Origin of the sequence: Streptomyces sp. MUSC 14 (assembly GCF_001866675.1) — a bacterium.
Classification (GTDB): Bacteria; Actinomycetota; Actinomycetes; order Streptomycetales; family Streptomycetaceae; genus Streptomyces.
Window position 1 is genome coordinate 57,672 of record NZ_MLYN01000030.1, and the last position, 41,066, is coordinate 98,737.

Genomic DNA, 41,066 nt, shown 5'->3' on the forward strand with positions numbered 1-41,066 from the left:
CAGGCAGCGGGTGACGCGGCCACCGGCGCGGCCTCCGGCAAGGCTGGACGCGGATCCGGTCGGCGGACGGCACCCGGCGCAGCCACGGGCGGCGCCGCCGGGGCCAGAGGCCGCAGCGCCGACCGCCGAGGCAACCGTCGCCCCTCCGCCACATGAGCCTGACCGGGTGGTGTCGTACGTCGATCCGGTGATCGCGGACTCTGCGGCGCTCACCGTGGAATCACCCAGTCAGGCACCCAGGTCCCGGCGACACCGTGCCGGGTCGCCGTGGCGGCCAGGTGGGCGCGCAGCGTGGCCAGCGCCGGGTGGGGAATGTCGCGGTGCCAGAGGAGCGAGTGCGGGTAGACGGGCGTCGGGTCGGTCACCGGGATGCGGAGCAGCCCGTGGTCGGCGGGCCAGACGAGGCGGGTCTGCTCGCTCATGAAGGTGGCCAGGGCCGGGGTGTCGGCGACGGTGTCGATGAGCGCGTCGGAGCCGAAGTTGGGGCCGGTCGCCTCGATGGTGAGGCCGAACTCGGCGACGAGGTCGTCGTAATAGGCGGCCCACTCGGTGCCGGGGACGATGCCGGGCATCCAGATCCGGTGCCCGACGAGCTGTGCCATCGTCACCGACCGGGCGCCCGCCAGCGCGTGGGCGGGGCCGGTGAGGAGCTGCAGCGGCTCGTCGAGCACCCGGACGGACTCGATGTCCTCGGGAAAGGGGCGCCCGGGTGCGGCGACGGCGCGGAAGGACGCGTCGATCGTGCCGGAACGGATGGCGGAGACGGCGTGCTCGATGTCGAACAGCATCAGCACGTCGAGTTCGATCTCGGGGTGGGCGCGGTGGAAGTCACGCAGCAGACCCGACGCCGCGCCGCGCGAGTTGATCACGTCGATCCGCAGCGGACGGCGGCCGGTGCGCACGGACGCGGCCGCGCGCTCGGCGACGCGCAGCAGCTCGCGTGCGTGGGGCAGGAACGCCTGCCCGTCGATGGTGAGCTCGGCGCCGCGCGCGGTGCGGGTGAACAGCCGCACGCCGAGGGTGCGTTCCAGCGTGGCGATGCGCTTGGAGACGGCCTGCTGGGTGACCGCCAGTTCGGCGGCGGCTTCCTGGAACTGTCCCGCGTCGGCGGCGGTGACGAAGGTCCGGACGGTGTCGAGGTCCATGTCGGCAGCCTATGGGTACAACTCCTGGTTGTATCTGAGGGTCCTGCGGTTGTTTGATCCCAGGACCTGGCGCTCGCTTTGATGATTCCGCACGCGGATCGGTTGTGTGGGTGAGCGGGTGAGGAGCATCGGGTATGGGGAACGGGGACCGGCTGGGACATCTGCTCGGACGTCGGCTGGGGCGGCCGTTCGGATGGCTCTGGGGAGCGTACGCCACCAGCGCGCTCGGCACGTGGCTCGCCTTCGGCGCGTTCCCGCTGATCGCCATCCGGGTCCTGCACGCCGGACCCGCCGAGGTCGCCGCGCTCTCCTCCGTGGGGGCTGCGGTGGGCGCGGCCGTGGCGGTGCCGCTCGGCCCCTGGGTGGAGTTCCGCCGTAAGCGGCCGGTGCTGGTCGCGACGGACCTGGTGCGGTTCGTGGCGCTGCTGACGATCCCCACCGCGTACGCACTCGGCGTGCTCACCTTCCTTCAGCTCCTGCTGGTCTCGGTCGTCGTCGCGGCGGCCGACATCACCTTCCGCGCCGCCTCCGGTGCGTACCTGAAGACGCTGCTGCCGGCCGAGGACCTGCTCGTCGCCAACGCCCGGTTCGAGTCCACGGCCTGGTCGACCACGATCATCGGACCGCCGCTGGGCGGCGTGGCGGTCGGGCTCCTGGGTCCGGTGGCGACGGTGGTGGCCGACGCGGTCAGCTACCTGCTCTCGGCCCTGGGCATCCGCGCGACGGGCGACCACGAGCCACGGCCCGAGCGCCGGGAGGCCTCGCGCATGCGGGCCGCGGACCTGATCGACGGCTGGCGGTACATCCTCGCCGACGCCACCCTGCGCCCGCTGTTCTTCAACACCGCCCTGTTCAACGGCCTGGTGATGGCCACCCAGCCACTGCTGTCCGTCCTGATGCTCGGCCGGCTCGGGTTCACACCGTGGCAGTACGGCCTCGCTTTCGCCGCACCCTCGATCGGCGGGCTGCTCGGTTCCCGGCTGGCCCGCCCGCTCGTCACCCGGTTCGGGCAGCACCAAGTCCTGGTCGTGGTCGGAGCGCTGCGCGTGCTCTGGCCCGTCGGCCTGGCCTTCCTGGGGCCGGGCACCGGCGGGCTGCTGCTGGTGATGGGCGTGGAACTCGGGCTCATCTTCTGCTGCGGGGTCTTCAACCCCGTCTACGCCACCTACCGCCTCCAGCGCACCGCGGCCGACCGGGTCACCCGCACACTGTCCGCCTGGACGGTGACGACCAAGGCCTCGACCGCTCTGCTGACGGCCGTCTGGGGTGTGCTGGGCGGCCTGCTCGGCCCGCGTACGGCCATCGGCCTGGCCGGCGTCCTCCTGCTGGCGACGCCGCTGCTGCTCCCGCGCCGCGCGGCAGCGGCTCTCCCCGAGCCGGCGCCGGGACCGGTCGCCCCGTAGAAGTTCTGCCGGCCACGCGCCGAGATGTGTGTATCTCCCCCCGATGGGAAGATCAGGTGCGTGAGCGGTATTCCCGTGCGAACGCCCGTAGCAGCAGACGGCCGGCTGGGCATGGCTGCCGATCACCCCGGGCTGAGCGATCCGCACTACCTGCTGCGGCGCAGGACGATCGCCGCGGTCGCCCGCGGTCACCGGGTCGGTGATCCCTACCCGACGGTCGACTACAGCGAGGGCGAGGAGCGGACCTGGCGGACCGTGCACCGGGCGCTGCTCGGCGCCCAGGACGAGCATGCCTGCCGCGCCGCGCTCGGCGCCCGGGACCAGGCCCCCATTTCTGCCGACCACATCCCGCAGCATGCCGAGGTCGGTTCCCACCTGCGGCGGTTGACCGGCTTCGAGTTCACCCTCGCCGGAGGAGTCGTCCCGAACAAACGATTCCTGGGCTCGATGGGGGCGGGCTACTTCCACGCCGTCCAGTTCGTGCGCCACCCGGCCGTCCCGCTGTTCACCCCCGAACCCGACATCATCCACGACGTGTTCGGGCACGGGATCCACCTCGCCTCCCCCGCCTTCGCCGACCTCTACCGCCTGATCGGCCAGGCCGCCGAGCGCATCGAGCGCAAGGACGTCCTTCAGATGATCAGCGACGTCTACTGGTTCACGCTGGAGTACGGCGTCCTGGAGGAGAACGGAACGCCCAAGGCCTACGGTGCGGCCCTGCTCTCCTCCTACGGAGAGATCCGCCGGCTGCACGCATCCCGCATCCGGCGGCTGGACATCGACGCCATGCTCGCCACCCCCTACGACGTCCGCGGCTACCAGCCCGTCCTCTTCGCCGCCCGCACCCTCGACGAGGTCGCCGACACCCTCGCCGGCTTCCTGGACAAACTCGACGACGACACCGCACCACGGCCCTGCGCAGGCAGACCGTAGAGCGCCGTCCGGCGGCTCGGCACGGATCAACGCACGCTGGACGAACGGCCGTCAGGCCCGCGCCGCGTCACGGTCCGGCTCCCGGCGAGTCGCCTGGTGAAGCAGGCCGCGAACACCGATGAGCAGAGTCCACACCAGGAGGGGAAACGCCGCTGCCCGCTCCATGCCTCCCATGCCGAGTCCGAGGTAGCGGTGGGAGAGAAAGAGCCCGAAGGACATGAGCGCCGCGGCTCCCAGCAGGCCGGTCACCCAGCGCAGCGGCCCCGGCGCTCCGTCCGCCAGGCCAACTCCCGTCAGCACCAGGCCGATGTTGCCCATGGCCATGATGAGCAGGGCACCCAGGACATGCTGGTTCTCGTGGACGTCCGCAGGCGCCAGCCCGGCCAGCGCGAATCCCGCTGCGGCGCAGGCCACCAGGCACCGGGCCACCCTCGCGGTCGCGCCCGTGCCCCACAGGGACCCGGCGCATACGACACCGACGACGAGGAGCGTTCCCAGAGCCACGAACGAGGCATTCATCAGGCCGTGTTGGGGCGAGCAGACGTAGCGTGGTTCGGGAGTCGACTGCATCGCGCAGTGAACGTTGCCCAAGTCGCTGATGTTGTTCCGCGCCCAACTGTACGGCCTGCTCCAAGCCGACTCGACGATCACGTGGGCCACGAAGAACTGCACCACGCCCACGGCCCACGCCACGTATCCGATCCGAGCTTTCAACTCTCCACCTTTTTCGCATGGTTCACGATGCACGCTTCACGTGCGAACAGCGGATCATGCACCGCTGCCACCGGACACTCCGGCAGACCCCCGGACACGAGGTAGGGCGGACCCGCCGTCCAGCCACGCCTCAACCGCTCGCCGGCCGATACGATCGGAGGAAGGCCGCCGGTTTCGTACCCTGGCGGTATGCGCATGCGCCCCACTCTGAGCTGGACCCCCGCCGAGGACCTGCCGCCGGGCACCACGGATCTGGAGCCGATCGCCGATGTGCTGCGCACCGGCGGTGTGCTGGTGCTCAGCGGAGCGGGCATCTCCACCGAATCAGGCATCCCCGACTACCGGGGCGAGGACGGGAGCCTGAGCCGGCACACCCCGATGACCTACCAGGACTTCACCACCAGCGCCCGTGCCCGGCGCCGGTACTGGGCGCGCAGCCACCTCGGCTGGCGCACGTTCGGCCGCGCCCGCCCCAACGCCGGGCACCGCGCCGTGGCCGCGTTCGGGCGGCACGGCCTGCTCTCGGGTGTGATCACCCAGAACGTCGACGGTCTGCACCAGGCCGCCGGCACCGACGACGTCGTGGAACTCCACGGAGGTCTGGCCCGGGTCGTCTGCCTCTCCTGCGGCGCCCTCAGCCCGCGCCGCGAACTCGCCCGGCGGCTGGCGGAAGCCAACGCGGGCTTCGAGCCGGTGGCCGCCGGGATCAACCCGGACGGCGACGCCGACCTCACCGACGAGCAGGTCGGGGACTTCCGTGTCCTGCCCTGTCCGGTGTGCGGCGGCATCCTCAAGCCGGACGTGGTGTTCTTCGGCGAGGCCGTTCCGCCGCAGCGGGTGGAGCACTGTCGTGAGCTGGTCCGCGCGGCGACCTCGCTGCTGGTCCTGGGGTCCTCACTGACGGTGATGTCCGGGCTCCGGTTCGTCCGCCAGGCGGCCCAGGCCGGCATACCGGTCCTGATCGTCAACCGGGACCCGACCCGGGGCGACGCACACGCCCTCACGCGGGTCGCGCTCCCGCTGGGCGACGCCCTCACCAGCGTGGCCGACCGGCTGGACATCCCGCTCGGCCGGGGTGGCGCACTATGATCTCCGGCCTGGTCGAGGAGGGGCACCTGGTCGAGGAGGGGCATATGGCGTTTCAGGACCATGTGGTCAGGGCCGCCGACGAGGTCGTCGGAGCGTTTCCGGCGGACGGCGGGATCTACGCGGTGACGTTCCGCATCGACAGCGTCGATCAGGATCCGCGTCTTCCGTACGCGGCGATCGGCTACACGACCGAGGCCGACGCCACGGCATCGGCGCAGCAGGCGTCGGGCGCCTGGGAGGCGCGCTGGAGTTACGCGTTCTTCCCGAAGACGGGTCTCGAAGGGGTGCGTTCCGTCGGGCGTGACCCGGACGGCGCGCACGCCCACCGGCGGGAGGCGGAGTCCGCAGGGCTCTGGTACGGGGACGACGACGAGCCGGACGATCGCCCCGAGCAGCTGGTCGAGTGGTTCTACGAGGTGTGTGTCGCGGCGGCCCGGCACCTCCACGACAGTGGCCGGGTCGTGCAGGTACTGGGACGCCCGGTCCCGGTGATCCTGTACGACATGTTCGACCCGGACGCGATGTTCCGGCTGACGTCAGCAGCCAACCCGGCGGCGCTGGTGGCCGACTTCACGGCCGACGCCCCGGAGTAGGCATCTCACCCGGGGCGGCATCAGCCGCCGCTCGCGGGATCGGTCAGGGACGGCAGGACGGAGGCGGTGAACTTCGCCAATTTCTCCCGCAGTTCCTCGCGGGTCACACCCTTGTCGCCGGTCAGGTAGGCGACGAGGTCGGCCCGGGTGGCGGCGAGCAGGGCATGGGCGGTGAAGTCGCTGTCGGCCAGTCCCGGAATCCGCTCCAGCGTGTCCCGGAGCAGCGTGTGCCAGGCGTCGTAGTGCGCGGTGGCGTAGGGGCTGTCCGCGCCGGTCCGCTCCAAGGCGAGCGCGAGGTGACGGTTGTCCAGTTTCAGACACAGGACTGCATCGAGCAGGGCCGGGACGCGCTCCAGGGGCGGGGCGGTGGGGCCCAAGGGCGGCGGGCCTTCCGCGACGGCGTCCATGATCGGTTCGAGTCGCGCTTCGTAGAGCGCGCGGATCAGCCCGGTGCGATCGCCGAAGGCGCGGAAGAGGGTGGCCTTGCCGACCCCGGCCGCCGCCGCGATGTCGGCCATGGTGACGCCGTCGGGGCTCTGGCACCGGTCGAAGAGCGTGTCGGCGGCGGCGAAGACGGCCGCACGGTTGCGCAGGGCGTCCTTGCGCGGTCGGCGCTCGGTCACGTGGTTCCTCCTTTGCGATCCGGACCCGTGGTCCGTATCGTAGCGCTCACCAAACCGGACCGTGGGTCCGGATCGTCTGGGACGGAGGCACCCATGCCCACGCACCGCTCGCCGGAACAGCTCTACCGTCACAGCCTGCGGCTGCTCCTCGACAAGGACATCGCCGCCTGGACCGGCCTGTGGGCCGAGGACGGTGTGATGGAGTTCCCCTTCGCGCCGCCGGGCTGGCCCCGGCGACTGGAGGGCCGGGACGCGATCGCCGCCTACATGCGCGGCTACCCCGACCACATCGACCTGCGCGACTTCCCCGACCTGCGGATCCACCGGACCGCCGACGCGCAGACCATCGTGGCCGAGATGCGCGGCCTGGGCCGCCTGGTGGAGACAGGAGCGCCGTTCGACATGACCTACATCGCCGTCGTGACCGCCCGGGAGGGACGCTTCATCTCCTACCGGGACTACTGGAACCCCCTCGCCGCCCAGCAGCCCGGCCTGGACTTCACCGGGGCCGGTGCCCGATGAGCCACACTCTGGTCATCGGGGCCACGGGCACCACCGGCCGGCGTACGACCGCGGCGCTGGCCGCCGCCGACCACCCCGTCCGGGCGGGGAGCCGACGGGCCACCCCGCTCCCGGGCGCGCAGCCGGTCCGCTTCGACTGGTACGACCCCGCCACCTTCGGTCCCGCCCTCGCCGAGACCGACCGCGTCTACCTCGTCCCGCCCCCGGGCGACCCGGACCCGGCCACGGTCATGCTGCCCTTCCTCCGCCAGGCCCGGGCCGTCGGCCTCCGCCGTGCGGTACTGCTCAGTTCGTCGGCCATCCCCGAGGGGGGACCGGGAGTGGGAGCCGTACACCGCTGTCTGCCCGGCCTGTTCGACGAGTGGGCGGTGCTGCGGCCCTCCTGGTTCATGCAGAACTTCACCGGCACGCACGCCCACGCGCGCAGCATCCGCGAGGACGGCGTCGTCCTGACCGCGGCCGGGACCGGACGGATCGGATTCGTCGACGCCGACGACATCGCCGCCGTGGCCGTACACGCCCTGACCGACGCCCGCGCACCCCATGCCGACCTCGTCCTCACCGGCCCGCACACCCTCAGCCACGACGACATCGCCGCCATCGTCAGCGAGGTCACCGGCCGCCGCGTGGTGCACCGGCATCTGACGTACGAGCAGCTGCGCGACCGCCTCGCCGCACAGATGCCGCTGGAGTTCGCCGCGATGCTGGCCCGCATGGACCGCGCCATCGCCCAGGGCGCCGAGGACCGCATCACCGACACCGTCCAGCGCCTCACCGGACGCCCGCCGAACAGCTTCCGCGAGGTGGCACGGCGGGAACTCGCACTCCGGACCTGAGGCGCGCCGGCAACGCGCAGCGCGCGTGGCGCGCCGGCCGGACCGGTGTCGCAGCCGCCCGGCACCGCTCCGGCGGGTGGCTTCAGGTGAGGAGACCGCCTCGTGCGCGGCGCAGGGAGCGGAGCCGGGCCGGCGGCCGCACGGCGCTGTCCCGCCCCACACGGCCGACCGGTCGGCGGGACGTGGTGCGGGGCGCGGGCGGGCGTTCAGTGGCGTGTCGCGGCCCGGACGAGGCCCGCGACGGCTCGGGACCGGCTGTGGGGCGGCCACGCGATGACCGTCGTGACCATCGGCGCGTCCAGCACCGGCACGGCGGCGAGATCCTCGCTCAGCTGCGCGCGGCACGACTCCGGCGCGATCCAGCAGGCGCGGCCGAGCGCGATCAGCTGAAGCAGTTGCGCATGGTCGCGAGCCCGCGGCCCCGGGCCCTCGGGGTACGCACCGCCGGGGCCCGGCCAGCGCGGCAGCGGCAGGTCGGGCAGCTCGGTGACCTCGGCCGTCCGCACATGGGTCCGGCCGGTGAGGGGATGCCCGGCAGGCAGCACCACTACCTGTCCCTCCGTGCGGAGTTCCTCGGTGTCGAAACCGGCCACGGTGTCGAACGGCAGGTGCAGCAGGGCCACGTCGGCCCGGCCGTCGCGCAGCAGTCGTTCCTGCTCGCCGATCCCGCACAGAAGCAGGTCCACGGTGACCGCATCGGGTTCGGCGGCGTAGGCGTCGAGCAGTTTCGCCAGCAGCTCCCTGGAAGCGCCGGCCTTCGTGGCGAGGACCACGCCGGGCCGGCCGGTCGCGGCGAGGGCGGCGCGGCGGGTACGACGCTCGGCGGCCTCGACCGCGTCCAGCGCCGCCCGGGCCTCCTGCAGGAGCACCGACCCGGCCTCCGTCAAGGTGACCGTGCGGCTGGTGCGTTCCAGCAACGACGCCCCGAGACGCCGTTCGAGCTGATGGATCGCCCGCGACAGCGGAGGCTGCGCGATTCCGAGCCGCTGCGCGGCCCTCCCGAAGTGCAGCTCCTCGGCGACGGCGACGAAGTACCGCAGCTCCCGTGTCTCCACACCACGATGCTACCCAGCCCCCGACCGGGATCGATACCTGTCAGGTATCGCTGCCCACCCATTCGGTGTTGGCCGGATCCCGCGCGGCCCGGGGAGGATCAGCCGTATGAACGAACAGACGATCGCGCTGGTCACCGGCGCGAACAAGGGGATCGGCTACGAGATCGCGGCCGGTCTGGGCGCACTCGGCTGGAGCGTCGGCGTCGGCGCACGGGACGAGGAGCGGCGCGCGTCCGCCGTGGCGAAGTTGCTGGCGGCCGGCGTCGACGCGTTCGGCGTACCGCTCGACGTGACCGACGACGCGAGTGTGGCTGCCGCCGCCGCGCTGATCGAGGACCGCGCCGGACGCCTCGACGTGCTGGTCAACAACGCCGGGATCACCGGCAGCGCGCCGCAGATGCCCACCACGGTCGATCCCTCGACGGTGCTGGCAGCCGTGCAGACCAACGTGATCGGAGTCATCCGCGTCACCAACGCGATGCTGCCGTTGCTGCGCCGCTCGACGTCGCCGCGGATCGTGAACATGTCCAGCAGCGTCGGCTCCCTCACCCGCCAGACCACTCCTGGCGCCGAGACGGGTCCGATCGCCGCCGCATACGCGCCGTCGAAGACGTTCCTCAACGCCGTCACCGTCCAGTACGCCAAGGAGCTGCACGACACGAACATCCTGATCAACGCCGCCTGCCCGGGTTTCTGCGCGACCGACCTCAACGGTTTCCGCGGCGTGAGAACCCCGGAACAGGGCGCGGCGGTCGCGATCCGGCTCGCGGCCCTGCCCGACGACGGTCCGACCGGCAGGTTCTTCGACGACACGGGGGAAGTGCCCTGGTGACCGGGCCGGACAGGTGCCCGCCTCGTCCATGGCCGACTCGGACTCGGTGACCGACTCATCCAGGATCGCCGCGACGGCACGACGCACGCGGCCAGGGCACACGACACAGCACACCCGCGGCGCGGGACGCTGCCCTCCAAGTCCGGCACCGGGGCCGCTCGTTGATCGGTCCGCTGTTCGGGAGGCACACCGGCCTTGTTAGGTTCTGGTGATGTTCTCGTTGCGTGAACCCGCCTTCTTCTCCCGCCTGCGCGACGCGCGCCGGGTCCTCGTCGCCGGTGCGGGCGGGGGTTTCGACGTCTACGCCGGTCTGCCCCTGGCCCTCGCGCTGCGTTCGGCCGGCGCGGAGGTCCACCTGGCCAGCCTGTCCTTCTCCGACCTGTACGGTCTGGACCTCGACTGCTGGGTCGCGCAGGATGTCGCCGCTGTCCGCCCGGACACCCCGTCGCGCGGCGACTACTTCCCCGAGCGCTCCCTCGCCCGCTGGCTGCGCACACGGGAACTGCCCGACACCGTCTACGCCTTTCCCCTCACCGGCGTCCAGCCGTTGCGTGCCGCCTACCGGGCCCTGCTGGAACACCTCGGCGGGGCGGACGCGGTCGTGCTGGTGGACGGCGGCACCGACATCCTGATGCAGGGGGACGAACACGGGCTCGGCACACCGGAGGAGGACATGGCCAGCCTCGCGGCAGTCGCCGGGCTGGACGATGTCCCGCACCGGCTCGTGGCGTGCATAGGCTTCGGGGTGGACGCCTACCACGGCGTCAGCCATTCCCTCGTGCTGGAGAACCTGGCCCGCCTGGACCGCGCGGGCGGCTACCTGGGCGCGTTCTCGCTGCCCCGCGACAGTCCGGAAGGTACGGCCTATCTCGACGCGGTCGCCCACGCCCAGGACTGCCATGCCAGTCATCCGAGCATCGTGCACGGATCCGTCGCCGCCGCCGTACGGGGAGAGTTCGGCGACGTACGGTTCACCGAGCGCACCCGCGGCAGCGAACTGTTCGTCAACCCGCTCATGAGTCAGTACTTCTGCGTCGACCTGCCCGCCCTGGCGCGCGCGAACCTCTACCTCGACCGCCTGGAACACACGGTCCTGATGCGCCAGATCAGCACCGCCATCTCCGACTTCCGCGAGGAGCTGCCCCGGCAGCGACCGCCGCGCGCCTTCCCGCACTGACCGCGCGGACAGCCCGGAAACGGGAGTACGGCACGGCGCCGCGGACCGCGGAATCAGACCGTGGCCCGGGGCCGTTCCGGGCTGAGGTGGTGCAAGGCCGTCTGCTGGGCGTGCGGGGCGAGGAGGCTCTGGAGTTCGTCGGCCGCGACCTTGAGGAGGTCGCCGTCCCGGTCGGCGCGGAGGGTCTCCAGCACGAAGGCGACGCAGGTGGAGTCCTCGGTGACACGGGTGCGGTGGGCGTCGCGGTGGTTCCAGTGCCGGGTCAGCACGATCTCGCTGTCCGCGTAGATGATCTCGCCCGGCTTCGGGGTCTCGACGGTGTCGGGCTCGCCGAGCGGGGTGAAGGTCTCGGTGCCGTCGGCGTGACGGAGGTCGATGTCGCCGGTGACGTGGTCGAGGTCGAAGGCGCCGGAGGGCAGGCCGTGGCGCACGGAGACGGAGTTGTAGGAGTCGACGGCCGGGTTGATGCGCGGCAGGCCGCCCTTCTTCGCCATACGGCGGCCGAGCGCGTCGACGCTGGGCCGGATGCGGCGCGGGTTGGTGCCGAAGGAGCGGTAGGCGCTGTGCCAGGCCTCGATCCGGGGGTCGGTCTCGTCGGCTGGGGCCCAACTGCCGTCGGCGAGCTGCTGTTCCAGCTCCTCCAGGGCGGTGACGGTGTGCGGCCACGGCTCGTGCCCGCGTAGCCCCGTGGCGGTGACCACGGCGACGAGGGCGCCAGGAAAGGCTTCGGCGACGGCGGGGGCGATACGGAGGTCGGTCATGGGCTGGTCTCCGATTCATGCGTGTGATGAGAGGGCGAGGGCATCTCTTCCGGGAGCCTGTGCGGCCCGGGCCGCGCGGTAGCTCCGCCGTCGGCTTCGTCGAGACCGATACCGGGACTGGATGCTTCGAGGGCGGACGTACGGAAGGTCAGGCGAGCGCCAGCAGACTGACCGCGGCGACCGCGGTGCCCAGGCCGACCAGTTGGCCGCGGTGGATGCGTTCGGCGAGGACACCGCGGGCGAGCAGGACCGTGCCGGCCGGATAGAGGGCGGTGATCACGGCGACGACGGTGAGGTCACCGCCGCGGGCGGCGAGCAGGAAGAGCAGGTTCGCCACGGAGTCCAGCACACCGGCTGCGGCCGACATCCCGTACGCGGGCCGCGCCTCGCCGAGCCTGCGGCGCAGCGAAGCGGCAGCGGCCAGGGTGACGGCCGAGGAGATCGCCCGGCCCGTGATCAGCGGAGCCACCCCGCTGTCGGCGGGTGCCTGGTGCAGGCAGATCAGCTGGAGGGCGATGGCCGCACCCGCGCCGAAGGCCAGTAGCAGCGCCGTGCGCGAGGGACGTGCCGCGCCCGCGCCGTGTCCGGCGCTGACCAGCACCACGGCGACCAGCGCGAGCGGCAGGCCCACCAGCCCGGAGGTGCTCAACTGCTCACCCTGGAGCAGGCCGACGCTGACGGGCAGTGCGGCGGAGACCAACGCGGTGACGGGCGAGAGCACGTTCATCGGGCCGATCGCCAGGGTGCGGTAGAGCAGGACGAACGCGAGCGCCGAGGCGGCTCCGGACGCCGCGCCCCAGCCGAGGGCCGCGCCGCTGAACGTCGCACCGAGCACCGGCCACAGCAGCAACTCCATCGCGAGGCTGGCCGGCGCCGCGACCATCACGGTGCGCAGCACGTGAGCCTTCCGGGCTCCCAGGCCGCCGAGGAAGTCGGCGCATCCGTAGGCGAGTGAGCTGCCCAGGGCCAGCAGCAGAGCGATCACAGCACATCCCTTACTATCAATGGAACGGCTACACGGTACAGCGAATCGACCGATGGATGTCAATCCAGTGACCGAGCGGTACATCACTCCGACCAGAGTACGAGGATGGTGATCAGGTGGCCGAGACAGGTGCCGCTCTGCGGACGGTCGCACACAACGTCCGGACGGCCCGGGTCCGCGCGGGCCTGTCCCTGGAGGAGCTCGGCCGGCGCGCCCAGGTCAGCAAGGGCGCCCTGGTCGCCCTGGAGAAGGCGCAGGGCAACCCCAACCTGGCCACCCTGGTCCGGCTCGCCGACACCCTCGGCATCTCCGTGTCCGCGCTCATGCAGGGGCCGCACGAGGACAGGGTCCGGATCGCGGCCGTCGACGACGTGGCCCCGCTGTGGAGCGGCGAGCTGGGCAGCGAGGCCCGCCTCATGCTGACGACCTCGGGCCCGGCCCCGGTCGAGGTGTGGCGGTGGCGGCTGGAGCCGGGCGAGGAGTACCCGAGCCATCCCCACCAGGCCGGGGTCGTGGAGACGATCAGTGTCACCGCAGGCGTGATGACCCTGGTCGTCGACGGCACCGAGCACACCCTGGAGGCCGGCCGGACCGCCACGTTCGACGGCGACACCGCGCACACCTACCGCGGCTCGGGCACCGGGACCTGCCAGCTGATCATGACGGTCCACCTGCCACCGTCCCCATGACTTCCGCGCAGGGGGCGCGGCAGATTCGACTCCCCGCACACATCACGGAGCGCAATGTTGCGATTGCATATAGTGAGCACGGGCGGGTCGCAGTCAGTCCTGTGGTCCTCCTCCCCGCAGGCATCGCTGCCCCTGCAGCCCCGCAGGGCTCATGCGGCGCCATCCCGTGCCGGGCCGACCCTGGCGGACCGCAAGAAGGAGAGCCGAAGAGTGCTTCAGCCAAAGAGCGGGCCGCGCAGCCCGGCGGTCGGTGCGGCGATTGTCTGCGGCGCCCTGTTGCTGACGGCGTGCGGCTCCACCGGCGGCTCCCGGTCCGCCAGTACGCCGTCCGCGGCCCCCTCGCCCGCCGCCACCGGGATCGCCTGCGGCAAGGCGGCCGCCGTGCCGGCTTCCGGTTCGACGGCGCAGGAGTTCGCGATGAAGTTCTGGATCGAGAACTACATGCGGGCATGTCCCGGCACCCGGATCACCTACGAAGGAAACGGCTCCGGTGCCGGTCAGACCGACTTCCTGAAGGGCAGAACCGCCTTCGCGGGTTCCGATTCCGCACTGAGCGCCGCCCAGGTCGACCAGTCGAAGAGTGCGTGCTCCGACGGCGGTCAGGCAGTGCACCTGCCGATGGTCGGCGGCCCGATCGCGATCGGCTTCAACCTGCCGGGAGTCAGCAGACTGGTCCTGGACGCGCCCACACTGGCCAAGGTCTTCGACTCGCAGATCACGAAGTGGAACGATCCGGCGATCGCGAAACTCAATCCCGGCGCCACGCTGCCGTCGACACCGATCCGGGCATCACACCGTTCCGATTCGTCCGGTACGACGGACAACTTCACCTCCTACCTCAGCGCCGCCGCGCCGGGCGCCTGGCTGCACGGACACGACAAGGTGTGGATGGCCAAGGGCGGCCAGTCCGCGAAGGGTTCCTCGGGCCTCGCCGAACAGGTGAAGAAGACCACGGGCGGGATCGGCTACGTCGAGCTGTCGTACGCGCTGGCCCGTGGCATTCCCACAGTCTCCATCGCCACCGGAGCCTCGGCTCCGGTCGACGCCAGCGTCCTCACGGCCTCCAAGGCGATCGCCGGCTCCACCGTCGCGGGCTCCGGCGACGACCTCGTGCTGAAGCTCGACTACGCGACCAAGGCCGCCGGCGCCTACCCGATCGACATGGTCACGTACGAGATCGTCTGCGACAAGGGCAACAAGGCGGCGACGTGGTCCGCCACCAAGGCGTTCCTGACATACATTTCCGGCAGGAGAGGCCAGGAGGACCTGAGCTTCCAGGGCTACGCGACGCTCCCGGCCACCATTGTCGAAAAGGTCCGCAGCAGGATCAGCACCCTGTCCTAGCCCGTCGGCCCTCAGGACTCGATGCTCCAGCGCCCCTCGACCGCCTCCAGTCGCTCCAGTTCACGGCGGGCCGCCGGCGGGTGGGCGAGATCGAGGGCCATCTTGGCGCGGGCGGTGACGAAGAGGATGTCCTGACGGGTGGGCGCAGTCGAGGCCGGGGAGGGACTGGAGCCGACGGGCCGTGACAGAGAGGGAGATGGCGATGATCCCGATAGCGTCGCGCTCATGCAGGGGAAGGACCTTGACCAGCTCGTCCTTGGCGTAGTCACGTACCTGCTCGTCCGCCTCGCAGGGGCGGCGCGGGAGCCCAGGGAAGGCGCGTTTCCCGGGCGTCGTCGTACATGTCCGTGACCGCGGCACGCGCGGACACGAGATCGCCCTCGGCAGCTGCGGCACGGGCCCGTTCCAACATGGAGCGCAGTCGGGGACCGCCGTCCGGGGTGTCGGACAGACGGCCTCAAGCACCGAGAGCCTGCCCGGCGGCACCACCGAGAGCATCTACGACCCCGCTTCGGGCGCCGACCGGTGCGGCCCCACGGGCGCGTACTACCTCAACTCCCTCTGTTCCAGCCCCTACACGGCGAAGCTCACCACGACCACGGTGCCTCGCTGTCCTGGACCGCCGTCAACGGTGCCGCCTCGTACGACGTCCACCGTGACGGAGCCGAGGCCGGTTCGGCGACGGACACTTCGTACACCGACACCCGTCTGTCGGCCGGCACTTCCTACCGGTACACGGTCGCGGCGGTCGACTCCACCGGCGTCGTGGGCAGTTCCCCGACGTCGCTGTCACCCACACGCCGGCCCGAGACCTCCCCGGGCTGCTTCGTCATCGCCGATACCGACTGCTGAGACGGCGCGGCGCTGAATGAAAGGGGGCTCAACCGGCCAGTGGCTGGATGTAGTCCTCCAGGCGCGCCACGGCGAATCCCTGCTCCTGGACGCGTCTGAGCAGGTTGGTGAACATCTGCGTCATCGTGACGCCCTTGAGTTCACCCGGCCCGCGGAAGTGCGCGAGGATGATGTCACCGGCGCGCAGCTTGTCGTCCGCGTCCTGGTACTGCATGTTGCGGATCTGCATGGATTCCCGCCACCACACGATCGCACGGGGTCCGCACTCCCCGACGGCGATCCTGGTGTTCTCGTCGTACGCGCCGTAGGGCGGGCGGAACAGCAGCGGTGTGGTGCCGTACTCCTCGGTGAGGACTTTCTGGTCGCCGCACACCTCGTCCTTCTGGTGGGCCAGAGGGGCGGTGCTCATGACCGGATGGTGCAGGGTGTGGTTCTGGATGTGGTTGCCCAGCGCCTGAAGCGATGTGAAGTACGCGTAGTCCGACTTGATGGCGTCGTTCATCAGGAACATCGTGATCGGGATGTTCAGGTCCCGCATCATCTCGATGAACGTGGGGTCCTTTTCCTGTCCGTCGTCCACGGTGATGAAGACGACCTTCTGCGCGGTCGGTACGTGGGTGAGGACCGGAACGGTTCCGGTGGCGGCGAGTTTCACCGGCTTGTCGGCCGGGGGCCGCGGAGCATCCGGCAGCGGAGTCAGGCCCCACCTGCGCCAGGCGGCCGCAGTCCCGGCAGGTCCGGCCGCGTTGCCGGGGGCACCCGTCGGCCTGCCGCGTTGCGAGGGGATCGGTGCATGACCGGATCCGGCGCCGCTCCCACTGCATCCACCGACCGCCAGGACGGCCGCGACCGTTCCCGCGACCGTTCCCGCGAGCGTCCCCGTCACCGGCCGGTACCAGGTTTCCCGGCCCATCCATCGTTTCACCGTACCGACCTCAGCTGACATTCGATCATGATCTGCTGAGACGATAGCCTGATATGCCATAGAAACGATCAATTATCGGCGCGAATCCACTACGTGGCTCCGAGCAGTCGGTCGGCTAGCCGCTGAGCCTCGGGGTTCGACGTAAGGTCGTCTCCCTGGTCACCGTCACCCCCTCCCAGCGACCGGGACGGTGGCCGTCAGCCTTGAGGAGTTCGTATGCGCTACTACGACCTCGGCAGCCACGGCCGACGTGTGACGACGTCGTCCCCCGAGGCCCAGACCTGGTTCGACCGCGGGCTGAACTGGACGTACGCCTTCAACCACGAAGAGGCCGTCCGCTGTTTCGAGGCCGCCGTCGCGGCGGATCCCGACTGTGCCATGGCCGAGTGGGGCCTGGCCTACGCCCTCGGCCCCAACTACAACAAACCCTGGGAGTTCTTCGACGCACAGGACCTGGGGCGGACGGTGGAGCGTGCGCATGCCGCCGTGCGGCGCGCACAGGCGAAGGCCGTCGGCGCCACCCCGGTCGAGCAGGCCCTCATCGGCGCACTGCGTGCCCGCTATCCGCAAGCCCAGGCTCCGGACGCCGAGGACTGTTCCGTGTGGAACGCCGCGTACGCCGACAGCATGCGGGCCGTCCATCGGACGGCGGCCGACGACCTCGACGTGGCCACCCTGTACGCCGACGCCCTGATGAACCTCACGCCCTGGCGGCTGTGGGACATCCGCACGGGCACGCCGGCCCCGGGCTCGCGCACCGTCGAGGCCAGGGCGGTACTGGAGCGGGCGATCGCCACGGAGGCGGGCACCCGGCACCCAGGTCTCCTTCACCTGTACATCCACCTGATGGAGATGTCCCCGACGCCCGAGGCGGCCCTGCACGTGGGCGACCGGCTGCGCGGTCTGGTGCCGGACGCGGGCCACCTCCAGCACATGCCCTCGCACCTGGAAGTGCTCTGCGGCGACTACCGCCGGGTGATCTCCGACAACACCGAGGCGATCGCAGCCGACGAGAGGTTCCACGGCAGGGCCGGGGCGATGAACTTCTACACCCTGTACCGGTGCCACAACTACCACTTCAAGATCTACGGGGCGATGTTCCTCGGCCGCTTCCAGGACGCGCTCGACACGGCGGACCGGCTTGAGGCGGCGGTGCCCGAGGAACTGTTGCGCGTGGACAGCCCGCCCATGGCGGACTGGCTGGAGGGCTTCCTCGCGATGCGGGTGCACGTCCTCATCCGGTTCGGCCGGTGGCACGACATCCTGGCGCTGCCGGTGCCCGCCGACCCGCGGTTGTACTGCGTGAGCACGGCGATGCTGCGGTACGCCCGCGGGGTCGCGTTCTCCGCGTTGCGCCGGATCGACGAAGCCGACGCGGAACGTGAGCTCTTCCGCGAGGCCGCCGCGCGAGTCCCGGAGAGCCGGACGCTGTTCAACAACACCTGTGCGGACATCCTGGCGATCGCCGCGCACATGCTGGACGGGGAGCTGGACTACCGCAAGGGGAAGCACGAGGCCGCGTTCACCGCCCTGCGCCGGTCGATCGAGCTGGACGACGGCCTTCCGTACGACGAACCGTGGGGATGGATGCAGCCCACCCGGCACGCATACGGCGCGCTGCTCCTCGAACAGGACCTGGTGGCGGAGGCCGAGGCCGTCTACCGGGCCGATCTCGGACTCGACGACACGCTGCCGCGCGCGCAGCAACACCCGGGCAACGTCTGGGCGTTGCACGGCCTCCACGAGTGCCTCGTACGCCTCGGCAGGACGGGCGAGGCACAGATCGTGGCTCAGCAGCTGAAGCTCGCCGCCGCGCTTGCGGACGTCCCGATCGAGGCGTCCTGCTTCTGCCGCACAGAGACCGCCGTCGCCGGCGCCATGCCTCAAGGGGGGTGCTGCGCCGAGGCCGGACACGCTTCTGCCTGCGGCTGAGGCCGATCACCGTATGTCCGCGGCGAGCCGGTAGTCGGGCAGTGCGATGCCCCCGGCCCTGGCGAACTGTGCGGCGAGCAGGTTCCGCATCGGCCAGCGGGTCATCTGCCGCATGGAGAGGTCACGCAGGCGGATGCCGAGCCGGCCCGAGGGCGCGAATCCCGCGGCACCGCCCGGCGGGAGCTGCTGGGCCTGGGTCACGTACGGGCGCATCACCTCGTCGTAGCGGCGGAAGGCGATGCGGTGGTCGCCCTCGGCGGCGGCGAGCTCGCCGGCCAGTACGTACGCGCCTACCAGGGCCAGGCTGGTACCGAGGCCGGTCAGCGGGGTCGCACAGTATCCGGCGTCGCCCAGCAGCACGACGCGGCCGCGCGACCAGCGGTCGAGTCGGATCTGGCCCATCGAGTCGAAGAAGAAGTCCGAGGTGGTGCGCATCGCCCGCAGCAAGCGCGGGGTCTCCCAGCCGACGCCGGTGAAACGCTGCGCCACGAGGTCCTGCTGGGCGGCGACGTCGCGCCGATCGTAGGAGATCGGCGCGGATCGGAAGCTGAGACCGGCCTTGATCTCACCCGGGGCACGACCCGGGCGCGCGGAGACGACCAGGCCGCCGGGCGCGTTGTGCATCAGGTACCAGCCGTCGAGATCCACGTCGTCGGTGGCGGTGAACCAGGCCGTGTGGAGGTCGAGCGGCCGGACGAACTCCCGTTCCGGGCCGAAGGCCAGCGCACGCACCACGGAGTGCGGCCCGTCCGCGCCGACGACCAGCCCGAACCGGCGGCTGTCGGCCTTCTCGAAGGTGACGGTGACCCCGTCCACGTCCTGGGTGATCCCGGTGACGGTGTCGTCGAAGAGGTACTCCGTGTCCGGCAGCGTGGATTCGTACAGCAGCCGGGCCAGATCGCCGCGAAGGATCTCGATCTCGGAGACGATCCCCTCGCCGCCGAAGCTGTCGGCGGGCAACCGCGCGGTGATGTGGCCTCGGGTGTCGACGAGTGCCAGGCCACGTTGGTCCACGCTCTCCGCCCTGGCCCGGCCCATGAGTCCCATCCGTTCGATCACGGTACGGCCGGCCCCCCGCAGATCGACGGTCTGCCCACCCGGCCGCGGTGCCGGAGCGCGTTCCACGATCGTGACCGCGAAGCCCGCGGTGCGTAGCCAGTACGCCAGCGCGGGTCCCGCAATTCCGGCACCGCAGATGAGAATCTCGTTGTTCGGCATGGCTGGACCGTACGCCGTACGCACGGCAATTCACAAGCATGAAGTCGCCTGTCTCAGTGCCATGTTGGCTGCCACTGCACTAGTACGGAGACCAACGGAAGACGCTCGTTGGCAGGGAACTCCCAGCACCCGCCACTAGGATGGCACCGATGCAGGTGCACTAGTGCGGAGGTGTCGGTGAGCGGACAGACAGTGCCTCGCTACAGGCGGATCGTCATCGAACTGCGGCGGCGGATCGAGGCGGGTGAACTGGCGCCGGGCGATCGCGTGCCCTCGACCCGCGAGATCACCAAGCAGTGGGGCGTCGCGATGGCGACCGCGACCAAGGTGCTCACCGAACTGCGCCGCGAGGGCATCGTCCGCGCCGTTCCCGGCGTCGGCACGGTCGTGGAGACCCGGAGCCACCCGGTACGCAAGGCCCGCCCCGCGGTCACCCCACGCCCCGGCGGACCGGCCGACGCACCATCAGGGCAGTCGGCACTCACACTCGAACGGATCATCGCGGCCGCCGTCACGGTCGCCGACACAGAAGGACTGGCCGCGGTCTCGATGCGCCGCGTGGCCGCCGAGCTGGGAGTGGCCACCATGTCGCTGTACCGGCACGTGGCCGACAAGGACGACCTGCTGACGCGGATGATGGACACGGTGATCGCGGGACGCCCCCTGCCCGCCGACGCGCCGGCGGGCTGGCGCGAGGCGGTCGAGCTCGCGGCCCGGCAGCTCTGGGACCTGTTCCGCCGCCACCCGTGGCTCGCACCCGCCCTGTCGGTGACCCGCCCCCAGGTGATCACCTCCGCGCTGCCGTACAGCGAGTGGATGCTCGCCACCCTGCACGCGCACGGACTCGACCTGCACACCGCTTTCACCGCGCACCTCATGCTGCTCAACTACGCCCGCGGCATCGCCGTCAATCTGGAGACAGAGCGGGAAGCCGAGGCGCACACCGGTCTCGACAACGAGGAGTGGATGGACACCCAGGCGCCCGCACTCCTGGAGGTCCTGGCCACCGGCCGCTTCCCCGCACTCTCCCGCCTAGCCGCGACCAGTTACGACCTCGACCTCGACGCCCTCTTCGAGTTCGGCCTCCAGCGCCTCCTCGACGGCCTCGCCTCGCTCGTCGGGGAGAACGACGCCGGCTGACCGGAGCACCGCGGCGGAAGGCGCGGATCTGCTCCGCGAGCGGCGTTCACGGCCAGCGCGAGTTAGAAGGTCTCACAATTGCGATTGACCGTCGCACACCATCGTGTTAGAACTTCTAACGAACGCGACATCCACTAGAGATAGGAGGGTGGTCATGAGCAACCACCCCTGCGTCGAAGTCGTTCTGCCGGGCATCGTGGAGCCGGAAGGCCTGCGAATCCGCGGCGCGGCGGTCCCGGACCCCGGCCCGGGGCAGATCGTGATCGCCATGGAGGCGACCGGTGTCTCCTTCGCCGAGCAGCAGATGCGCCGCGGGCGGTACTACGACCAGCCCCCGTTCCCCTTCGTGCCCGGCTACGACCTGGTCGGCCGGGTGCTGTCGACCGGACAGGGAGTCGACCCGGCCCTGACCGGACGACGCGTGGCGGCACTGGTCAAGGTCGGCGGCTGGGCCAGCCACGTAGTCGTCGAGGCGCGGGACGCCGTCGAGGTCCCCGACGGCCTGACCGCAACCGAGGCCGAGACCGTCGTGGTCAACGGCATCACCGCCTGGCAGATGCTGCACGGCACGGCCCGCGTGCGCGCCGGGCAGACCGTCCTGGTGCACGGGGCCGGCGGCGGCGTGGGTCTGATCCTGGTCCAACTCGCCCGCGCAGCCGGTGTGAAGGTGATCGGCACCGCCTCCGCACGGCACCATGACGCGCTGCGGGACCTCGGCGTCACCCCGGTCGACTACCGCACGGCGAACGTGCCGGCCCGGGTCCGTGAGCTTGCCCCCGGCGGAGTGGACGCCGTCTTCGATCACGTCGGCGGCCGCAGCGTCATCGACTCCTGGCACCTGCTCGCCCCCGGCGGCACCCTGGTTTCCTACGGCAGCGCCTCCACCCGTGACGACAGCGGCTCCAAGCAGTTGCCCGTCCTCAAGATCCTCGCCCGCACATGGCTCTGGAACACCCTGCCCAACGGCCGCCGCGCCCACTTCTACAACATCTGGGCCGGCCAGAAGCTCCACAAGGATCGCTTCCGCGCCCGACTGCAGGCCGACCTCACCGAGGTGTTCACCGCTCTGAGCCGCGGCGACATCACCGCCCCCATCGCCGCCCAACTGCCACTCGCCAGGGCAGCCGAGGCCCTGCGCCTGGCGGAGTCCGGGACCGTGACCGGCAAGGTCATCCTCACTCCCTGACCCACCGATCCCCGATCCCCCAATCCGCGAGCCCCGCACTCCGCCGACAGCCCGTCATCCTGAGGACCGACACCCTGGCGCTCCGCCCGGCCCGCGTCGCAGCAACGCTGGTCTGCGCCATCGCCGTCACCTCCGCCTCCGCCTCCGCCGCTCAGCCCGGCGTCCGACACCTGCCCAGGGCCGTCGCCGCCTGGTCCGCCGCACGGAACGGCACCTACACCGACCAGGGCAGAGGCGCCGCCTGGCACGGCCGCCAGGAAATCAACGCGTGCCGGGCACCACGCGCCCGGCGTTGACGGCGCCGCCCCGCGCCGACCGGTCGCGGTCCGGAGCGGCGACTCGTCGGAGAGATGACCGAGAGGCATGCAGGGAGATGCTCCGACAGGACCGCCTGGGATGATCGGGACATGACGGATTCACCTGCGCAGATCAACGCCCTCATCGTCGATGCCACAGACCCTGAGCGGCTCGCTGCGTTCTGGTCCGAACTTCTTGGCAGGCCGGTCGTAGCCCGTATGGGCCCCTACGTCTGGCTGCGCCGGGAAGGCGGCCTGGGGCTGGGCTTCCAGCGAACCGCCGAACCCAAGTCGAGCAAGAACCGGATGCACTTCGACATCACCTCTCCCGATCCCGCCGCCGAGCAGCAACGGGTCGAGATGCTCGGCGGGCGCAGGCTGGAGCAGTACGCCGACGGCGGCTTCCTGGTGATGGCGGACCCCGAGGGCAATGAGTTCTGCATCATCCCTGAGGGTCCCTTCGAACTCGACGACGAGGGGCGCGCGAACTACCTCGGCTGATGGTCAAACACATCCACGGCACAGGACAGCCGGACGTGACGTTCGCCGGTAGAGCTGTGCCTGCCCGCCGAACACCGCTGCGGTTACGGCTCTCTCCACGCCGCGCGCACCCAGGGTCGGCTCCATGTGGACCTGCATCCCCCGGGCACGTTCGCACGTGGGCCATTGACCGGCAACCCGGGAGCGTAACCATGCCGGTACTCGTCCCCGGCGCCGACGCAGTCGCGAGACCACACGTGGCGGACAGCGCGTACGCGGCGCTCACGCGTTCGACAAGCCAACTCCTGGGGCTCGCCTTGCCGTTGCCCGATCCCTCGCCCGTGCATCGTGCGTTGACCGGCGCCGGCAGGTAGCGCTGGGCATGTCCGGGTCCGGGGCGCCGGGACTCGGCAGCCGCGCACGATCCTCCGGCGAGAGGCTCCGGTGCCGCCACTCGCGTACCGGGTCTGTGCCTTCGCGCCACAGCGCGGTGATGGTTGTTCCACTGGCGCGGGATCGGCCCGCTGAAGGCGGCCTGGGGCAGTTTCTTTGCCGGTGCAACTCGCGGCCACGGCGATCAGATATCGCCGTGACCGCGAGCTCCGGGAGTGCCCTGGAGCGGTAATTCCCGGTCAGTAGGGTCCGTTGACGTTGTCGATGGAACCGTAACGGTGGAAGGCATAGTTGCACGCGGCGGTGATGTTGGCGACGGGGTCGTAGATATCCGTCGAGGTGCCCGCCACGTGGTAAGAGCTGAAAGTGGGCTGAATCACCTGGAGCAGACCGATGGAGGGCGTACCGGCGGCGGCGTTGGAGTCCCAGAGATTGATCGCCTTGGGGTTACCGGAGGATTCCCGCATCACGTTGCGGTAGATCCCGTTGTAGCTACCGGGGATGCCGTTCTGGGCCATGATCGCCAGGGAGTGCTTGATCCAGCCGTCCAGGTTGTCGGTGTACGTCTGGCCGTCGGCGGCGGTCGTGGTGGACGCGGCGGACGCGGCCTTCGTGGCGGTTGCCGGCAGCGTGGGGGTTGCCGGCTGCGTGGCGGGGGTCGATCCGGCTGGCAGGGTGAGGACCTGTCCCGGCTGGAGGGCGTAGGGGCTGGTGAGGTGGTTGGCCGTCGCGATGGCGAGCCAGCCGCCGGGCACGTGCTGGGTGCGGGCTATGGACGCCAGGTGGTCGCCGGGCTGGACGGTGTAGGCGGTCGCAGCAGAGTCCGCGGGTGCGGCCTGGGCTGTGCCCAGTGCGGCGACGGAGACCATGGCGAAAGTGCCGACGGTGACGGCGATACGTCGGCGCGCCGAGGAGGGGCGCTTGCGGGCATGAAGGGGCATGGAGCGGTCCTCTTCCAGAAATTGCACGACCCGCAGTTGCCGGTTCCCTCGGCAAGCTGCACCACATTTCGTCCTGCGGTGCACTGCGGCGGGCACATTGTTAGCCCCTCGGGAATAAATCGACAATTCCCTGCTTCACTAACCCACGTCGTTGTCCGGCCGGCTCGGCACGCCACGAGAGCCGGAGAATTGGGGGATTTATGCGCGGCTTACGCCACTAAGGCGCGTAGTAGGTGAATTGAGTCACCTGAATCGAGCGCGAAGCCTTAGCGGTTTAAACAGTGATGTATCGAGCTTTGATTACGTATGGGATTAAATGGGACATAGACGATTGAATCCCCGCCCGTTCCACGTCACAGCGAAGTGCAAAGGTGCTGCTGCGTGCGAGAGGAAGGGAGGCGGGATGCGGGAGTCGCCAGGACGACTCCCGCACCACCAGCCTGCAGGGCACCGTTCGCACCCCCGGTGTCGTCTCTCGGGCGTCGATCGTTTCGAGCAGCCGCAGGGCCGCGATCCGTCCGGTCTCCGTGAGGTTCATGTCGATCGTGGTGAGCGGAGGGCGGCTGGCCAGGGCCATGGTGTCCCAGTTGTCGTAGCCGACGACAGCGATGTCACCGGGGACGCCGATGCCGCGTCCACGCAGCGCGTAGGTGACTCCGCGGGCGATCTGGTCGTTGCCGCAGAAGAAGGCGTCCGTGTCGGGGGCCGTACGCAGTACCGCGTCGGTGGCACGGCGGCCCCGTGCCTCGCTCCACCCACCGAAGTGGACACGGCCGGTGGACAGCGCGAGGCCCGCCTCTTCGAGATGTGCCATGGCGTGGCGGGCCCGGTCGCGGGCGGCCGCGTGGTGCTCGGGACCGGTGATGTGGGCGATACGGGTGCGGCCGGTGGCCAGCAGGTGCTCCGCGGCCAGCGTGGCCGCCGCCCTTGTCGTCCGTGACGACGGACATGTCGCCGGGGTCGGTGGACGGTGAGAGCGCGTAGACCACGGGGACCGACTCCAGGCCCGTGATGCCCGTCAGCGGCGGGCGCGGGTCGGTGCGACGGCCGGTGACGATGATGCCGTCGACTCGGCGGTCCATGAGGTTGCGCAGGTGGTACTGCTCGGGGATGGAGTCGCCTCGTGTGTCGCACAGCAGGACCGAGATCTTGCCGGCGCCGAGGGCGTCCTCGGCACCGAGGAGAACCGGGGTGCTGAAACGGCCGATGCCGTCGGTGGTCATCAGGCCGACGGTCCAGCTGCGGCCGCTGAGCAGGCTCTGGGCGTGCCGGTTGGGGCGGAAGCCGAGGGTCCCCACTGCGTCCAGAACGCGTCGGCGGGTCTCCGGGCGCATACGGCCGGCGCCGCTGAGCGCCTTGGAGGCCGTGCCCACGCTGACGCCGGCGAGCTGGGCGACGTCGGCGAGCCTGGCCCGGCCGGCGGGAGGAGAGTCTGGAGCACCAGCGGAAACGGTCACGAGCAAACCTTTTCCTCAACGGCGACGACGCCGTCCATCGCGACAGGCACGACCGCTTCGTACCACTCCTCGCGCAAGCCGGAGGAACTTCTGCCGCAACGAGCGGATCCGGGCGATCACGAGCACTAGCTACGGTGTGTAGCGATCAGTTGAGGGGGGCTCGCGATCTTTCGGCCCTGGAAGGGCGGAGTGCTCCCACTCACGCTGGTCCTGTGGCACGGTCCCCAGGTGCCCCTCGAAGCGACGGGTGGCTTGGAGACGGTGGCCGTGCGCGCGCCCGACCACTCCGTCGCCCTCGCGCTGCTGTCGGCCTTCGGCGGCGGTGTCACGGCCCCGTCCGCCAACCGCTTCGGCTCGGTCAGCCCCACCACGGCGGACCATGTCCGTGCGGAGCTCGCTGATGCTGCCGCTCATACTGGACGGCGGGCCTTGCGAGGTCGGCGTCGAGTCAGGTGCCGCTTGAGCTGCGACCGCAGGTGCTCCTGGGGGTTCCCCACGGTCCACCGGGCCGGCCGTGGCGCGTTCGTGTCCGGAAAGAAGAAGCAGAACGTGCGCAAGACCACCACGATCAGCGACGGCCAGGGCCGCACCTTGTGGTCCGGTGCCGACCGGCCCGGAAGAATGCACGACCAGACGGCCGTGCGCACGGAAGGGACCGCCGAGCAGTTCCGCCTCCGTCCGAATGTGAAAGCCGAGGTCGACGAGGGCTACCGGGGTCTGGCCGATGAGTTCCCCGACCAGGTCAGTGCCCCGCCATGAACGAGCCGATCACCACGTCGGCGGTGTCCAGCCCTCGGCACGGGGTGGGCCTACTCGTTGGTCGTGTGGAGATAGTCGTGTGCCAGTTCTCGCAGGCGGTGCCCGTCGAAGCTGCGGCCGTGGCCCGGGTGGGCGTTGGATATGTCCAGGTCGGCCAGGAGTGCCAGGCTGCGCCGATAAGTCGGCGGGTCGGATTCGGGGAGGTCGTCGATGAGGTGGCCGTTGTAGATGACGTCGCCGGTGAACAGTGCGCCGGTGCGCTCTTCGAGGAGGGCGATGCAGCCGGGGGTGTGTCCGGGAAGGTGCAGGACGGTCAGCGAGCGCCCGCCCAGGTCGATCACGTCCCTGTCCTGGAGGGGGTGGTGCACCGTGAGCGGCTCCACGTGGTGGGTGCCTGGGTCGTAGCCGGCGTGGGGCAGTGCGTCGATCAGCAGTTCGGGGAGGTCTTCTCCGGCCGGGTCCATGCCGAGTCGCCGGTAGAGCTCGGGGCCGTACAGGCTGGCGGGTACGCCCTGCGCGAGGGCCTCTGCGGCGGTTTTGTGGGCTGCTCGTTCGCGGAACTCGTGTGCTCCGCCGACGTGGTCCAGGTGTGCGTGGGTGAGGACGACCAGCGGCTCCCGTTCGAACATGCGGGGGATGTGCCGGCGCAGACCGGCAACGCCCAGGCCCGCGTCCACGACGAGGTCGCGGTCTGTGCCGCGCAGCCACCACAGGTTGGCTCGCACCAGCTTGTCGGCGTGCGGCTCGGTTACGCGTACGAGGTCGTCGTCCAGTTCTTCCAGCTCGTACCAGCCGCGGGACTGCGCCAGGGTCATCGGCCCGCCCCGCTCGCGACGAGATGCCGATCACCAAAGCCCAGATCTTGCAATGGGAGCACGGTAGTCACCTTCCTTGTACGGGAACCGGTCCTTCCCCGGCAGATGACGGGGTAGCCATGCCACCGGTGGATGAGTGCGACCGGACATTCAGCTGTTGCCGCCGGATCGGTGGCCCGCCTGCACGCGGATGCCGAGGTCGCTGACCTGGTCGAGGTGGTGCAGCTTGTCCGGGTTGTTGATGGAGTGGATCGTCTGGATCCGGCCGTCGGCGATGCCGAGTCCCATGACGCCGACCAGCCGGTCCTGTGCGTCGTACGCCAACGCACCGGGCTGGCCGTTGACGTCGGCGAGGCGGACGCGTACACCGTGATATGCGTACACGGAGAAGCCCCGCAGTACGGTTTGAGCCACACGTTGCCGGCCGCCCACCGGCCGGCCGAGCGCCGGAACCTTGCCGCCGCCATCGCCGTGCAACGCCACGTCCTGAGTCAGGAGCGCCTCCAGTGCCCGCAGGTCGCCCTTCTGGGCGGCGGCGAAGAAGCTCTGGGCCAGTTCTTCTCGTTGCCGCCGTGAGGCGTGGTAACGCGGTCGGCGCTTGCCGAGGTGGCTGCGGGCCCGCGCCACCAGGTGCCGCGTGCTGTCCACGTCGGTGCCGACAATCTCGGCTATCTCCACGTATGGGTAGTCGAACACCTCACGCAGCAGGAACGCGGCTCGTTGGCGCGGGGACAAGCTCTCCAGCAGCACCAGGAACGCCAGCGACAGCGAGTCGGCCATCTCGGCGAGGTCGGCAGGTGTCGGACCGGTGACCAGCGGTTCCGGGAGCCACTCGCCGACATAACTCTCCCGCCGTACGCGTGCCGAGCGGAGCTGGTCGATGGCCAGCCGGGTGGCCAGGGTCGCGATGTACGCGCGCGGCGAGGCGATGGGCTCGTCCCGCTGCAGCGTCTGGTGCATCCGCAGGAACGCCTCCTGCACGACGTCCTCGGCTTCGCTGACGCTGCCGAGCATGCGGTAGGCGATGGCGAAGGCACGAGGGCGCAGCTCGCTGTACAAGTCCGAGTCAGGCATACCGGGCTATTCCAATCCCTGGGTGAAACCCGTGCGCCAACTCGGGTATCGAGGCGTCCAGTTCAGCTCGCGCTTGGTCTTCTCGCTGGAAATCCCGCGGGCCCGGGTCATCGTATCCACGGCGGCCTTGCCGGCCAGTGGACGGACGAGCCACGCGGGAACGCGGCGCGGCGGTTTGGCGCCGAGCGCTCGGGCGAGTTCCGGAAGCCACACGTGTACCGGTGCCGGCTCGTCGTCGGCGACGTGGTAGATCCCGGGCTTGCCCCGTTCGATAGCCGCGACGGTGGCCGACGCGGCATCGTCGATGTGCACCAGCGACCACACCCCGCCACCGCCGCCGACGATCGGGAACTTCCGAGCGCGGATCTGCTCGGCCATGACGGCGTCCGGCGCGGCGCTCACACCGGTCCCCGGTCCGTAGAAGCCGCCGTAGCGCAGCGCGATGCCCTCGGCCCAGCCGATGTTGGTCACCGAGTCCTCCAGGTGACACAGTGCGGCCACCGCCTCCGCGCCGTCCGCCGGCGGGTTCGGCTCGATCCGGCCGCTCTCGTCGGTGACGGGGCCGCCGGTGCGTTCCATCCACAAGGCGTTGCTCTGGGCCACGAACCTGCGGACGCCGACGGCGCGTGCGGCAGCGAGCAGATGGTCGGTACCCTCGGTGCGCAGCCGGTTGGTGGCGGCCGCCATCCGCTTCACGCTCTGCAAGTCAGCCGGTCCGCCCAGCGCGGTGAGTTGATGGACGATCACCTCGGGCTCGGCCTTGGCCACCGCGTCGGCCACCGAGTCAGGGTCGAGAGCGTCGACGATGACGGGTTCGGCACCGAGCGCACGCAGCGCACCTGTCTTGGCAACCGAGCGGGTCGTGCCGACGACCTCATGGCCGTGCGCCACGAGTTGGGGCACAAGCCGGCTGCCGACGGCACCGGTTGCGCCGGCAATGAAGATCTTCATGACGTCTCCGATCGTCGTGCTGACACATAAGAGACGGGGCAGCCTGGCGTCCCATGATCGGCTGTGACCCGGTTCACAGAACACTGCGGCGGTCAGCGACCGCGTCGTGCAGGAAGTCCAGGATGATCGCGGCGGTGTCGTCGGGGCGCTCGTGGTGCGGCAGGTGTCCCACGCCGTCGAGCGGGCGCAGGTCGGCGTGGGAGAAGACGCTGCGCAGGACCTCGTCCGGCGGCATCGGGGTGATGGGGTCCTGGCGCCCCCACACCACCTGGACGGGAATGTCACGCGTGTCCAGGAACCGGTACAGGTACTCGGCGCCGTGGATCGGGACGTTGCGGAGCGCGGACAGCAGGCTGCGTTTGAAACCCCGGTAGCGCAGTTCCGGCAGCAGACGCGCCTGGACGCGGGCGACCACGCTCGGGTCGCGGGAATAGCCGGGCAGGCGTGACGTCAATGCCCGGTTTCCGGTCAGCCGGAAGAACGGCCCACCGATCCCGGGCGACATCGACAGACGCAGCCCGAGGTTGAGCGGCGTCGCGAACCCGTCGGGGGAGACCAGGCACACGCCTGCTACCCGCTCGGGATGGCGCACGGCGAACTCGGCCGCGATCGGGCCGCCGAACGCCAGCGCGACGAGCGTCACCGGGCGGTCGACGCCGAGCACCTCCAGCAGGTCGGTCATCTGTTCCTCGAACAGTGCCTGGTCGTAGTCGGTGTCGGGACGGTCCCTGAAGCCGATGCCGTACCGGTCGAAACGGATCGTCCGGTACCCGGCCCGAGCCAGCCGTTCGAACAGTCCGTCCCACACCCACAGCGACAGGGTCGCTCCGTGGACGAACAGGATCGGCTCTCCCGACTCGGGCCCATCCACCATGACGTGCGTCGTGCCGCGGCGGAGCCGGACGAAGGATCCGGGCGCATCCCGCCTGGCGCGGGCATCCATGGTGATCGTCTCGCCGCGTTTCCGGTGCAGCAGGACGGGCATGGCGACCGCTGCACCCACGAGGGCAGGACCGGCACGCAGTTTCATCGGTTGTCACTCCTTGGTCGAGGTGTGCGGTCGCCCCTTAGACGAGACAGCACTCCGTGTCATGACATCCCCCATGGCAGGAGCCGCGGTCCCGGCATGGCCGCCGAACGTCCCGGCCGTCGCTGGCCGTTCGGCCGCCGTTGTGATGGTGTATCGACCACCCGCCGCCGCATCGCCCACACGAGCGCATCCGCTATGAGCAGCCCTCCCCGTACCGGCCACCCCCGCGGAGCCCACGGCGCGATCGACGGCCTCCGACACGACTCCGGTGAACCGGCCGCACGACGGACGATCACCTGCAATCGATCAGGCCGCGACCAGCACAAGTACCCCCGCCGCGATCCACGCCAGCCCCGTGACCAGCAACTTCAAGTTGGAAAACGCTCAATGTTCTCGCGTGGTGGCTACGGGCCCGCTGGACCGGGGGCAGCTTCACGACCTGCCTCACTGACAGCCGACGTACCTCTACTGGCGCCAGTGACGACGCGACGGCCTGTGGGAGAGCATGCACACCAACCTGCGGAGACGCGCGCCGGCTGCGGCTGCGGCTGCGGCTGCGTCCGACCCCGAGCGCGGCAAGAAAGGACACAGCGTCAAGCGCCGCTTGCTCGTCGACAGCCTCGGATACGTCCTGTTGGTGTGCGTGAGCCCGGCCAACGTCGATGACCGGGACGCGCCGTAGGCCTGCTCTGCCGAACAGCGGAGGCTTTCCCACGCCTGCAGCACATCTGGGCCGATCAGGGCGACCTCGGCGTCCACTTTCACGCCGGGATCCGAGAAACCAGGCGCATCACCGTGCAGATCGTGCAGCGCCGGGACAGCGGGTTCCGTCACGCCTGGGCGAAAGCCAGAGCCCCCGCCTCCGTGGGGCAGCGTCAGGCAAGCGGCAGGGCTGAATCACAACACCGGGATACCCCTGCCCCACCCGCCCACGCTGCGGCCGCTCGCGCCACAACGCGGGAAGTCGGCCGGGCCGACTTCTTGCGCAGCGGCGGTGCCACCATCGGACGCTCAGGCTCGACGGGGCCACGCCCGCCTTACCTCACCTGCCTGCGCGCCCGCCGCTGAGACCTGCCAGGCCGCCCGGCCCAGCAGCAGACACACCGGGGTGTAAAGGAGCAGGTTGAGCCAGTAGAACGTGCCGCCAGGGTCCGCCCAGGCCCCCGTCGCCCAGACAAGTCCGACCGCGCCGCGGGCCAACAGTCCAGCGGCCACCGCCCGGCTCCCCCAGCGCGGCAGCACAGCGGGCAGCCGGGAGGCCAGGGCCGGCAGCCGTCCCCCGTGGACCAGCACCAGCGCCGCGCCCGAGAAGAGCAGTCCCGCGAGCGGGACCAGTCCTTGCGGGGTGAACGGCACCTGGGTGTTGAGCACCAGCTGCGAGAGCCGGCTGGTGCTGTGCACCGGCCAGGTCCGCCCGGTCGCCCAGTACAGGTGGATCAGACCGTCCGCCGCCAGCACCGCGCCGATCGCGGTGGCCTTGCTGCGGGTGTTCGCTGACTTCACCGGTTTCATGTCGTCACCTCATGGAGTGTCAGGACGCTCGGACACCCGAAGGAGCACCCCGCCCGCCGATCCGTTCCTGTGATGAGGAACACTGCGGCCGGGCCGAAATCGCAGGGAACCTTCCGCCATGACGAGGCCTCCATCCACGGACCCCTGTCACCGATCGACGGAGAGAGCACCATGCAGGAGCCACCGCCCGGCCTTGCCGAGCTGGTCCGGGCCGCCCAGAGCGGCGACCAACTCGCGGTCGGCCGGCTGCTCGACCTGATCACCCCGTACGTCCGCCGGCTCTGCGGCCCGATCGCGCTGGACGACGGCGCGGACGCGACCCAGGAGGCACTCATCGTGGTCTTCCGCAAGCTCCGCCAACTCCGTGATCCCGACGCACTGTTCGGCTGGGTCCGGGCCATCGCCGTGCGGGAAGCGGTGCGCTACGCCACCCGCACGGCGCGCTCGCAACCGGCCGAGCTCGGCGAACTCCCCGCGCCCGGCGACCCCCAACTCGCCGCGGACATCCGCGACGTGCTGACCCGGCTCTCCCCGGAACACCGCGCCGTGCTGCTCCTGCGCGACCTCGAAGGACTGGACGAACGGCAGACCGCGACACTGCTCGCGGTCGCGCCCGGGACGGTCAAGTCCCGGCTCTCCCGGGCCCGACTCAGCTTCCGAAAGGCATGGCAGCAGTGACCGAGACCCCGATGCCACAGTGGCCCGTCGCCGACTTCGACCCGGTCCGCCGCCTGCACGTGATCGCCGCGACCACACCCGGAGCGGCGCGGATCAGCGAGACCGTTCTCGACGCACCGTTCGAGCGTGTCTGGTCGCTCGCCCAGGACCTGGAACGCACGATGCCGCTCTGGATCCCTGATGTCCGCACGGTCAGTCTCCTCACCCCCGAGTCGACCGGAACTCCGCTCCAGGCCCGCATCCACGGCCACACCCGGCTCCGCGCGACCTTCGCCATCGACCTCGCCCCCGGCTGGTGCCTGATGCAGAGCCGCCTCGTCCTCGGCGGAATGGCAGCCCGCCCCGAAACCGACCGAACCACCCGCTTCGCCTTCCTCGGCGGCCTGCGCTTCCCCGGCGCACGCCTCCTCGCCCCCGTGCTGCGCCCGTTCACCGGGAACCCCCTGGCGCGATTCGCCGCCCTCCTGGACGCGGAGTAGCAGAGACGCCGCAGCGCGGCCACCACCATAAGAGGTGACCACCCCGCAGCGTTCGAGCCGCATCGCCACGCAGTCCCGCCGCTTTGAGGTTGGCGCGCCGCGACCGCGGGTGGGATTCACGGAAAGTAATCACGCTCGCGATCCGTCAGCTCCAGATTGCTCACAGAAAGCCGACACCGCTGCTGCTCACGAAACCCGGATTCCAGCGTTTCCGCGGGGTCCAGTGCTAATGGTCAAGAGGAACCCACACCCCGCACACCTTCCGTCCCGCCCTCCCCTGCCGGCGCCGCGGGTCCGCCCCCGTCCCGACGCACACCTCGCCCTGCGGCTGGCGGCGGTCAGCACCGAGGGCGCCGGGCCCAGGTCCGGTTCGGCGGGCGTCCGGGCGTGGCACTGGACTTCGTCAGCCACCGTACCGGTGAGGGGGCGGTCCGCCACCGCACGCGGGAGTACTTCGCCGTACGCGGGAACGCCGCCTTCCTCCTCGGCGTGGGAAACACGACGTGGGAGGAACACCTGCCGCTCATCGAGGAGACAGCCGAACGGTTCGAACTCCCCGGGTGACACCTTCCGCCGCCCACGGCGGCGCGGGCGCAGTCGAGTCCGTGCGGCCTATACGGTTCGCACGCACAGCGGCTCGAAGGTGACGGTGGTCTGCGGACCGTCCGCCCAGCGCACACACAACTCGCCGTCCGCCCAAGTCACTTCGGCCACGGCGGCGGCGAGGGGCGGTGTGCCGGTATCGGCCTCGGCTCCCAGGGCTGCCAGCGCTACGAGCACCGCCGTTCCCTGGACCTTGGCCGAGAGCCGGGGCATCCGCACCCACGGTTCATAGGCCGTGCCCTCGGGCGCGCGTACCTGGTCGGCCTCGTCCCAGCCGTGCACCCCGGTCAGCTCGGAGCGGAGCGCCTGTGTGGCCCACCCGGTGAGGGTGACCCGCGCACCGTGGGGCGCCCCGCTCACCCGGTGGACGCGCAGTTCGTGGCGGCCGCGTGCCACGGTCACGCTCTCGACACGCAGGCCCGGCACCATCGGCGGTCCGGAGCGGAACACCGGCCGGTGCCACGACGCCGCCCAGCCCCATCCCTCGCCCTGTCCCGCGCCCAGCGGATGGATGCGCCGGCGCACGCTCGCCGCGCCGTCGACCTCCACGGACAGGTGGTTGTCGGCGACGTTGGTCCGTGACGTGGGGCCGGTGTGCGTGGAGTAGGCCTGACGGCCGTACAACGGGTCGTCCTGCGCGGCGGATTCGCCCTCGTGCGGGCGCACGTGGTCGCTGCCGTGGTTGTGCAGGCGCACGATGCCGTCGGCCCGGGTCGACTGGACGAGCAGCCCGGGGGCGGGCAGCGCGAGCACCCGGTCGGGGCCGTCGCTCGGGGCCGGCTCCTCGGTCGCCGTCCACAGCGGGTCGTCCCCCGCCGCGAGCAGCGCCACGAAGGCCTTCGACGCCCAGTACGGTGACGCGGGGCCGGAATAGGTTTGCAGCGTGGCGGTGTGCGGGCCGTGCCAGCCGAGGCTGAGGAGCCCTTCGTCGGTGACCGCGCCCCGGTCGAGGAAGTAGCGCAGGTTTCCGCTGATCAGGCGGCGGGACGTGCCCGGGGGCAGCGGGGTGTGGCCGGTGACGGCACCCACGCCGACCGCCGCCGACGCCGCGAACCGGTAGGTCAGTGAACGCCCGAAGTGGATCGGCGCCCCGTCCGCGCCGAACAGGAGCGAGAAGCCCTCCAGGTGTTCGCGCAGCCGTGGTCCGAACCGCTGCGACAGTGCCGTGTCACCCATGAGATGCGCGTGGAGCAGCGGATACAGGTGCAGCGCCCACCCGTTGTAGTGGTCGAAGGCCCGCCCGTCGCCGTCCGCGTACCAGCCGTCGCCCCGGTACCACGTCTCCATCAGGTCGAGCGCCCGCTCCCTGACCCGCGCCGTCGCCGCGTCGCCGCGGCCCGTGGACTCCAGGAACGACGCCACCATGAGCGGGAAGAGGTACCAGTTGTTCGGCGCGGGGGTGTGTGTGACGGCGCCGCGCAGCCATGTCTCGGTCCGGTCCTGTACGTCGCCGTCGAGCCGGTCCCACAGCCACGGCCGGGTCAGTGACAGGCCGAGCGCCACCGACGCCGACTCGACCATCGGCTGGCCCTGCACATGGTGGTCGAGGATCAGCGGCCATGACTCGGTGTCGGTCCGGCCGGGGGTGCGGGTGCCGGCCGCGAGGCCGGTCGCGTACCGCTCCAGCCAGCCGTGCGGATCCTTGCCGCCGGCGCCCGCGACCCGGAAGCCGGCCGCCAGGAACGTACGGGCATAGCCCTCCAGGCCGTCCGAACGGACACCGGACCTGGAGGGGCGGCCCGGCAGGTCGAGCAGGGCGCCGCCGGGGGTCGCCCAGCGCCATGCGGCGCCGAGCAGCCCGTCGGCGACGGCCTCCCAGTGTGCGCGGGTGTAGCCGGTGTACGGACTCGACTCCCGGTCGTCCGGCGGGAGTCGGAACGGGGTGCTCATGCGAGGAAGGCCAGCCTTTCGCGTCGGACGGGGTGGGCGAGGCCGGCGCCCGCGGCCCACCGGGCCACCTCGGCGACGGCGGTGTCGGCGAGCCGCTCCCACTCGTTGCCCTGGGAGCCGGCGAGGTGGGGGGTGATCAGGGCGTTCGGGCAGTCCCACAGCGGGTGGTCGGCGGGCAGGACCTCGGGGTCCGTCACGTCGAGCACGGCCCGGACACGGCCCGCGCGCACCACGTCGGTGAGCGCGTCCTGGTCGACGACGGCGCCGCGCGAGGTGTTGATCAGCACGGCTCCCGGCCGCATCGCCTCCAGCAGTTCACGGCTGACGAGTCCGCGGGTGGCGGACAGCAGCGGCGTGTGGACGCTCAACAGGTCGCTGTGGGCGAAGAGTTCGGGCAGAGCCACCCACCGGACGCCCAGCTCGGCGGCCTCGGCCCCGGTGACGTACGGGTCGTGCAGCAGCACCTCGTGGTCGAAGGGGCGGAGCAGTTCGATGACGCGTCGGCCGATGAGGGAGGCGGAGAGGATGCCCACCGTGCGACGGTAGTTGCCGACCTCGTGCGGGGTGCTCAGCCAGTCGGCCCGCTCACGGGTCCGCCGGAATTCGCGGGCGCGCTCCAGTACGTGTTTCCCGTGCAGCAGGATCATGGCGAGCGTGTACTCGGCGACGGGCAGCGCGTTGGCCGCGGCCGCGGAGGACACCTCGATGCCCCGTTCCCAGCACGCGTCGGTGATGTGCCCGCGCACCGATCCGGCCGCGTGCACCACACACGCGAGCCGGGGTGCCGCCGCGAGGACGTCCGCGTCGAGGCTCGGGCAGCCCCAGCCGGTGACGAGCACCTCGACATCGCCGAGGACGTCCTTCGCCCGTACGCTCGTCAGGTCGTCGAAGACCGGCGGCGACGCCAGGTCGCACACGTCCCCGAGGGCGGCCAGCGACCGCGAGGGGAAGACGGCGGCGGCCGCCTCGGGCGACATGGCCAACGCCGCGCGGGGCTTGGTCACTTGACCGCCCCCGCCGTCAGGCCGGACCGCCAGAAGCGCTGGAGGAGGGCGAACGCGACGATGAGCGGGAGGACGGCGAGGAGCGAGCCCATGATCACCACCGGGTAGTACTCGGGCGAGACGGACGCCTGGCTGTTCCACTGGTACAGCCCCAGGCTCACCGGATACAGGTTCTGGTTGGACAGCATCACCATCGGCAGGAAGAAATTGTTCCAGATGGCCGTCAGCTGGAAGAGGAAGACCGTGACCAGGCCGGGGCCCAGCATGCGCAGCGACACGCGTATGTACGTCGTCAGCTCGCCGGCGCCGTCGACCCGCGCGGCCTCCAGGGTCTCGTCGGGCACATAGCCCCGGGCGAAGACGCGGCCCAGGTACACACCGAACGGGTTGAACAGGACCGGGACGAACACCGACCAGAAGGTGTTCACGACACCGGTCTCGGACGCGATGAGGTACAGCGGCAGCGCGAGCACCGTCTGCGGCACCATGACGGCCGCCAGCACGAGGCCGAAGAGCTTCTCCTTGTGCCGGAAGTGGTACTTGTCGAAGGCGTACCCGCAGGCGACGCTGATCAGCGCGCCGAGCGCCGCGCCGAGGACGGCGTACAGGAGGCTGTTGCCGTACCAGCGCCCGTACAGTCCGCCGTCCATGGCGAACAGGTCCTTGACGTTCCGGACGAGGGAGAAGTCGTGGAACGACAGGATGCTGCTGCTGAACAGGGCGTCGCGGGACTTCGTCGCGGCGAGCAGCAGCCACACCACCGGCAGCACGGTGTACAGGACGGAGATCGCGACGACGACGTTGACGGTCGCCCGGCCCAGCATCCGCGGTCGTGTCAGGGTGGAGTGCATGGCGCTCATCGGGCGTTCTCCTCGGCCGAGTCGACGCGGTTGGTCCAGCGGGTGACCCCGTAGGAGACGGCGATGGTGATGACCAGGAGGATCACCGAGGCGGCGGCCGCGAGCGAGTAGTTGTTGCGGCTGAAGGCGGCGTCGTAGATGTACATGCTGGGCGAGAACCGGGTGTTGACCATCTGCGAGGACTGGTGGAGCAGCATCGGCTCGGTGAACAGCTGCAGTGCCCAGATCAGCGTGAACATCGCGACCATGACGATCGAGGAGCGTACGAGCGGCGCCTTGACCTGGAGCGCGGTGCGCACCGGTCCCGCGCCGTCCACCACGGACGCCTCCAGTACGTCACGGGGCACCGCCTGGAGGGCCGCGTAGAAGACGACCATGTTGTAGCCGACGTTGCTCCACAGCGCGATGTTCACGATCGACGGCAGCGTGGTGTGCAGGCCGAGGAAGTCCACCGTGATGTCGGCCTTGCCGAGCACCTCGATGACGGGGCTGATGCCTGGCGTGTACAGGTACAGCCAGATCAGGGCGGCGATGATGCCGGGCACCGCGTGCGGCAGGAACAGGCCCAACTGGGCCCAGGCGCGCAGCCGGACGACGCCGGAGTCGAGCAGCAGGGCGAGCGCCAGGGAGCCGGTCACCATGAGCGGGATGTAGATCAGGCAGTAGACGCCGACCGTGCCGAGCCCGGACAGGAACGTCGGGTCGGTGAGCACGACGGAGTACGAGCGCAGGCCCACGAACACGGTGCGCGCCGGGCCGAAGCCGAGGCCCGGATGGTCGTCGCTGAAGAAGCTCAGCCACACGGCCGTGCCGACCGGGAGCAGGAAGACGAGGGTGAGAAGGATGAAGAACGGCGTCATCAGGACGCCCGCGGCGCCGTTGCGACGGCGCTGTGCCGTGCGCCGGGAGACGTCCGTCGCCTGTGCCGGGGCGGTTCGCGCCGTCGTGACGTGGGCGGTCTCGGTCATGGGGTCACCTGCCTGTCGGGGTGCGGGCGGTCACGTCGAGTGCTGGGTGGTGGCGAGGCCCAGCGCCTTGAGATCGGGCATCGTGCCGTCCTGTGCGGCGCGCACGGCGGACAGGATCGTGCCGGAGCCGGCTCCCGCCCGGGCGAACGCGTCCTGCATGACGTAGCCGGTGGCGGTCATGCGCGGGCCCCACACCCAGCCGTCGCGGATCTTGTGGGCCTCGTCCTCGAACAGCCGGTAGATGTCCTGACGGCCGTAGTAGGCGCGGTCGAACGCGGCGCGCCCCACGGACACGAGCCCGGTCGCGGCCGGGTACTGGCTGCTCGCGCCGCTGGAGAGCCGGGCCCTGAGGGCGTCGGGGTGCGCGACCTGCCACTCGATGAACGCCATGGCGGCCTCGGGGTGCCTGCTGTCCTTGGTGACGGCGAACGTCGAGCCGCCGTGTGTGCCGAGCGCCGGCCGGTCCGGGGTCCACTGCGGCAACGGCGCGATGCGCCACTTCCCCTTCTGCTCCGGATGCCCGTTCATCTGCGCGCCGGCGTCCCAAGCGCCGCTGAGCCGGGTCAGGACCAGGCCCTTGCCGATCTGTGCGTCGTAGAGGCGGGAGGTGGTGGAGTTGCAGTGGACGAGGTCCTCGTCGATGAGCCGCTGCCAGTACCCGGCCACCTTCCGGGTCGGGGCGTCCGCCATGGACACGTTCCAGGCGCCCTCGGATATGTCGAACCACTGCGCCCCGGCCTGCCAGCACCAGGCGGCCATCTGTGACATGCCGTCGGTGGGGAAGACGGCGATCCTGCGGCCGCCGCCGGTGCGGCGCACCGTGCGGGCCAGGACGGCGAACTCGTCCCAGGTGGTGGGGACTTCGAGGCCGAGCTGGTCGAACAGATCCTTGCGGTAGTGCAACACCATGGGCTCGACGTCGAGCGGCACGCTGTACGTGCGCTTCCCGAAGGTCGTCTGACCCAGCGCCTGCGGCAGCAGTTTCGCCCGCAGTCCGGCACCGACCAGCGAGGTGATGTCGCGGGCGACGCCGTCGATCGCGAAGCCCGGCAGCTGGGGGTACTCGATGGTGGCGACGTCGGGGGCGTTGCCCGCGCGTGCCGCGTTGCTCAGCTTGAGATACCCGCCCTGCGTGCCGGAGGGGATCTGCTCGAAGTCGACCTGGATGTCGTCGTGCGTCTTGTTGAACGCGTCCACCACCTGCTGGCTGCCGCGCAGGGCGGACCAGAAGGTGATGGTGGTCGTGCCTTTCCTGCCGGACGTGTTGCGGCTCCCGGATCGGACGGACGCGCTGTCGTTCCCGCTGCACGCGCTCAGTGCGCCCGTCAGCGGCAGCGCGGTGATCGCGGCGAGCACGGATCGACGGCTGTGTCGACCGGGCATGGGCGCCTCCCGCGGCTCGTGCGGATCCTGCGTGTTCGGGTCACGGGAATACTGAGCGACTGAATGAACCTGGTCAATAGATCAATCAGAGGTAAATTAAACGGTCAAACGCTCACCTCGCAACGGCAGTTGGCTCCGTGGTCGCTGACGTGCCGGGCGCCTGCGTCGAGCCGCGCACCTTCAGCGACGGCAGCAGCTCCAGCCGCCGCACGGGCGCGGTCGCGCCCTCGGAGTCCCGCGGGTCGAGCCGGCGCAGCAACAGTTCCGCCGCCGCGCGGCCGACGTCGGCCTTCGGCGGGGACACCGCGGTCAGCGGTGTACTGCCGAGCGCCGCGACGACGTCGTCGTACGCGATCACGGAGCAGTCCTCGGGAACCCGCACGCCGCTGTCACGCAGCGACTGCACCAGCATCAAGGCGTCCACGTCGCCGTGCAGCACGGCAGCTGTCGCACCCAACTGCGCCAGCATGGAGGGGAGTTCGACCGATTTCTCCGCGACCGAGGCCCGGTCGGGCACCGCGCCGGGTGAACTGAGCGCCACGGCCCACTTGTCGATGTCCGGATGCTCCGCGGCGATCTCGGTGAACGCGGCGCGGATGGCGCGCGCCGTCGGACTGTCGTCGCGCGCGGCGAGCACGATACGCCGGTGGCCCAGTTCCGTGAGGTGGCCGACGGCGAGATGGATGCCGTACCAGTGGTCCGTGCAGACGGTGTCCACGGCGTGCAGCGCACTGCCGCGCCGCGGCCTGCGCTCCATCACCACCGCGGGCACGTCGAGCCGCGACAGCCAGGTGTAGTCCGCCTCCTCCGTGGTGCGGCTGCGCCAGCGCGGCGCGATCAGCAGGCCTCGCGCTCCCTCGGCCAACGCCCGCTCCACGAGCGGCTGTTCGGCCCCCGGAGCAGCCGGTGCGATATGCAGGGCAATACGGATCCCGGCCTTCTCGAACACGGTCCGGGCGCCGTGCAGCGCCTCGTACAGATATGCGTGGCGCTCGGGCACCACGACCGCGACCGGACCGCCGTCGGCAGAGGGCGGCGTGCGGACCGGCGGCTGCTGCGTCTCGGGCAGCACCGGGCGGGCCACACCGTGGCCGCGGCGCAGCCGACCGGCGCGGGCCAGCTCCTCCACATCGCGCCGGACGGTCACCACCGACACCGCGAGTTCCACGGCGAGATCGCTGACCCGGACCGCACCGCGCGACTGCACCGCGGCGAGGATCCGCTGCCGCCTGAGATCGACCGGTTCGCGCATGCCGATGGCCCCCTCACAACCCGCTGTTCGTTTGAGCGCTTCACTGAACGCTTCGTCGGCAGCATAGCCAGAGGGTGCGGGGCCTGGGCGCCTTTGACCCTTGAAGCCTGGGCGCCTTTGACCCTTGAAGTTCGTGAACTCTCAAGTAAACTCCCGATCGCCCGCTCCCCCTCCCGGTCCCCCGTCCCCCTCCCCTCCGGACTCCTCACCCCCACCTCAACGGAGACCCACCCCCCATGTCCGTCATGGCGAACACACCTGAATCGGCATTACCGAACGCCCGATGT

40 protein-coding genes and 3 pseudogenes (1 of these 43 only partly in view) are annotated in these 41,066 nt (G+C 70.7%); 21 read left to right on the top strand and 22 right to left on the bottom strand.

What is annotated here, in order from left to right; translation table 11 throughout:
- Positions 1-156, top strand: partial view of a DEAD/DEAH box helicase gene (locus BIV25_RS20400; protein ID WP_071373796.1) — the 3' end only. Its footprint begins 1,581 nt before the window's first position; only the last 156 of its 1,737 coding nucleotides appear in the window; its start codon lies beyond the left edge, outside the window; it ends in the stop codon at positions 154-156.
- Between the two features lie 53 nt (positions 157-209).
- Here BIV25_RS20400 and BIV25_RS20405 read toward each other — a convergent pair whose 3' ends face one another.
- Positions 210-1,145, bottom strand: coding sequence for a LysR family transcriptional regulator (locus BIV25_RS20405; RefSeq protein WP_071373797.1), 936 nt, complete (start codon positions 1,143-1,145; stop codon positions 210-212).
- A 134-nt stretch (positions 1,146-1,279) separates the two neighbouring features.
- Here BIV25_RS20405 and BIV25_RS20410 point away from each other — a divergent pair, with 134 nt between their 5' ends.
- Positions 1,280-2,548 (top strand): MFS transporter, encoded by a 1,269-nt coding sequence (locus BIV25_RS20410; protein WP_071373798.1) that lies wholly within the window; start codon positions 1,280-1,282, stop codon positions 2,546-2,548.
- 60 nt (positions 2,549-2,608) lie between these two features.
- Complete coding sequence (locus BIV25_RS20415; RefSeq protein ID WP_071373799.1) at positions 2,609-3,481, top strand: phenylalanine 4-monooxygenase; 873 nt, start codon at positions 2,609-2,611, stop codon at positions 3,479-3,481.
- Between the two features lie 51 nt (positions 3,482-3,532).
- Here BIV25_RS20415 and BIV25_RS20420 read toward each other — a convergent pair whose 3' ends face one another.
- Positions 3,533-4,195 carry a DUF998 domain-containing protein gene (locus BIV25_RS20420; RefSeq protein ID WP_071373800.1) on the bottom strand — a complete coding sequence of 221 codons (663 nt, stop codon included), beginning with the start codon at positions 4,193-4,195 and terminating at the stop codon, positions 3,533-3,535.
- A gap of 189 nt (positions 4,196-4,384) precedes the next feature.
- On the opposite strand from BIV25_RS20420, the gene BIV25_RS20425 reads away from it, so the two are divergent.
- The gene (locus BIV25_RS20425; RefSeq protein WP_071373801.1) at positions 4,385-5,284 is read left to right on the top strand and encodes an NAD-dependent protein deacetylase; all 900 of its coding nucleotides are present in this window, start codon (positions 4,385-4,387) and stop codon (positions 5,282-5,284) included.
- Entirely contained in the window at positions 5,281-5,877 is a 597-nt protein-coding gene (locus tag BIV25_RS20430; RefSeq protein WP_256255940.1) for a hypothetical protein, read from the top strand. The genes BIV25_RS20425 and BIV25_RS20430 overlap by 4 nt, the downstream gene beginning before the upstream one ends.
- Positions 5,878-5,897: 20 nt before the next feature.
- Here BIV25_RS20430 and BIV25_RS20435 read toward each other — a convergent pair whose 3' ends face one another.
- Positions 5,898-6,500 (bottom strand): TetR/AcrR family transcriptional regulator, encoded by a 603-nt coding sequence (locus tag BIV25_RS20435; protein ID WP_071373802.1) that lies wholly within the window; start codon positions 6,498-6,500, stop codon positions 5,898-5,900.
- Positions 6,501-6,593: 93 nt separating this feature from the next.
- Here BIV25_RS20435 and BIV25_RS20440 point away from each other — a divergent pair, with 93 nt between their 5' ends.
- On the top strand, positions 6,594-7,022 hold the full coding sequence (locus BIV25_RS20440) for a nuclear transport factor 2 family protein (RefSeq protein ID WP_071373803.1): 429 nt from the start codon (positions 6,594-6,596) through the stop codon (positions 7,020-7,022).
- Positions 7,019-7,858, top strand: coding sequence for an NmrA family NAD(P)-binding protein (locus BIV25_RS20445; RefSeq protein ID WP_071373804.1), 840 nt, complete (start codon positions 7,019-7,021; stop codon positions 7,856-7,858). Before BIV25_RS20440 ends, BIV25_RS20445 begins: the two co-directional genes overlap by 4 nt.
- Before the next feature lie 206 nt (positions 7,859-8,064).
- Here BIV25_RS20445 and BIV25_RS20450 read toward each other — a convergent pair whose 3' ends face one another.
- Positions 8,065-8,913 carry a LysR family transcriptional regulator gene (locus tag BIV25_RS20450; protein ID WP_071373805.1) on the bottom strand — a complete coding sequence of 283 codons (849 nt, stop codon included), beginning with the start codon at positions 8,911-8,913 and terminating at the stop codon, positions 8,065-8,067.
- Between the two features lie 106 nt (positions 8,914-9,019).
- Between BIV25_RS20450 and BIV25_RS20455 the strand changes: the two genes are divergently transcribed.
- Together BIV25_RS20455 and BIV25_RS20460 are read left to right on the top strand one after the other, a co-directional pair.
- Positions 9,020-9,745, top strand: coding sequence for an SDR family oxidoreductase (locus BIV25_RS20455; protein ID WP_071373806.1), 726 nt, complete (start codon positions 9,020-9,022; stop codon positions 9,743-9,745).
- 211 nt (positions 9,746-9,956) lie between these two features.
- The gene (locus BIV25_RS20460) at positions 9,957-10,922 is read left to right on the top strand and encodes a DUF1152 domain-containing protein (RefSeq protein WP_071373807.1); all 966 of its coding nucleotides are present in this window, start codon (positions 9,957-9,959) and stop codon (positions 10,920-10,922) included.
- Between the two features lie 53 nt (positions 10,923-10,975).
- Here the strand turns inward: BIV25_RS20460 and BIV25_RS20465 are convergent, their stop codons facing one another.
- Complete coding sequence (locus BIV25_RS20465) at positions 10,976-11,683, bottom strand: B3/4 domain-containing protein (protein ID WP_071373808.1); 708 nt, start codon at positions 11,681-11,683, stop codon at positions 10,976-10,978.
- Between the two features lie 148 nt (positions 11,684-11,831).
- Positions 11,832-12,668, bottom strand: a complete 837-nt coding sequence (locus BIV25_RS20470; protein ID WP_071373809.1) for a DMT family transporter — start codon at positions 12,666-12,668, stop codon at positions 11,832-11,834.
- A 116-nt stretch (positions 12,669-12,784) separates the two neighbouring features.
- On the opposite strand from BIV25_RS20470, the gene BIV25_RS20475 reads away from it, so the two are divergent.
- Both BIV25_RS20475 and pstS read left to right on the top strand, forming a co-directional pair.
- Positions 12,785-13,357, top strand: a complete 573-nt coding sequence (locus BIV25_RS20475) for a helix-turn-helix domain-containing protein (protein WP_071373810.1) — start codon at positions 12,785-12,787, stop codon at positions 13,355-13,357.
- 210 nt (positions 13,358-13,567) lie between these two features.
- Complete coding sequence (gene pstS, locus BIV25_RS20480; RefSeq protein WP_071373811.1) at positions 13,568-14,701, top strand: phosphate ABC transporter substrate-binding protein PstS; 1,134 nt, start codon at positions 13,568-13,570, stop codon at positions 14,699-14,701.
- A gap of 11 nt (positions 14,702-14,712) precedes the next feature.
- Here pstS and BIV25_RS50400 read toward each other — a convergent pair whose 3' ends face one another.
- The gene (locus tag BIV25_RS50400) at positions 14,713-14,928 is read right to left on the bottom strand and encodes a hypothetical protein (protein ID WP_143076665.1); all 216 of its coding nucleotides are present in this window, start codon (positions 14,926-14,928) and stop codon (positions 14,713-14,715) included.
- A gap of 298 nt (positions 14,929-15,226) precedes the next feature.
- Between BIV25_RS50400 and BIV25_RS51155 the strand changes: the two genes are divergently transcribed.
- Complete coding sequence (locus tag BIV25_RS51155) at positions 15,227-15,553, top strand: hypothetical protein (protein ID WP_071373812.1); 327 nt, start codon at positions 15,227-15,229, stop codon at positions 15,551-15,553.
- A 28-nt stretch (positions 15,554-15,581) separates the two neighbouring features.
- Here the strand turns inward: BIV25_RS51155 and BIV25_RS20490 are convergent, their stop codons facing one another.
- Positions 15,582-16,466, bottom strand: a complete 885-nt coding sequence (locus tag BIV25_RS20490) for a polysaccharide deacetylase family protein (RefSeq protein WP_071373813.1) — start codon at positions 16,464-16,466, stop codon at positions 15,582-15,584.
- Positions 16,467-16,694: 228 nt separating this feature from the next.
- On the opposite strand from BIV25_RS20490, the gene BIV25_RS20495 reads away from it, so the two are divergent.
- A complete protein-coding gene (locus BIV25_RS20495; protein ID WP_071373814.1) occupies positions 16,695-18,410 on the top strand; it encodes a M48 family metallopeptidase in 1,716 nt (571 codons plus the stop codon).
- Between the two features lie 6 nt (positions 18,411-18,416).
- Here BIV25_RS20495 and BIV25_RS20500 read toward each other — a convergent pair whose 3' ends face one another.
- Entirely contained in the window at positions 18,417-19,628 is a 1,212-nt protein-coding gene (locus BIV25_RS20500) for an FAD-dependent monooxygenase (protein ID WP_071373815.1), read from the bottom strand.
- Positions 19,629-19,805: 177 nt separating this feature from the next.
- On the opposite strand from BIV25_RS20500, the gene BIV25_RS20505 reads away from it, so the two are divergent.
- The 3 genes from BIV25_RS20505 (at position 19,806) to BIV25_RS20515 (ending at position 22,751) form a co-directional block, all read left to right on the top strand.
- Positions 19,806-20,768 carry a TetR/AcrR family transcriptional regulator C-terminal domain-containing protein gene (locus tag BIV25_RS20505; RefSeq protein ID WP_071373834.1) on the top strand — a complete coding sequence of 321 codons (963 nt, stop codon included), beginning with the start codon at positions 19,806-19,808 and terminating at the stop codon, positions 20,766-20,768.
- Between the two features lie 154 nt (positions 20,769-20,922).
- A complete protein-coding gene (locus BIV25_RS20510) occupies positions 20,923-21,954 on the top strand; it encodes a medium chain dehydrogenase/reductase family protein (RefSeq protein WP_071373816.1) in 1,032 nt (343 codons plus the stop codon).
- A gap of 407 nt (positions 21,955-22,361) precedes the next feature.
- On the top strand, positions 22,362-22,751 hold the full coding sequence (locus BIV25_RS20515) for a VOC family protein (RefSeq protein WP_071373817.1): 390 nt from the start codon (positions 22,362-22,364) through the stop codon (positions 22,749-22,751).
- A 611-nt stretch (positions 22,752-23,362) separates the two neighbouring features.
- Here the strand turns inward: BIV25_RS20515 and BIV25_RS20520 are convergent.
- Both BIV25_RS20520 and BIV25_RS54450 read right to left on the bottom strand, forming a co-directional pair.
- Positions 23,363-24,064 carry a LysM peptidoglycan-binding domain-containing protein gene (locus BIV25_RS20520; protein WP_071373818.1) on the bottom strand — a complete coding sequence of 234 codons (702 nt, stop codon included), beginning with the start codon at positions 24,062-24,064 and terminating at the stop codon, positions 23,363-23,365.
- 418 nt (positions 24,065-24,482) lie between these two features.
- Positions 24,483-25,521, bottom strand: a pseudogene (locus BIV25_RS54450) (LacI family DNA-binding transcriptional regulator); the annotation flags it as partial.
- Positions 25,522-25,716: 195 nt separating this feature from the next.
- On the opposite strand from BIV25_RS54450, the pseudogene BIV25_RS47225 reads away from it, so the two are divergent.
- A pseudogene (locus tag BIV25_RS47225) lies at positions 25,717-25,972 on the top strand (L-threonylcarbamoyladenylate synthase); the annotation flags it as partial.
- A gap of 71 nt (positions 25,973-26,043) precedes the next feature.
- Positions 26,044-26,280: pseudogene (locus tag BIV25_RS47230) on the top strand (transposase family protein); the annotation flags it as partial.
- Between the two features lie 50 nt (positions 26,281-26,330).
- On the opposite strand, the gene BIV25_RS20535 reads toward BIV25_RS47230, so the two are convergent.
- The 5 genes from BIV25_RS20535 to BIV25_RS20555 all read right to left on the bottom strand — a co-directional run bounded on the left by BIV25_RS20535 (position 26,331) and on the right by BIV25_RS20555 (position 31,662).
- The gene (locus tag BIV25_RS20535; RefSeq protein ID WP_071373820.1) at positions 26,331-27,095 is read right to left on the bottom strand and encodes an MBL fold metallo-hydrolase; all 765 of its coding nucleotides are present in this window, start codon (positions 27,093-27,095) and stop codon (positions 26,331-26,333) included.
- A 150-nt stretch (positions 27,096-27,245) separates the two neighbouring features.
- Entirely contained in the window at positions 27,246-28,169 is a 924-nt protein-coding gene (locus tag BIV25_RS20540; RefSeq protein ID WP_071373821.1) for an RNA polymerase sigma-70 factor, read from the bottom strand.
- A gap of 6 nt (positions 28,170-28,175) precedes the next feature.
- On the bottom strand, positions 28,176-29,204 hold the full coding sequence (locus tag BIV25_RS20545) for an NAD-dependent epimerase/dehydratase family protein (RefSeq protein WP_371273046.1): 1,029 nt from the start codon (positions 29,202-29,204) through the stop codon (positions 28,176-28,178).
- On the bottom strand, positions 29,194-30,150 hold the full coding sequence (locus BIV25_RS20550) for an alpha/beta fold hydrolase (RefSeq protein ID WP_071373823.1): 957 nt from the start codon (positions 30,148-30,150) through the stop codon (positions 29,194-29,196). Before BIV25_RS20550 ends, BIV25_RS20545 begins: the two co-directional genes overlap by 11 nt.
- A 1,011-nt stretch (positions 30,151-31,161) precedes the next feature.
- Positions 31,162-31,662 carry a DUF3995 domain-containing protein gene (locus BIV25_RS20555; protein WP_071373824.1) on the bottom strand — a complete coding sequence of 167 codons (501 nt, stop codon included), beginning with the start codon at positions 31,660-31,662 and terminating at the stop codon, positions 31,162-31,164.
- A 171-nt stretch (positions 31,663-31,833) separates the two neighbouring features.
- Here BIV25_RS20555 and BIV25_RS20560 point away from each other — a divergent pair, with 171 nt between their 5' ends.
- From BIV25_RS20560 to BIV25_RS51160, 3 genes are all read left to right on the top strand, one after another.
- Positions 31,834-32,340, top strand: a complete 507-nt coding sequence (locus BIV25_RS20560; protein WP_071373835.1) for an RNA polymerase sigma factor — start codon at positions 31,834-31,836, stop codon at positions 32,338-32,340.
- Complete coding sequence (locus BIV25_RS20565; protein WP_079176763.1) at positions 32,337-32,819, top strand: hypothetical protein; 483 nt, start codon at positions 32,337-32,339, stop codon at positions 32,817-32,819. The genes BIV25_RS20560 and BIV25_RS20565 overlap by 4 nt, the downstream gene beginning before the upstream one ends.
- Positions 32,820-33,206: 387 nt before the next feature.
- Positions 33,207-33,383: a hypothetical protein gene (locus BIV25_RS51160; RefSeq protein WP_177235348.1), complete on the top strand. Its 177-nt coding sequence runs from the start codon at positions 33,207-33,209 to the stop codon at positions 33,381-33,383.
- Between the two features lie 48 nt (positions 33,384-33,431).
- Here the strand turns inward: BIV25_RS51160 and BIV25_RS20570 are convergent, their stop codons facing one another.
- From BIV25_RS20570 to BIV25_RS20595, 6 genes are all read right to left on the bottom strand, one after another.
- Positions 33,432-35,312 (bottom strand): DUF2264 domain-containing protein, encoded by a 1,881-nt coding sequence (locus tag BIV25_RS20570; RefSeq protein WP_071373825.1) that lies wholly within the window; start codon positions 35,310-35,312, stop codon positions 33,432-33,434.
- Entirely contained in the window at positions 35,309-36,289 is a 981-nt protein-coding gene (locus BIV25_RS20575; protein ID WP_071373837.1) for a hydroxyacid dehydrogenase, read from the bottom strand. The genes BIV25_RS20570 and BIV25_RS20575 overlap by 4 nt, the downstream gene beginning before the upstream one ends.
- 23 nt (positions 36,290-36,312) lie before the next feature.
- Positions 36,313-37,176, bottom strand: coding sequence for a carbohydrate ABC transporter permease (locus BIV25_RS20580; protein ID WP_071373826.1), 864 nt, complete (start codon positions 37,174-37,176; stop codon positions 36,313-36,315).
- Positions 37,173-38,144 (bottom strand): carbohydrate ABC transporter permease, encoded by a 972-nt coding sequence (locus BIV25_RS20585; protein WP_071373827.1) that lies wholly within the window; start codon positions 38,142-38,144, stop codon positions 37,173-37,175. Before BIV25_RS20585 ends, BIV25_RS20580 begins: the two co-directional genes overlap by 4 nt.
- A gap of 30 nt (positions 38,145-38,174) precedes the next feature.
- Positions 38,175-39,527, bottom strand: a complete 1,353-nt coding sequence (locus BIV25_RS20590; protein ID WP_071373828.1) for an ABC transporter substrate-binding protein — start codon at positions 39,525-39,527, stop codon at positions 38,175-38,177.
- 112 nt (positions 39,528-39,639) lie between these two features.
- A complete protein-coding gene (locus BIV25_RS20595) occupies positions 39,640-40,779 on the bottom strand; it encodes a substrate-binding domain-containing protein (protein ID WP_071373829.1) in 1,140 nt (379 codons plus the stop codon).
- Between the last annotated feature and the right edge of the window lie 287 nt (positions 40,780-41,066).

Bases quoted from the DNA above. Each gene is read 5' to 3' on its own strand.
- BIV25_RS20405 (WP_071373797.1), bottom strand. From the start codon at position 1,145: ATGGACCTCGACACCGTCCGGACCTTCGTCACCGCCGCCGACGCGGGA.
- BIV25_RS20410 (WP_071373798.1), top strand. From the start codon at position 1,280: ATGGGGAACGGGGACCGGCTGGGACATCTGCTCGGACGTCGGCTGGGG.
- BIV25_RS20425 (WP_071373801.1), top strand. From the start codon at position 4,385: ATGCGCATGCGCCCCACTCTGAGCTGGACCCCCGCCGAGGACCTGCCG.
- BIV25_RS20430 (WP_256255940.1), top strand. From the start codon at position 5,281: ATGATCTCCGGCCTGGTCGAGGAGGGGCACCTGGTCGAGGAGGGGCAT.
- BIV25_RS20440 (WP_071373803.1), top strand. From the start codon at position 6,594: ATGCCCACGCACCGCTCGCCGGAACAGCTCTACCGTCACAGCCTGCGG.
- BIV25_RS20445 (WP_071373804.1), top strand. From the start codon at position 7,019: ATGAGCCACACTCTGGTCATCGGGGCCACGGGCACCACCGGCCGGCGT.
- BIV25_RS20455 (WP_071373806.1), top strand. From the start codon at position 9,020: ATGAACGAACAGACGATCGCGCTGGTCACCGGCGCGAACAAGGGGATC.
- BIV25_RS20460 (WP_071373807.1), top strand. From the start codon at position 9,957: ATGTTCTCGTTGCGTGAACCCGCCTTCTTCTCCCGCCTGCGCGACGCG.
- BIV25_RS20465 (WP_071373808.1), bottom strand. From the start codon at position 11,683: ATGACCGACCTCCGTATCGCCCCCGCCGTCGCCGAAGCCTTTCCTGGC.
- BIV25_RS50400 (WP_143076665.1), bottom strand. From the start codon at position 14,928: ATGAGCGCGACGCTATCGGGATCATCGCCATCTCCCTCTCTGTCACGG.
- BIV25_RS20490 (WP_071373813.1), bottom strand. From the start codon at position 16,466: ATGGGCCGGGAAACCTGGTACCGGCCGGTGACGGGGACGCTCGCGGGA.
- BIV25_RS20495 (WP_071373814.1), top strand. From the start codon at position 16,695: ATGCGCTACTACGACCTCGGCAGCCACGGCCGACGTGTGACGACGTCG.
- BIV25_RS20500 (WP_071373815.1), bottom strand. From the start codon at position 19,628: ATGCCGAACAACGAGATTCTCATCTGCGGTGCCGGAATTGCGGGACCC.
- BIV25_RS20510 (WP_071373816.1), top strand. From the start codon at position 20,923: ATGAGCAACCACCCCTGCGTCGAAGTCGTTCTGCCGGGCATCGTGGAG.
- BIV25_RS20515 (WP_071373817.1), top strand. From the start codon at position 22,362: ATGACGGATTCACCTGCGCAGATCAACGCCCTCATCGTCGATGCCACA.
- BIV25_RS20520 (WP_071373818.1), bottom strand. From the start codon at position 24,064: ATGCCCCTTCATGCCCGCAAGCGCCCCTCCTCGGCGCGCCGACGTATC.
- BIV25_RS20535 (WP_071373820.1), bottom strand. From the start codon at position 27,095: ATGACCCTGGCGCAGTCCCGCGGCTGGTACGAGCTGGAAGAACTGGAC.
- BIV25_RS20540 (WP_071373821.1), bottom strand. From the start codon at position 28,169: ATGCCTGACTCGGACTTGTACAGCGAGCTGCGCCCTCGTGCCTTCGCC.
- BIV25_RS20550 (WP_071373823.1), bottom strand. From the start codon at position 30,150: ATGAAACTGCGTGCCGGTCCTGCCCTCGTGGGTGCAGCGGTCGCCATG.
- BIV25_RS20555 (WP_071373824.1), bottom strand. From the start codon at position 31,662: ATGAAACCGGTGAAGTCAGCGAACACCCGCAGCAAGGCCACCGCGATC.
- BIV25_RS20560 (WP_071373835.1), top strand. From the start codon at position 31,834: ATGCAGGAGCCACCGCCCGGCCTTGCCGAGCTGGTCCGGGCCGCCCAG.
- BIV25_RS20570 (WP_071373825.1), bottom strand. From the start codon at position 35,312: ATGAGCACCCCGTTCCGACTCCCGCCGGACGACCGGGAGTCGAGTCCG.
- BIV25_RS20575 (WP_071373837.1), bottom strand. From the start codon at position 36,289: ATGTCGCCCGAGGCGGCCGCCGCCGTCTTCCCCTCGCGGTCGCTGGCC.
- BIV25_RS20580 (WP_071373826.1), bottom strand. From the start codon at position 37,176: ATGAGCGCCATGCACTCCACCCTGACACGACCGCGGATGCTGGGCCGG.
- BIV25_RS20585 (WP_071373827.1), bottom strand. From the start codon at position 38,144: ATGACCGAGACCGCCCACGTCACGACGGCGCGAACCGCCCCGGCACAG.
- BIV25_RS20590 (WP_071373828.1), bottom strand. From the start codon at position 39,527: ATGCCCGGTCGACACAGCCGTCGATCCGTGCTCGCCGCGATCACCGCG.
- BIV25_RS20595 (WP_071373829.1), bottom strand. From the start codon at position 40,779: ATGCGCGAACCGGTCGATCTCAGGCGGCAGCGGATCCTCGCCGCGGTG.